Consider the following 57,671-nt stretch of genomic DNA (forward strand, 5'->3'; position numbering starts at 1 on the left):
TGGTCGAGAGGTAGCCCGTTCGGATCGATCTGGCCGGCCCGCCGCCGTACCCCGGCAGGTCTACCCGCCCGCCGCGTCTCCGTGGTCGGCGCCTCGGCCGCTGTCGGCCGGTGTCACCGATTTGGACGGGCCCGGGTCCGGTGCCGTCGACGGGGAAAGTGACGGTGACGGGGAACCCGATGGTGTGGGCGTCACCGGCGCCGTCGGTAGCGGCTTAGAGTTCACCGTGCGTTCGGGGAGATCGAACGTCCAACCCTGCTTCTTCAGCTTCGGGATCAGGCGGGTCAGGGCCGCGAGGGTCTGGTCCCGCTCGCCGCCGCCGTCGTGTACGAGGACGACCGCGCGGGGTTGCAGCTGCTTCTCGATCCGGTCGGCGATCACGTCGGCGCCGGGCAGCAGCCAGTCGTCCGGGTCGACGACCCAGCCCAGCGGCGTGTGCCCGAGGTCGGTGCCGGCCATGGCCGACTTACCCCACGAACCGAACGGCGCACGGAAGAACGGCACCGTGACACCGGGTACGGCCGCGGCGATGGCGGCATCGGTGCGGGCGATGTCGGCGCCGGCCGCGGTCGCGGAGAGCTGACCGAGATCGTCGTGCTTCCAGGAGTGGTTGCACAGCACGTGACCCTCGGCGACGATCCGGCGTACCAGATCCGGGTATTTCTGCACCTCCTCGCCGACCACGCAGAACGTTGCCCGCACGTGCTGCTCGGCGAGCAGGTCGAGGACCTGGGCGGTGTACGGGGAGGGCCCGTCGTCGAAGGTCAACGCGAGCCGCTGGCCCTTGCCGGCGGTGCGTACGACCGGGATGCCGCGGCCGGGTTTGGCGTCGGAATCCTTGTCCGTGGACTTCTTGTTCTCCTTCGAGCGCCCGGCGTCGCCGACATCCGTACGCCCGACGTGGACCGGCTTCGGGAGCGCGGTCTTCGGAGCATCGTTCAGGGCGACCTGGGTGAAATCCCGCCAGAGCTGGGCCGGCATGGTCCGTCCTTCGATGGCTCTGCCGAGACGGTCGCGGATCGGCCCCGGCTGGGCCTTGCCGATCCAGACGGCCGATGCGAGTTCGGGTGTGTAGCCGACCATCCACGCGACCTGGTTGTCCTTGGTGTCGCCCCACTGCTGAACGCCGGTCTTGCCGGCCGCGGGCCGGTTCGGCACCGCGCCGTCGCCGCGCACCACGGCGCCGAGCACGGCGGACACGTCGGCGGCGGCCCTGCTGTCCAGGACCCGTTTCGAGGTGGGGACGACGGTCCAGACCTGGCGGCCGTCGGGTGCGGAGACGTTCTCGACGAAGTGCCGGTCGTGCCGGACGCCACCGGCGGCGAAGGTCGCGTACACGCTCGCCAGATCCTCCGGAGCGACCGGGTATCGCCCGATGGCGATGTCCGAGCGGGTCTTTCCGGGCGTCGGCTCGCCCTCGGCGTCCACCAGCGACCGGGCGCCCGCGTACTTTCGCTGGACACCGAGGTCGTACGCCATCGCCCGGACCTTGTCCGCCCCGATCTTCTCGGTGACCGCATAGAACGGGGTGTTGAGGGATTTCAGCATCGCCTGTTCCAGCGTGCAGACGGGGCACTGCTGGTTCGCGGGGTTCTCCAGCGGCACGCCGAGACGGCCGGTGAACGTACGCGGAGAGGTGCCGTCCCAGCGTGACAGGTACCCGATGCCCTCACGCAGTGCCGCGGCGAGCACGATCGGCTTGAACGTGGACGCCGCGGGGTACGCCGCCGAGGCGTAGTCGAAGAAGCCGCGCCCCTGGTCGCCGCCGTAGTACGCGCGGACCCCGCCGGTACCGGGGTCGACCGCGACCAGCGCGACCTGAAGGTCCTTCGGCTGCCCCGCCAGATGGCCCGTGACCTGGGAGACGGCCGCGTTCTGGGCGACCGGGTCCAGCGTGGTGACGATCGACAGGCCCTGGGTGTGCAACGCCCGCGAGGTGATGCCGTGCGCGGCGAGTTCCTGCTCGACACGGTCGATGACCAGGCCGTTCGCTCCGGTCTCGCGCGCCGGGGCCGAGTTCACCACGGGATAGTCGGGTACGGCGTCGAGCCAGCCCAGATCACGCTCCGACTCGATCACCCAGTTCCAGCGGGCCCGCGCCGCCTCGCTGTCGTTGGCCGGGTCGAGTTGGTACGGATCCCTGACCACCGAGGCCAGCACCGCACCCTGCGCGGCGGTGAGCTGTTGCGGGGCGATCCCGAAGTAGGCGTAGGCGGCCGCCGCGATTCCGTACGCGCCGCGACCGTAGTAGATGGTGTTGAGGTACCGCTCCAGAATCTCGTCCTTGGAGTATTCGCGCTCCAGCTGGACGGCGAGCGCGAACTCCTTGCCCTTACGCTCCACCGAGACCTCCTGGGTCAGGAACGCGTTACGGGCGTACTGCTGGGTGATGGTCGACGCACCCTGCCGGCCACCGCTCACGTTGGCGACGACGGCACGCAGCACGCCGCGGACCGAGACGCCGTGATGTTCGTAGAAGTCGCGGTCCTCGGCCGCGAGCACCGCGTTGCGGACCTCCGCGGGCACGGCCGACAGCGGCACGTCGTTGCGGTTGGTGGTGCCGACCCGGGCCAGGATGGTACGGCCGTCACGGTAGTACAGCGTCGACGCCTGCGGCTCGGACGGATCGGTGGGCAGTGGGACCGACCGCACGTACGCCTCGGCGGCCCCGGCCGTCGCGGCGCAGCAGACGACCGCGACGACGACCACTCTCGTCACTATCCGTCGCCATCTGCTTCCCCCGCCTGCAGTCTGTACATTTTCCACGCCCACTGGACGCGGCCAGCACCATGATCCGTGGTATCGATTTATCAACTACTTTGCGTGCGCGAATCACCACATTTACATCTACTGCGGGTGACCTGGTGTTTCGTGGAGGTTGCCTGATCGGCTTATGAATCTTGTCTCTTTCCGCCCCGCGGCTTCGAAACGCCGGGATGTACAGACCGTGACCAGGCCGGCACGTCGCCGATCCGACCCGGCAACCACCCGCCGCCCGCACCCGCACCGCTGCTGCCGAGCACGCCACCGCCACGGACTGACCCGAGCCGCGCGAATACTTCCTCCACCACGCCGGCCCAGTTACCCGCGATGAGGTCGACACTCTCCTGCGGCTGCGGGACCTCGCCGCCGGACCCGGTTGGTTAATCGACATGCTCAAACTCACCCGCCTACGCCTTCAAAATCGGGCCGGCGGGCATGACTAACTTGATTATCGCGTTGATGTTCCGAACGGTGTACTTATTTTCGTTGCATAGCTGATCCCTTGATTGTGGCGGCCGGGTAAAGGCTGCCCTCTTGCCACGGATCAACGGCCTTGCCAGGCTATTTGACCTTTGATGCCACAGCTAGAGCCACTTGACCTTCCAGCGGGAAGAGTCCACGAACAGCTCCAGTTCCGCCATGTCTTTTACCCAGTAGTCGCCCCCATCCGTTGGCGAAACAAGGTCATCAACAATTAGGATGTAAAACCCTCCGGTGTTTTCCGAATCGTCATGAAGCTTCACGAAGTAGCCCTCATAAAATCCTTCTAATATGCGTCCATGTCTTTCGAGTTCGAAACTCTTCACTTCTGGTTCCTATTTGAGAAGAAAAGCCGCTTGCCGTGACATGCGGCATGCAGGTCGCCTGGTGCAGGAGCAGCGGTACGGCCGAGGCGGGCCACCGGCCAGCGGAACAAGCCGCGGCGCCAGGACCGACGCTGGGTCAGGGCCTTTCGGCGGTGGTGGCGGGCACGGCTGCGGGAAGCCGGTCGGTGATCGGGGTCCTTCTACGGTTACGGCTGCTCGCGGGGGTGCGAGCAGCCGTACTCGCAGGCGCCGGGTCGTTACTCGCTCGGTGCGGCGTTGACCGAATCGCGGGCCGGGGTTCGGGCCGCGAAGGCGTCGACGGCCGCGAGGTCGTAGGAGCCGGCGTCGGTGCCCAGGCCCTGTGCGACCTGCGCCGCGGCAGCGCAGCCCAGTACGGCCGCCTCCCGCAACGTCCGGCCCTCGGCCCGGCCGAGGATGAAACCGGCCGAGAACGCGTCGCCGCAGCCGGTGGTGTCGACGACGTCGATCTGGAAGGCCGGGACGGTGATGACCTCGTCAGCGGTCACCACGAGCGCGCCCTTGCTGCCGTGGGTGACCGCGACGCAGCCGGCGCCGGCGTCGACGAGTGCGCGGCAGGCGGTCACGAGGTCGTCGGCGCCGGTGAAGCCGAGGACCTGTTCGTCGTTGGGCAGCAGATAGTCGGCGTACGGGAGGGCAGCGACGATCCACTCCAGCATGCCGGGGTCGCCGGGCGCGAGCAGGTCGATGGAGGTCGACAGGCCCTTGTCCCTGGCGTACGACAGCAGTTCGGCCGCTGCCGGCCCACCGAGGAACTCAGGTCCGCCCAGGTGCAGGTGGGTGCAGCCGTCGAGTGTGGCCAGGTCGATGTCGGCGACGGTGAAGGCGCCGTTGGCGCCGATGCAGTGCCACGCCGGCCGGTCGCCGTTGGGCCGCACCGGGATCACCGAGGCGGAGGTCTGGGCGGCATCGGTGCGTACCAGGCCGGTGACGTCGACACCCTCGCGGACCAGGGCCGCGGACAGGGCGTCGCCGATGGGGTCGGTGCCGATCGCGCCGTAGGAGCGGACGGTCGCGCCGAGCCGGCTGAGCACGACAGCGGTGCCGCCTGCGGTGCCGGCCGGGGACAGCCGGATCGTCTCCACTATCTGACCGGTGGAGCCGGCGGGAAGGGAATCGATACCGATCACATGGGTGTCGAGGACATGGACCCCGACCGCCGCGACGGTGACTTCGCTGGAGTTGGTCATGGCTTTACCTCGAGCAGAAGGGGGAGGGCAACGACGGGGACGGCGAGGCGGCGCAAGAACGATCTCCCTGACAACGTGGGTGGGCTGGAAGATCGTAGATCATCATTGGTGTCGCTGTGATCCGGCTCACCGAGCGTGTCGGACGCCCTGGACAAGGTGGGTGATCGTCGCGACGACCGGGCGGTACGCGTCCTCGGGCTCCTGTGGCCAGCCGGCCGCGTCCCAGGTGCCCAACCGGTAGATCGCGGCCCGGACCAGCATCTGGTTCCACTCCGGCAGATGCGCCCAGCGGTCGATCACCTCGGGCCCGGTGCCGTGCCACACCATCGCGTCGACCGCCGCGACCGCCGACGCCCAGGCCGGCGGCCGCCAGTACGCCGGCCAGTCGATCACCGCGGGTGGCAGACCGTCGCTGAACAGGATGTTGCCCAGCAGGTCACCGTGGACGACCTGCTCGGGCAGGGCCGCCGGCCGGCGCAGGGCGAGCAACTCGTCCAGCAGTTTCGACGGCCGGCGCGGCCCCGGCGGTGGGGTGTCGAAGAAGGCGAGCTGCTCCCCGTACACCCAAGGGTCGTGCCGGGTGTCCAGGAACGTGGGCCGCGGCACCGCCGCGACCAGCTCGTGGAACGCGGCACCCACCCGGATGACGTCGTCGACGCGGCGCTGGTCGGGGTGCCCGGCGACGGCCTCGGTCGCCTCCCAGCCGCCGGCCAGCCAGTCGCCGTCGGCGGCGCGCACCGGGCGGGCGATCCGGAACCGCGGTGACGCGGGTAGGGCGGTGAGCACCTCGGCACGCCAGCGGACCTCGTCGTCGCCCTCGGACGGTTTCAGGACGACGTCGCCGACCCGCCAGGTGCCGCCCTTGCCGCCGGCCAGCCGGACCGCGTCGCCCTCGGCGCCGAAGGCGGCACACACGGCACGGGGCGGTCCCGGATTCTTTGTCATCGGTGCCCGTTCTGGAGATGGTCGCTGACGGCACCCGGCAGGATATCGAGAAGATGCACGAAACGGCAGGCCAGGGCGACTGTTCCGGCTAGCGTCGAGGCTCTGGGCCGATCTCCGGCAACACTGGGTATAACCGTCATATCTGCCGATACCCTGAATTTGAGCGTCTTGTGGTGGAAACTGAGGTAAGGATTGCCTAAGTGGCAGTAATCAGTATATTCACCATCATCGGAGGCCCGTATGGCGACGACCCCGTCCATCGGACGTCGAAATCTTCTCTTCGGCGCGGCGGGTGTCGCGGCCGGCGGGCTGCTCGCGGCCTGCGGCGACAGCGCCGACGAGCAGAAGCCGGTTCCGGTCGTGTCCGTGGAGATCGGCGGCGGTAGGTTCCCGGCCACGGTCACCCACCAGTTCGGCAGCACGACCCTGGAGGCGGCACCGAAAGCGGTCGTCTCGCTCGGCTGGGCCGACGCCGACGCCCTGCTCGCCCTCGGCGTGGTCCCGATCGGCATCCTCGACTGGTTTCAGGCCTGGCCGACCGGTGTGGGCCCGTGGGCGCAGGACAGGCTGAAGGGTGCGAAACCCACCGTACTCAAAGGGCCGGAGATCAACTTCGAGAGTGTGGCCGCACTGCGGCCGGACTTCATCACGTTCACCAAGAGCGACAACGTCAAGGCCACCTGGGAACAGCTCGAGAAGCTCGCGCCCACGCTGTCCGGGCCGGCGAACACCCCGCCGTACGGCACCACCCTCAGGGACCAGACCGTGATGATCGCCTCGGCCCTGGGCCGCAAGGCCGACGGCGAGGCTCTGGTCATCGCCAATGACACGAAACTCGGCGTCGCGAAGGCGGCCAACCCGGAGTTCCAGGGCAAGAGCGTGGTCGTTGCGGCCGCGTTCGGCGGGCAGTACGGCGCCTACACGCGCGGCGACGGCCGCGTGCAGTTCATGGAAGCGCTCGGCTTCGTGAACTCCCAGAAGATCGAGGACCTCAACCCCGCCAACTACTACGCCCCGATCTCCAAGGAACAGGTCGGCCTGCTCGACGCCGACCTGACCGTCGTCTTCGGTATCGGCGCCGGCGAGGAACTCAAGAACGACCCGGTGCTCAACAGCATCCCGTCGGCCAAGGACGGCCGCATGCTCATCCTCGAGGACCCCGACCTGGTCAACGCGTTCTCCACCAACTCGGTACTGAGCACCCCCTACACCATCGAGCGATTCGTACCGATGGCGAAGGAAACTCTGGCGTGACGTCCACGGCCGAGCGGGCCGGATACCGACCTCCCCAGGAACGGGTCCGCGCCCGGGGCGGGCTCACCGCGCGTGCTCTGGGGCTGCTGGCGGCCGCGGCGGTTCTCGTCGCGGTCGTCGCCGTGAGCATCGCGGTCGGCGCCAAACCCATCCCGCTCGGCACGGTATGGGACGTGCTGTTCTCCCACGGCGCGAACACCGAGGACGTTCGGATCGTCTTCGACCTGCGCATTCCCCGTACGCTGATCGGGCTCGCCGCGGGAATCGCGCTGGGACTGGCGGGAGCGCTCATGCAGGCGCTCACCCGCAATCCGCTCGCCGACCCGGGCATTCTCGGCATCAACGCGGGCGCCGCGGCGGCGGTGGTGCTCGCGATCCGGGTTCTCGGCGTCGGCTCGCTGACCGGCTACATCTGGTTCGCGTTCGTCGGCGCCGCCGGCGCGTTCCTGGTGGTCTACCTGCTCGGCACCAGCGGCCACGCGAGCGCGTCACCGGAACGGCTCGCGCTCGCCGGCGCGGCCGTCGGCGCCGCGCTGCTGTCGGTCACCAACGCTGTCGCCCTGCTGGACACCACCACCTTCGACCGGTACCGGCTGTGGACCGTCGGGTCGCTCGCCGGCCGCGACCTCACCGTGCTGTGGGGCGTCCTGCCGTTCATCCTGGCCGGCACCGTGATCGCGATCGCCCTGGGACCTTCGCTGAACGTCATCGCGCTCGGCGAGGACACCGCCCGAGGGCTCGGCGCCAACCTCGACCGCACCCGGGTGCTCTCCGCGGTGGCCGTCACCGCGCTCTGCGGCGCCGCCACCGCCGCGGTCGGGCCCATCGCGTTCGTCGGGCTCGCCGTACCGCACATCGCCCGCGCCCTGGTCGGGCCGGACCAGCGCTGGCTGCTGCCGTACTCGCTGCTGCTCGCACCGATCCTGCTGCTGGCCGCGGACGTCATCGGCCGGGTGGTCGCACGCCCCGGCGAACTGGAGGCCGGCCTGGTCGCGGCCCTGCTCGGGGCGCCCATCTTCCTCGCCGTCGTGCTGCACCGCCGGATCGTGCCGCTGTGACCCGCCGGCTCACCGTCCGAGCACCCGGCATCGCGTTACGGCTCGACGTGCGCACCCTGGGGGTCAGCGGCGCGCTGCTGGTCGCCGCGTTCGCGGCCGTCCTGCTCACCGTCGTGGCGGTGGGGATCCGGTTGCCCCTGGCCGACATCGTCGAGATCCTGCAGGGCGGCGGCCGCCGTGCCGACCGGTTCATCCTGCTCGATCTCCGCCTGCCACGGGTCTGTCTCGCCCTGCTCACCGGCGCCGCGCTGGCCCTGTCCGGAGCGGTCTTCCAGAGCCTCTCCCGCAATCCGCTCGGCAGCCCCGACATCGTCGGCTTCACCACCGGCTCGGCCACCGGCGCGGTGCTCGCGATCGTCGTGTTCGGCGCCGGGCCGGCCGGTTCCGCCGTCGCGGCCATCGCCGGCGGCATCGGCACCGCCCTGATCGTGTACGGGCTGGCCGCCCGCGGCGGCGGCTCGATCCGGCGGCTGGTGCTCGTCGGGATCGGGATCGCGGCGATGCTGGTCGCGGTCAACAGCTACCTCATCAGCCGTGCCCGGCTGGACGCCGCCCAGTCCGCCGCGGTCTGGCTGGTCGGCACCCTCAACGGCCGGACCTGGCAGTACGTGTACCTGCTCGGCATCGCCCTCGCGGTTCTGACACCGCCGTTGCTGCTGCTGAGCCGACGGCTGCAGATGCTCGCGATGGGCGAGGACTCGGCACGCTCCCTCGGGGTTCCGGTGCGATGGTCCCGGCTGTCGCTGATGGTCCTGGCGGTCGCGGTCTGCGCCGTCGCGACCGCGGCGACCGGCCCGGTCGCGTTCGTGGCACTGGCCGCGCCGCAGGTCACCCGGCGGCTGACCCGTTCACCGTCGGTGCAGCTGCTGCCGGCGGCGATCACCGGGGCACTGCTGATGGTGCTCAGCGACTTCGTCGCGCAGCGGATCCTGGCGCCCGCCCAGCTGCCGGTGGGCGTGGTGACCGGCGCGGTCGGCGGGGTCTACCTCGCCTGGCTGCTCAGCGAGCAGTGGCGTAAGGGGAACGGATGACATCGCGGCTGTCCGGCTCGGAGCTCACCCTCGGCTACGACAACCGGGTGGTGGCCGAGCGCCTGACCGTCGAGATCCCGGACGGCGCCTTCACGGTGATCGTCGGCCCGAACGCGTGCGGCAAGTCGACCCTGCTGCGTGCCCTGTCCGGACTGCTGTCACCCCGGCACGGAACCGTCGTCCTGGACGGGGCGGCGATCAGCTCGTACCGGGCGAAGGAGGTCGCCCGCCGGCTCGGTCTGCTCGCCCAGTCGGCGACCGCGCCGGAGGGCATCTCGGTGGCCGACCTGGTGGCCCGGGGCCGGTACCCGCACCAGCGGCTGCTGCGCCAGTGGACCCCGGAGGACGAGTACCAGGTCGCGGAGGCGATGGCGGCGACCGGAGTGACCGAGCTGGCGGACCGGGCCGTCGACGAGTTGTCCGGCGGCCAGCGGCAGCGGGTGTGGATGGCGATGGCGCTGGCGCAGCAGACGAACATCCTGCTCCTGGACGAGCCGACGACATATCTGGACATCGCTCATCAGATCGACCTGCTCGACCTGTGCGCTGACCTGCACGAACAGGGCCGAACCCTGGTGGCGGTCCTGCACGACCTCAACCAGGCCTGCCGGTACGCCACCCACCTCATCGCCATGAAATCCGGGAAGATCGTCGCGGAGGGCGACCCGCGCGAGATCATCACAGCGGAGCTGGTGGAGCACGTGTACGGGCTGGCGTGCCAGGTGATCCCGGATCCTCAGACCCATACGCCGCTCGTGGTTCCCGCGGCCCGTGCCGCCCGCGGCGCCCGGTCGGCCGGCTGACCACACGCCCACCGGATCAGGGTCTTCGGCAGGCGACGGCGATCCACCATCGTCGTTTTGTTAGGTTCGCCTGCCCTAAACATCTGGAAAGAGGGGCCTACAACCGATGACCCTGCTGCTGGACCGGCCGGGCACCGTGCTCGCGCAGCCGGCCGCCTCCTGAGCCACATGGGCGATCATTTGCTGCGACCGGCCCTGCGGCGCCAGCGGGGCCGGCTGACGGCCGGGGTGGCACTGCTCTGCCTGCACCAGGCCGCCGAGGCCCTGGTGCCGGTGACCATCGGCGTGGTCATCGACCGGGCGGTGGCGACCTCGGACACCGGCGCGCTGCTGCTCTCGCTGGCCGCGCTCACCCTGCTCTTCACGGTGCTCTCGCTCGCCTGGCGGTTCGGGGCCCGGTTCTCGAACGCCGCCAAGGAGCACGAAGCACACCGGGCCCGGGTACGGATCACCGAGCGCGCACTCGACCCGCGCGGGCAACGGTCCGGGCTGCGGGACGGGGAGCTGCTCAGCATCGCCGCCTCGGACGCCGACCGGTCGGCCGCGGCGATCCGGACGGCCGGCAGCGCCGCGGCCGCCTGCACCGCGCTACTGGTGTCCGCGACGGCGCTGATCATGGTCGATCCCGCCCTCGGTGTGGGCGTGCTCGTGGGCGTACCCCTGGTGTTGATGTCCTTGCAGCGCCTCGCGCCGCTGCTCACCCGCCGCAGCGAGGCCCAGCAGGCGGCCCTGGCCGAGACCAGCGCGCTCGCCGTCGATCTCGTCGCCGGGCTGCGCGTGCTGCGCGGCATCGGCGCGCAGCACCACGCGGCCGGCCGGTTCGCGGCGGCCAGCCGCGGCGCCCTCACCGACACCCTGCGCGCCGCCACCACCAAAGGCCTGCACCTCGGCCTCACCAGCACGGTCAACGGGTTGCTGCTGGCCGCGGTGACCGGCGCGGCCGGATGGCTGGCGCTCAACGGGCGGATCACGGTGGGTGAGCTGGTCGCGGTGGTCGGGCTGGCGCAGTTCATCGCCGAGCCGGTGCAGACGCTCGGCTGGTGCGTGCAGTCCCTCGCGACCGCGCGCGCCTCGGCCCGGCGCGTGGCCAAGGTCCTACAGGCGGCGCCGGCGGTGCGTCCGGGCACCGCGAGCGCGCCGCCGCCGGCCAGCGAGCGGCTCGTTCTCACCGATCTCCGGTACGGGACGCTGACCGGCCTGAATCTGCGGATCCTCGCTGGTGAGACCGTCGGGATCCTGGCCGACGACCCACGCGACGCCGAAGCCCTCCTGGCGGTACTGGCCGGCACCGCGCCACGCGAGGACTACCAGGGCTCGGTACGGATCGACGCGGCCCCGGCGGAGTCGCTGCGGCTCGCGGAGTCCCGGCGGATCGTGCTCGTGGAACCACACGACGTGGCGCTGTTCGAGGGGACGTTGCGCGACAACCTGGCCGCCGGTACGACCGCTGACGACGACACCCTCCTGGAAGCGATCCGGGTGGCCGCCGCGGAGGACGTCCTGCACACCGACGGCCTGGATCAGGTGCTGATCGAGCGGGGCGCCAACCTCTCCGGCGGCCAGCGGCAGCGGGTGGCCCTGGCCCGGGCCGTCGTGGCCGCGCCGCCGGTGCTGGTGCTGCACGACCCGACCACCGCGGTGGACCCGGTGACCGAGGCGCTCATCGCCGAACGGCTCACCTCGGCCCGCCGGGCGAGCCCGCAGGCGACCGTGGTGGTGACCAGCAGCCCGGCGCTGCTGCGGGCCGCGGACCGGGTGCTGGTGCTGACCGGCGGGCGCATCCGCGCCGAGGGCACGCACGACGAGCTGGTCGCGGCCGAACCGTCCTATCGAGAGGCCGTGCTGCGGTGACCAGGATCCTGTTGCCCACCGCCACACCGCAGCGGACCTGGGCCGCGATCCGGGCCGAGTTCGCCCGGCTGCCCGGGCTCAGCGCGGCCGCGGCGGCGCTGCTGGTGGCGGCGTCGGCCGCCGGACTCGTCGCCCCCTGGGCACTGGGCCGGCTCGTGGACGATGTGATCGCCGAAGCCGGGTCGGGCCGGGTGGCCTACTGGGCCACGGTGATCGCGGTAGCGGCACTGGCCGGCGGGGCGCTGACCACCGCCGCCACGGCGAACGCGGCACGGCTCGGCGAGACGATGCTGGCCCACCTGCGCGAACGGGTACTCGACCGGGCCCTGCACCTGCCGTCGGCCACCCTGGAACGCACCGGGACCGGCGACCTCGTGTCACGTACCGGAGAGGACGCCACCGCGGTGGCGTCGGCGCTCACCGCGAGCGGGCCGCTGATCGTGAACGCGGCCCTGTCCGTCGTCCTCACCGCGGGCGGGCTGTTCGCCCTGGACTGGCGGCTGGGGCTGGCCGGGCTGGCGGCGGCCCCGGGATACCTGTTCGCGTTGCGCTGGTATCTGCCCCGATCAGCGCCCTACTACGTGAAGAAGCGGGTCGTGTCGGGTGAACGCACCCAGGCACTGGCAGGCGCCCTTCGAGGTGCGGCGACAGCTCGCGCCTACCGCATCGAGGAAACCCACGTGGCGCACGTCGCCGCATCCTCGGCGACCACCCGCGACCTCACGCTGGAGGTTTTCCAGAACTACACCCGGTTCGTCTCCCGGATCAACCGGGCCGAACTGATCGGCCTGGCGGCCGTGCTGATCGCCGGGTTCCTGCTGGTACGCGAGCAGATGGCGACCGTCGGAGCGGCGACGGCCGCGGCGCTGTACTTCCACCGGCTGTTCAACCCGATCGGGATCCTGCTGCTCGAATCGGACACCGCGCTGCAGGCCGGAGCGAGCCTGGCCCGCCTGGTCGGCGTCGCCGACCTGCCCGCGGCCCCGGTCGCCGACCCCGCCGATCCCGCGGTGACCGGCGGCGACCTCGACGTGGTGGTGGCCCAGCACCACTACGACGACGGGCCGGTGGTCCTCGCCGACATCACCCTACGGCTGGCCGCGGGATCACGGGTGGCCCTGGTCGGGGCGAGCGGGGCCGGCAAGAGCACCCTGGCCGCCATCGCCGCGGGCATCGTCGCACCGGCCGACGGCACCGTACGGCTCGGCGGCACACCCCTCGACGAACTGGGCGAGACCCGCACCCGGCAGCGGATCGCCCTGATCAGCCAGGAGGTGCACGTCTTCGCCGGGCCACTGCGCGACGACCTGCGGCTGGCCCGGCCCGACGCGAGCGACGGCGAACTGCTCGCCGCGCTCGACCTGATCGGCGCGACCGGCTGGTTCCAGGCGCTGCCCGGCGGCCTCGACACCCACGTCGGCGACGGCGGGCACCGGCTGACCGCGGCCCAGGCACAGCAACTCGCCCTGGCCCGGCTGGTCCTGGCCGATCCGGAGGTCGCCGTACTGGACGAGGCCACCGCCGAGGCCGGCAGCTCCAGCGCCCGCGACCTGGAACGCGCGGCGGACGCCGCCACCGCGGGCCGTACCACCCTGATCGTGGCGCACCGGCTCACCCAGGCCGCGTCCGCCGACCAGGTACTCGTCCTGGACCACGGCCGGGTCATCGAGGAGGGCGCACCGGACGATCTGCTGCGCGCCGGTGGCCGGTACAGCGAGTTGTGGGCGGCCTGGAACCGGTAGGCAGTGATTAGTCGTAGCGTGCCCGTCGCCTGTCGGCCGGGGCCAGTTCGCAGCGCAGCCGCGTGCTTACATTTTTTGGCATGGCGCACCCCATCATGTTCGACGACGCAGACCCGCTCCTGGTCCGGCTTCGCGCACTCGCCCTGGCCTACCCGGACGCCGCCGAGAAGATCTCCCACGGGCACCCCGCCTTCTTCACCACCAAGGTCTTCGCCTACTACGGAGGATCGGTGAAAGTCGACGGCGTCTACCAGCAGCATGAACATTCGCTGATCGTGCTGACCGATCCCGGCGAACGCGCGGCGTTGCTGGAGGACGCCCGCTGCTATATACCGGCCTACCTCGGCGCCAGCGGGTGGATCGGGCTGGACCTGGCTCGCGACACCGATTGGGACGAAGTCGACGAGCTTCTCGATGCAAGCTATCGACTTACCGCCGGGCCACGCAGGGTTGCTCGTCTCGCCTCCCGGCGACACTTCCACAGCCAGTGACATGGGTGGAGGTTAGCCCGACTCCTCGGCTTCCTCATGCGCCGCAGATAACGCGCGGGCGGTCTCGCCACTGAGGTCGTCCTTCGGTGCTGAGAAGGACACCGATGCCTCGACGCCAGCGCCATGAGGTTAGCCTGTCCTAACTTTATCGGGGGAGGGTTGGGGTGATCTCGGAGTGAGGCAGGATGACGCGCCCAGCGCCATCACTGAGCCGGACATGCGATGGACAGCGGGGAGCGTGGTCCGCTTCGCCTTCCGGCGTGTGCGCATGCAGGCCGGGCTGACCGTCGCCATGGTCAGCGTCCACCAGGTGTGCGAGGCGACCACCCCGGTGCTGGTCGGCCTCGCCCTGGACGGGGCGATCACCGACGGATCGGTGCCGGGGACACTGTCGTGGGTGGCGGCGCTGGCCGGCGTGTACGTGGTGCTGTCACTGTGCGGCAACGGCGCCGGGCCGGTCGGGACACGGGCGGCCACCCGGGCCGGGCACGACGTACGTCAGGCCATCGTGGCCCGCGTCCTCGACCCGCGCGGCCTGGCGAAACAGCGGCCCACGGGGGAGACGCTCAGCGTGGCCAGCAGCGACGCCGCCGTGGTGGGCGAGACCGTGGACGCCCTGTCCACAGGCGTCAGCGGACTCGTGGCGCTGGTGGTCGCGACGGTCGCGCTCCTGATCACCTCGGTGACTCTCGGGCTCGTGGCCCTGGCCTGCGTGGTCGTGGTCGTCTTCGTCGCGCCCCTGCTGGCCAGGCCGTTGCAGCAGCGCAGCGAGGCGCAGCAGGAGGCCGCGGCCCACAGCGCCGCGGTCGCCGTCGACATGGTCGAAGGGCTACGGGTACTCGGCGGCCTGGGCGCGCAGCGCAACGCCGCCGCCCGCTACCGCGTCACCAGCCAGCTCTCCCGCCGGGCCCGGATCCGGGCGGGCGCCGCCGAGGCACTGTTCGAAGGGGTCACCAGCACCATCGGCGGCTTCCTGCTGGTGGCAGTGGCCGCGGTAGGCGCCTTCCTAGCCCTCGACGGCGACCTGACGCCGGGTCAGCTGGTGGCCGGAGTCGGCCTGGCGCAATTCCTGGTCGAACCGGTCAGCCGGCTGTCATACGCCGGAGTGTTCGCCGCCACCGTCCGCGCGTCCGCCCAGCGCATCGCGGACCTGCTGAACACCCCGTACGCCGTCGCGGGCCCGGCATCGCCGGCGGACCGGCCACCACTGGCGGCGTCGCTCACCGTGTCCGGTCTCACCGGCGAACACCTGCGCGGTCTCAGCCTCGATGTCACCGAGGGTGAGCTGGTCGCCGTGGTCGCCGACAACCTGGCCGAGCGGGCCGAGCTGCTCGACGCCATCGCCCGGCGCCGGGAGCCGGCCGCCGGCACCGTCCACGTCGGCGGCGTGCCGGCCGAGACACTCCCACTCGACGTCCTGCACGCCCACGTCGCGGTGGTGCCGCACAACTCGGCCCTGTTCACCGAGCCACTGCCGGAGGTCGTCGGCGGCGACCCCGCCCCGTACCTCGCCGCCGCATGCGCCGAGGAGGTGGCCGCGCTGATCCGCGACCGCGGTTCGGTGCACTCCGGCCGTAACCTCTCCGGCGGCCAACAGCAACGGTTGTCGCTGGCCCGAGCGCTCGCGGCAGACCCGCCGGTGCTGGTGCTCGACGAGCCGGCCAGCGCCCTGGACGCCGTCACCGAAGCCGCCGTCGCGGCCGGCATACGCGAACTGCGGCGCGGCCGGCGCACCACGATCGTCGTCACGTCCAGCGCCGGCCTGCTCGCGGTCGCCGACCGGGTCGTCCTCGTCCAGAACGGCGCGCTCGTGGCCGAGGGCACCCACACCGATCTCGTCGCCGACGAGCGCTACGCCGGAGCCGTGCTGTCGTGACCGACCTCGCCACCGTCACCCTGCCCGTCGCCACACCCCGGCAGGCACGCCGCATCCTCGGGCAAACGCTGCGACCGCACTGGCGTGCGGCGTCGCTCGCCCTGACGGTCCTGATCGGCACCGTCGGCGCCGGGCTGTTCATCCCGCCCGCGCTCGGCACCCTGGTCGACATCGTCTACACAGGCGGCGAACACGGCGACCTGACCCGCCCGCTCGTCACGCTCGCCGTGGCCACCCTCGTACAGGGTGCGCTGTCCAGCGGCGGCTGGCTGCTGATCGTCCAGGTCGGTGAGACGGCGCTCGCCGGGCTGCGGGAGACCGTGCTCGGGCACGCGCTGTCGCTGCCGCAGGCCGAGATCGAACGCGGCGGCACCGGTGACCTCGTCTCCCGGGTCAGCAACGACGTGGACAAGGTCAGCGAGGCACTGCGCCGCGGCATCCCCCAATTCCTGTGGTCGGCGTGCGCGGTCGTGCTGACCGTGGGCGGTCTCGCCGCCCTGGATTGGCGGTTCGCCCTGGCCGGGCTGGTCTCGCTGCCGTTCTACGCCTGGGCCGCCCGGGGCTACCTGACCGTCAGCCCGCCGCTGTTCGCCGCCGAACGCCGCGCCGAGGGCGAACGCTCCCAGCAACTGGTGGAGACGCTCGGCGGGTTCCTCACGATCCAGGCGCTGCTGCTCGGGCCACGGCACCTACGGCGTACCGATGTGCGGTCCGAGGCCGCCCGGCGCGCCTCGATCAAGGCCATGGACACCACCGCCTGGTTCTTCTCCCGCATCCACCTCGGCGAACTGACCGGCACCGGCACCGTCCTGGTACTCGGCGCCTGGCTGGTCGGCAACGGTGACGCCACCGTGGGGGAGGCCACCGCCGCGGCCCTGTACTTCATCCGGCTGTACGACCCGATCGGCCTGCTGGTCAACCTGCTCGACGAGGTTCAGAGCGCCACCGCGTCGCTCAGCCGGCTGGTCGGCATCCTTCAGGTCGAGGCGCCCGCCCGGCCCGGCGGCCCGGAGCCGCGCGACACCACGCTCACCCTGCGCGGAGTCCGGTTCGGCTACGCCGACGGCCCCGACGTCCTGTACGGCGTCGACCTCGAAATCCGGCCCGGTGAACACGTCGCCCTGGTCGGCGCCAGCGGAGCGGGCAAGACGACGCTCGCCGCGCTCGTGGCCGGCATCCACGAGCCCCGTACGGGAAGCATCGAACTCGGGGGCACCCCACTCGCCGGAATGTCCCGTGCGGACCTCGCCCGGCACATCACCCTGATCAGTCAGGAGGTACACGTCTTCGCCGGCACCCTGGCCGAGGACCTGCGGCTGGCCGACGCCGACGCGACCGAGCCGCACCTACGCGAGGCACTGTCCCTGGTCGGCGCGATCTCCTGGGTCGACCTGCTGCCCGATGGCCTGGACACCCGGGTCGGCACCGGCGGGTTCGCGCTCACCCCGGTCCAGGCGCAGCAGATCGCGCTGGCCCGGCTGGTGCTGCGTGACCCGGCCGTCGCCGTGCTCGACGAAGCGACCGCCGAGGCGGGCAGCGCCGGCGCCCGAGAGCTGGAGGCATCGATGGCCCGGGTGCTCGCCGGCCGGACCGCGCTTCTGGTCGCGCACCGCCTCACCACGGCAGCGGCGGCCGACCGTGTCGTCATCATGCGAGACGGACAGATAGTCGAGCAGGGCCCGCCGAGCGAACTGGCCACCCGCGGCGGGCCGTACTCCGAACTCTGGCACGCCTGGCAGACCCATCGGTAGCCGACCCGTCGAAGGCCCCCGGCGACTCCCGGACCAACCCGATCGGAGCGGCGTGGGGTGGCTGGGCGCAGGGACCGGCCACCCCACGCCGATCAGCTGCCGGAGATGGTGAACTGGGAGCCAGGCTGGATGACGACGTCGCCGTCGGCCGAGTTGGTGATGGTGACGTTGGACAGGCTCGCGTTGCCTCGGGCGCCGCTCATCGCGAGGATTCCGGCGCCGTTGTTCGACCTGTCGATGCGTACGTTGGTGATGGCGACGTTCGGCATGTTGCCACCGCCGTTCTTGAACTGGATTCCGTCGTACGTCGAATCGATGATGTCCGTGTCTCTGATGGTGACGCCGGTGATGTCCTTCGTGGAGGGGAACAGCGTGATCGCGCCGAACTCCTGGTCCTCGTTCCAGAACGCGCCGCCGGTCCGGTAGAGGCCGTTGTTGGCGATCAGTGTGGTGCCGGAGAACGGCAACGGGCTGTGGTCGGTCGCCAGCATGATGCCCGGGTAGTTCGCGGTGTCGTAGACCAGGTTGTTCTCGGCGGAGTTGCCGTAACCGCCGTAGATGGCGATGCCGTTCGCCCGCCAGGGCAGCTGGACGGTGTTGTTCAGGAAGTGGTCGTCATGGTCGATGTCCACGTTCTGGTCCTTGACGTAAGGGTTGGCCCAGATGGCCAGCGCGTCGTCACCGGTGGTCCGGAACGAGGAGTTGAAGACCCGCGAGTTGCGTGTGCCGTTGGAGAAGTTGATGCCATCGGCGTACGTGTCGCGAATCCGCATGCCGGTGAACTCCACACCGTCGCCCGGGTTCCAGTAGGCGGGCGTGTCCGAGTAGTCGCGGCCGACCCAGGCGCCGACGTTGACGTGCTCGATCCACACGTTGCTGATCTTCGTGTTCTTGCCGAATCGACCGTTGAGGCCGTGGCCCCGGTTGGCCCGGTTCTGTGTGTTGCCGAAGATCGCCAGGTCGGAGATCTGGGTGTTGTCGTCGATGTCGAAGCCGACGTTGCCCTCATGCGGGTGGTTGATGTTGCCGGCCACGTTCTGCGGCTGCGTGTTCGTGTACAGCTGGGTGTGCCACATGCCGGCGCCGCGGATGACGACGTTGCGGATGCCCTTCTGGTTGTACTGGCCGCGGGCCGGGTCCGGCGAGAGGATCTTCTGCTCCTGCCGCCATTGGCCGGCCGGGATCCAGACGCACGGGATCACGCCGTTCTCGTCGTCGGTCACCGCCCTCTGGATGGCGGCCGTGTCGTCGAGACCGTCGTTCGGTACCGCGCCGTAGCTGGTGATCGAGACGCAGCCGGCCGGCTGGCTCAGCGCCGTCGCGACCTGCTCCAGATCGATCAGGTCGATGATGTAGAAGCTCGCCGAGTCGCCCGAGTCGCGCTGCAACTTGAACCGGGTACCCGCCGGGTACGACTGGCCCAGCAGCGCGTTCGACTCGTCGAACAGCCGCCGCGCGTCGGCCTGCGGGGTGTTGGAGAGCGACTCGGTGTCGTCGGTGGTGCCGTACAGCCAGCTGTTACGCGAGCTGAACGTCAGCTTCCGGTCGAACACGTCGTTGATGTACAGGCTGATGGTCCAGTCCTGGCCGCCGCCGCCCGCGGCGTCCGGCACCGAGTTGCGGACCACGATCGAGTTGCTCTGGTTGGTCGAGGTGAACTCGACGAACTGACCGGTGCTGTTGAGGCGCACCGACTGCCGGCCGGAGGACTCCGAGGCGAAGTTGGTGTGCCCGAAAGTGCGCAGCGCGTCGGGTTGCAGCAGCGTGCCCTGGTAACGGGCGGCCTCCGCCTCGTACTCGACGTACGGCACGGCGGCGCCGCGGCCGACCACGATGGAGCGGGACAGCGTGTTGTTGTTCTCGTTGGTCTCGGTGACCGCGCCGGCCGAGTCGGCGGTGGCGACGGCGGTGGCGCCGCCACTGACCGCGGTCCAGGTGCCGCCGATGGTCACGGTCGTGGTGGCGCCGGCCGCGATCGCCGGGGTGGCCCCGGTGAGCGTGGCGGTACCGACGGCCACGCGGGTGGTGCTGGCCCCCGCGGCACTGGTGCCCCGGTTCTGTACGGCGACGGTGAAACTGACCGCCGCGCCGACCGCCGGGTTGGCCGGGCTCAGGTTGATCGCGGTGACCTGCAGATCAGGGCCTGGCGCCTGGGCGACCACCAACTGCGTGGTCGCGGTGTAGGTGTTGTTGTCGTTGTTCGACTCGGCCACGGTGTTCGCCGGGTCGACCGTCGTCGAGACGGTGTAGGTGCCCAGCGCCCGGGCGCCGGCGTTGCCGGTGACGGTGGCCGAGGCGCCGGCGGCGAGAGCGGGCACATCCGCGCCGGCCACGACGGTGCCGCCGAGCTTGAAGTCCACCTTTGTCGCCGCCGAGGCCACCGTGCCCGAGTTACGGACGGCGGCGGTCAGGGTGATCGCGGACGTCTCGTCGGGGGCGGCCGGGCTCCAGGTCGTCGAGGTGACGACCAGGTCCGGGGCGGGGGCCCAGGCGCCGATCACCTGCAGCTCGGCGACCTGGCCGCCGGGCGCGCCGGTGTTGCCGAAGAACTGCAGCCGTACGTCCGACGCCCTGCCGCTGACCGGGATGGTCACCGAGTTCTGGCCGGTCGACGGGCTGAAGCCGTAATCCGCGCGGGCCTTCAGCTCGGTGAAGTCGCCGGCCGAACCGGCCCGGCCGAGCACCTGAATGTTCTGCGTACGCGGGCCCCAGACCGGATCCGGGTTGAGCTTGACGACGATACCGGTGACATTCGCGTCGGCGCCGAGCTTCACGGTCAGCGTCGCCGGGAAGCCGGCCGACTCCCAGTAGCTGGTCACGTTGCCGTCGTTGGCGTTGGTCGCCACGAAGTTGAAGGTCGCCGAGGAAGCCTCGATCGCCTTGCCGCCGGCCAGGTCCGCGCCGGCCGGCGGGTCAGGGTCGGGGTCGACCGGGCCGGCCACGCCGTAGATTTCAAGCTCCGCGAGCTGTCCGGCCGGCCAGCCGGTGTTGGCGGTGATGTGCACCCGCACGTAGCGGACGGTCGCCGCGGTGAAGTTGATGGTGACGACGTTGCCGGTGGCCGGGTCGAAAACCCGCCCAGCCGAGGCCGAGAGCGTGCTGAACGATGAGCCGTCGGTGCTGCCCTGGACGCTCAGCGTCTGGGTACGGGTGGCCCAAGCCGCAGCGGGCGGCAGTTTCAGCACCACCTGGTCGATCGCGACACTGCTGCCGAGATCGACTCGGATCCACTGCGGAAAGACATTGTTCGGGCTCTCCCAGTAGGAGCTCTGGTTGCCGTCGTTGACGGCGGATGCGGGCTGTGCCCCGAGGGCGCCGCTGGCGGTGACCGCCTTGCCGATGGCGAGGTTGGTCCCGCCGGCCGCCTTCGCGGCGACCGGCGGCGTGCCCAGGACGGCCAGGCCGGCCGCGAGGGCCAGGCTGACCAGCCTTCGGCTGAGGGTTATCGGCTTCATGAAGTCCGTCCTGTCGGACCGGTGCAGGGGCTTACGCCGAGGCGGGTGCCGGTGCACCGAGAGGGATGGGTGGGGGAGGGGCGACCGGAGGTGCAATTTTCCAGCAGGGCATTGAAAATTTTCGTGCCTCTGCTCAGTTCTTGCTGTCGATGGCGTCCAATGTTTCAGATGTGTCATCGATTCGTCAACGTCGTTGTCCCCGGCGCGGCAATCGGCGCCCGACACTCCGCTGACGGTCCGGCCCGCGGGCCTCTAAAGATCGACAACCTCACACGTCCAGCCGGACCACGAACTCGGAAACCCGCGTTCGCAACGCTGCGCCGCGTGCTAGTACGGCAGCCGCCGTTCGTGAGGTGACCTCGGATCCCGCGGGAACGAGGACGGCCACCGCATGATCGTCTGTGCGTTGTGGACACAACATCAGACCTTGCGGTGGCCGAGAGCCACAGCGTAGAGCCTGCCCAGTGGCGACGAACCATCGACCTGGTCATCGACTCGTTCGCCGGCCGGTTCTGCCGGGTAGAGCCTCGCCGGGCGGCGGGCGGGTTCGTCACCGGACTGCTCGCCGACCTGGAGATTAAGACCTGCTGGCAGGTCGCTGAGCAGGCCGGACATGCCCGGCCGGATGCGATGCAAAGGTTGCTCTACCGGGCCAAGTGGGACGCCGACGCGGTGCGTGACGACGTGCGTCAGGTCGTCGTCGACCGGCTCGGTGACCCCGACGGTGTCCTCGTCGTCGACGAGACCGGCGATCTGAAGAAGGGCGTGCACTCGGTCGGTGTCCAGCGTCAATACACCGGAACCGCTGGGCGGATCGAGAACGCGCAGGTCGGAGTGTTCCTGGCCTATGCGAGCAGACACGGTCACGCCCTGATCGACCGCAGGATCTACTTGCCGAAGTCCTGGACCGACGACCGCGGGCGGTGCGAGCAGGCCGGGATCCCGGAAAAGATCACGTTCGCCACCAGGTCCGAGCTGGCCGACGACATGATCACCGCCGCCGTGAATGCCCTGGTCCCGGCCCGGTGGGTCGCCGCGGACGAGGCGTACGGCAACAACACCCGACTCCGCAGTGAGCTGCGCGAACTCCGCCTTGGTTACGTCCTGGCGGTCTCCTGCGATCACCTCGTGCCGATCGACAGCGGGAAAATCCGCTGCCGCGCTGACCGGCTGGCTGCCGATCTGCCCGCCACCGGCTGGACCCGGCGCAGCGCCGGCGAGGGCTCGAAAGGCCCACGGTTCTACGACTGGGCCTGGCTGGCCGACGTCGGCGCTGACGGTGATCCCGACGACGACGGCCGGCACAGCCTGCTGATCCGCCGCAACAACACCACCGGTGAGCTGGCCTTCTACCGCTGCTGGGCACCGGGCCCGGTCACACTCGCCCAGCTGGTCCGCGTGGCCGGAGTTCGGTGGATCGTGGAAGAGAGTTTTCAGGCCGGAAAAGGGCAGGTCGGGCTGGACCAGCACCAGGTCCGCCGCTGGACGTCCTGGCACCGGTTCACCACCCTTGCCCTGGCAGCGCTCGCGGTCCTCGCGATCTGTACCGCCGACGCCCGATCGGCGGACCGTCCCGCTCAGCCCGACATGATCGACCTGACCGTCAACGAGATCCGCCGCCTGATCAACGTCCTACTGATTCGGCCGACGCGCAGCATCGCCTACCGTTTGCGCTGGTCACATTGGCGACGCCGCCACCAAGCACGAGCCAGACGAGCTCACTACGCCCGCCGCCTCACCCTCGAACTCCAGCCATGATCACGAATGGCGGCTGCCGTACTAGCGGACACGCGAAGATCCTTGTCGGTGCTCACTAGTCATCGAGGTATCCCGTGCATCCGCGACGACTCACGGCCGCAGCCGCCGGCCTGCTCGTCGCCGCCTCGTTCCTGATCACCCGCCTGGGCAATGTCCCGATCAACGCCCGGATCAAGATCTGGGCCGTCACCACACCACCACCGGTGGGAGAGCTACAACAACGCGCGTACGCTGACCGCCTTCGTTCTGAGCCTCGGGCTTACCCGGTACCCCGCCGACAGCCGACCTCCGTCAATCAGTCGGCGATGAGGAACTGCTCGCAGAAGTCGGTGAACGCCTGCGACCAGAAAACTCCCTGGTACGCGCGGTTGCGGCGGAGCGGCACCGACGGCATGTGTCACTGTCCTTCGCCTACGTGGTCAGGGCGGCGAGCAGGGTCTCGGCGACCGTGGTGCGGGCGTAGAGCACGAACCGGCCGGTGCGGTGCGCGCTGACCAGGCCGGCCGTGCGCAGGGCGGTGAGGTGCTGGGAGACGCCACCGGCCGTCAAGCCGGTGCGCAGTGACAGATCCTGGGTGGACGACGGCATGCCCAGCTCGGTCAGCAGCAGCGCCCGGGAGCGGCCGATTACTCCGGACAGTGCTCGGGATGGGTCCGCGGTGCGCTGCTCCCAGAGGCCGGCGACGCCGCGCGGCGGGTAGCGCAGGGTCGGCTGCCACGGGCTGTCGAGCTTGGCGAAGACCCGGGGCCAGACGAAGACCGACGGGACCAGCAGCAGGCCGCGCCCGTCCAGGGCGACGGTGCGCCGGTGGTAGTCGTTGAGGACCGACAGGGTGCCGGCCGACCAGGTGACCCGCGGGTCGAGGTCGGCGAAGAGCCGCCGGGTGCCGCCCTCGACGAGCTGCCGGGCCCGGTGGTGGACGTCGCCCTGCAGCAGGGTGAGCATGCGCGGCCAGTGCGGGGCGAGGGTGAGTTCCCAGTATGCCCGGATCACCTCGGTCAGGGCGGCGAGGCCGGCTTCCGGGTCGGCGTGCAGCCCGTCCAGGGCGGGTGGGCGGCCGTCCGGCAGCGCGTCGAGCCCGGAACGCACCCGCTGTGGCGCGGTGCCGGCCAGTGCGGCCAGTTCGAGGTCCAGGTCGGGGCCGGGCAGTGACGGCGGCGGGCTGAGGAAACCGGGGAGCACCCGGGTCGGGACCGGGATCAGGGCGTCGAGCAGGCTCCAGTCGAGCCCGCCGGTGGCCAGCCGGTCGCGGGCCTCGGCGGCCCAGCCGGAGTGCAGCGGGTGGTCGGTGGGCGCCTTGAGCACCCGGACGCTGGCCACCACCTCCCACAGCGGGGAGATGGCGAAGTGGACGTGGGCGAGGTCGTCGGCGGTGAAGGACAGTTCGATCGCCAAGCCTCACCTCCCGGTGGATTCAGCCCATTCTAAATCGCTGGGTGCCGGCGAGCGGTGCACGTCATGGTCTGGGTGCCGACCCGCTTCCGGATCGTCAGGGGTGCCGGATGCGGCGTTCGAGACGCTTTTTCGGCTCGTCTGAGGACGGCCGTCACATCCCACAAGGAGGCCGACCGTGTCCACGCAGGCGCCGGATCTGAACACCTCGACCACGGCCGGGTCGCCCACCCGAGCCCGGTCGTTCTTCTCCGAACAGGGCTTTCGCAACCTCTTCCTGGCTGCGGCGGTCAGTACGACCGGGACGCACATCAGCTTCCTGGCCGTACCGCTGCTGGCGGTGACCGTGCTGAGCGCGACGCCGCTGCAGGTCGGCGTGCTGGGCGTGCTCAAGACGATCGCGTTCCTGCTGGTCGGGCTGCCGGCCGGGGCGTGGCTGGACCGGGTCCGGCGGCGCGGCGTGATGGTGGCCGCCGACCTGGCCCGGGCGGTGCTGTTCGGCTCGGTGGCCGTGGCCTGGGCACTGGATCTGCTGACCATCTGGCAGCTCTACGTGGTGGTGCTGGCGGCCGGTGTTGCAACGCTGTTCTTCGACATCGCGGCGCAGAGCTACCTGCCGGCGCTGGTCGGCCGGGACCGGCTGGCCGACGCCAACGGCAAGCTGCAGAGCTGGGACGCGGGCGCGCAAGTGGCCGGGCCGAGCGCGGCCGGTTACCTGGTACAGCTGTTCTCCGCCCCGTTCGCGATCCTGATCGACGCGCTGACGTTCCTGTGGTCCGCGCTGTTCGTGGCCCGGATCCGTAAGCGCGAGCCGGAGCCGGAACGTCGGGTGAAGGCGACGCTGTTCAGCGAGATCCGGGAGGGGGTGGGTTTCGTCTTCGGGCACCCGCTGCTGCGGCCGATCGCGATGGTCGGCGCCGGGACGAACCTGTTCATCCAGATCGCGATCATCACGATGCCGCTGATGTACAAGCGGGAGCTGAACCTCTCGGACGGCGAGCTGGGCCTGTTCTTCACGTTCGGCGGGGTCGGTGTGCTGCTCGGGTCGTTCACCGCGAAGCGGCTGTCCGACCGGTTCGGCTACGGCCGGGTGCTGTGGATCACCGGGCTGGTGGTGATGCCGTTCGGGCTGCTGGTGCCGTTCATCGACGGCGGGGCGTTCAAGTGGGTCGCGACCTGCGGCTGGCTGGCGCTGACCTACCGGATCGGGATGAACAACGTGTTGCTGGTCAGCATCCGCCAGCGGGTCACCCCGGACCGGCTGCTGAGCCGGATGAACGCGACGATGCGATTTCTGATGACCGGGGTGCTGGCGGTGGGTGCGGCGGTGGCCGGCCTCATCGGGCAGTACGCGGGCATCCGGCCGGCGCTCTGGGTGGCCGCGATCGGGCTCTCGGCGACCTGGCTGCCACTGTTCCTCTCCCCGCTGCGGGCGATGCGAGGGCTCCCAGCCGCCGCCGAGTGAGGATCTCGCGTCTTCGGTGCAGAGCGGCGTGATGCCGCTCTGCACCGCGGGGGTCGCCGGGATCCCCTCTCCCAGCTCCGCTGAGTCCGCCGGGCGGCGACGTGCTGAATGCGCTACCGGCCTGAAAATCAGCGGGCGCGGTCGTAGTACCCGCGAATCAGTTCGGTCGCCCGGTCGGTCAGCGCCGGTCCGTCGAAGGTGACGTCCGCGGCTGTCGCCGGGGCCAGGGCGGGCGGCCGGAGGGCGCGCAGCTGTTCGGTGCTCAGCGCGAAGACGACACGGCGCAGGCCTGCCCGGGCGATGACCTCGGCGCACATCGCGCACGGCTCGCAACTGGTGTACATCACGATGGCCGCGCATCGCCGCGGTGGGTAGGTCGCCGCCGCCTTCCGGGCCAGCTTGAGTTCGGGATGGGCGGTGATGTCGCCGCTGCTGGCGACGGTGTTGTGCGCGCGTTCCAGGATCGTGCCGTCCGGGTCGGCCAGCAGTGACCCGTACGGCAGCTCGCCCTGCGCGGCCGCCGCGGCGGCGAGATCGATCGCGATCGCCAGCAGTCTCTCGTCGGCGGCGTTCATGCCAGGCGGAGCTCGCCGTGCGCGACGACCAGGCCCGAGCCGGACAGGCGTACCTGGTCGCCGGTCACGTCGACCCGGATGCGGCTCGGGCGCCCGAGCCGATGGCCCTGCTCGATGAGGACGGGGACGTCGGCCGGCACCCGGCCCGAGCGGATCAGGGCCACGGCGAGCGGGCCCGCCGCCGTACCCGTGGCGGGGTCTTCGGCGATCCCCACGGTCGGGTTGAAGAAGCGGGTGTACGCGGCCGCCCCGTCGTCGCCGGCGGTCGTGTAGAGGTAGCAGCCCTCGCCGCCGGACTCGGCCAGGATCGCGGCGAGGTCGCGGCTCTCGGGCACGGCCGCGTCGACCGCCTCGCGGGTGGAGAGGGGGACCAGCAGGTGCGCGACGCCGGTGGACACGACCTGGGCGACCGCGTCGTGGGCGAGATGCCGCGGTTCGAGTCCGAGGGCGGCGGTCAGCCGTTCGTCGTCGGTGACCTGCTTGCCGAACACCGGGGCGCCCTGGTCCATCACGACGCGGACCGGCCGTCCCGGGGCGCGCAGGATCTCGACGGGCAGGATATCGGTGCCGATTCGCTGCCGCATCGTCACCGCCGGACGGTCACCGGTGAGCCCCTGGTCGGCCAGCCACAGCCAGGCGCCCAAGGCGTTGTGCCCGGCGCCGCCGACCTCCACCCCGGCCGGAGTATAGGAGCGCAGCCGCCAGTCGACCCCGTCCTCGTCGGGCCGCAGCAGGAAGGTCGTCTCCGACTGGTTGAACTCGCGGGCGATCGCCTGCATCTGCGGCACGGTCAGACCGTCGGCGTCGGGCACGAGCGTCAGCGGGTTGCCGGTCAGCGGCCGGTCCGCGAACACGTCAACGAAGTAGAAGCGCGTCATGGCTACCAGTCTTGAGCGCATCCCGGCCGTACGGCAGCACACTTTTGCGGACCTGCCCGCCTGGTGCCGCCGTATCTGCGGCAATATTGCCCGATGACGAACGAGGGCCTCGTACGCGACCTGGACGCCGTCGATCACGCGCTGCTGGCCGCCGTGCAACGCGACGGCCGTGCGACCCTGGCCGAGCTGGCCGACACCATCCAGCTGAGTGTGTCGGCGACACGGGCCCGGCTGCGCGCGCTGGAACAGAATCGGATCATCACGGCGTACGCCGCCCGGGTCGATGCCGAGGTTGTGGGCTACTCGCTGCGTGCGGTGGTCCGGATGAAGGTGCACGGCTCTCTCTACGACAAGGTGGCCTCGGTCCTGGAGCGGCGCCCGCAGATCGTGCGGTGCCTGCGCGTCACCGGCGAGTCCTGCTACCTGATGGAGATCGTCGCCACCGGCATGAAGGACCTCGAGGCGATCACCTCGGACCTGGCCCGCATCGGCTCGATCACCACCGATCTGGTGTACGAGATCGTCGCGGACAAACCGATCCCGCCGCTGCCCTGAACGGTGAGCGGGGACAGGGTTCGATCGGGTCAGCGTTCCACTCCGGAGGCCACTGCGTCACGCTGCCAGCCGAGAGCGGGAGCGATCAAGTGCACGGTGTCGTGCAGGATCTGTTCGTAGTCGCCGCGCTGGAACTCGTACGGCAGTTCCAGCCGCAGTTCGGACGTCTCGGCGAGGACCGGGTCGGTGGCCAGTCGTTCGGCGATCTCGTCGGCCGGGCCGACGAGATCGGGGGCGAACAGGACCCGCCGTTCGCCCTGCGGCGCCAATGTCCGTGCGTGGCGGCCGGCCGCGTACTGCCGGTATCGCTCGCGGGTGGCCCGGTCGGCGCTGTCGGTCGGGACGATCACTCGTCCCACCGCCACCCGGGCCGCCCGGGCCGGCGGTACGAGGCGCCGGTACTCGCCGATCAGGGCGAGCTGTGCGGAGGTGAAGTCGTCGTGGTGTTCGCCGAAGCCGATGTTGCCGGTGAGCAGGTTCAGCCCGTTCTCGGCGGCCCAGCGAGCCGACTTGGTGCTGGCCGCGCCGTACCAGAGGCGATTGATCAGACCCGGGTTGTGCGGCTGCAATCGGGGACGCTGGGTGTTGCCCGGCGACTGGATGACGGTGTCCGCGTCGCCCAGGAATTCGCCCCGGAGGTTGTCGATCAGGCGGGCGATCCGGCCGTGGGACAGGTCGAAGGTGCGCCAGTCGCCGTCGAACACCAGGTGCCCGATCAGTTCCGCGTGCGGCGGGGTGCCGGCGCTGAACCCGGCCTGGAGCCGGCCGCGGGAGAGTACGTCGGCCATCGACAGGTCCTCGGCGAGACGGAAAGGGCTCTCGTAGCCGATCGGGATGACCGCGGTGCCGAGTTCCACGCGGCTGGTGCGCTGGCTGGCGGCGGCCAGGAACACGGCGGCCGAGCCCACACCGTGTTCCAGGTGTCGCTGGCGGATCCAGGCGCCGTCGAACCCCAGTCTCTCGCCGTATTCGAACAGTTGCAGGGTGTCTTCCAAGCCCGCGTACGGGTCGTTGTCCGGGTAGTTGCCGGGTGTGAGGAACGCCAGCGTCCGCGCAGTCATCCCTGAACCTTATTCCTACTGGAATGATAGGGAAAGGTGCCGGTGGTGGAGCCATCAGGCCGATCCCCTGACGGGGCGGGCCCTGGTGGGCGGTTCAGGCGGCGAGGCCGTCCAGGACGACGGCGAGCAGCCGGTCATGGCGGCTCGCGAGCTGCGGGTTCTGCTCGGCGATCCAGCCGACCGAGTTGATCAGGGCCAGCGCGTCCGTCTCGTCGATGTCGGAGCGGATCTCGCCGGCCTGCTGGGCGGCGCGCAGCAGGCCGGCAGCCGCCTCGCGCATGCCCTGGCAGGCCTCGTGCAGCGGGGACGTCGTGTCGGTGAGCACCGCGACCAGGGACCCGGGCATGCCCCGATACATCTGGGCGCCACCGACCAGTTCGGTCAGCCAACCGCGCAGCGCCGCGCCCGGCGGCAGGGCGGCGGCCAGCTCGGCGGCGCGGCCGGCGAGGCGATCGAAGCCCTGTCGCAGCAGCGCCTCCAGCAGCGCGTCCCGGGTGGGGAAGTGCCGGTAGAGGGTGCCGTCGCCGACGCCGGCCCGCCGGGCGATATCGCGCAGAGACGCCTGGGTGCCCTGCTCGGCGACGACAGTGCGGGCCGTCGCCAGGATCAGATCGTAGTTGCGCTGCGCGTCGGCGCGCCGGGCGGTCATGGCGATCCTCATTCCCCTATGGACATCCGGAGCGCCGCTCCACATACTGAACGGAGCGGTGCTCCACATCTTAGGGGAGAGATCATGCAAGCGATACGGGTGCACGAACAGGGCGGCCCAGACGTATTGCGGCTCGACGAGGTGACGCCACCCGAGCCGGGCCCGGGTGATGTCCTGGTCCGGGTGCACGCCGCCGGGATCAACCCGCCTGACTGGTATGCGCGCAGCGGCTTCTCGACCATCCCGCCCGACCTGCGGCCGCCGATCCGGCTACCGTTCACGCCCGGATCCGATCTGTCCGGCGTGGTCACCGCGATCGGCGCGGGCGTGACCAGGTGGCGGCCCGGAGATGAGGTCCTCGGCATGGTGCGGTTCGGGCAGATCGGCAACGGCGGGGGCGGGCGGACGTACGCGGAATTCACCACCTCCCCGGCAGATGACCTGGTCCGCAAACCCAGCCACGTCGACCATGCCACGGCCGCCGGACTACCGATGGCCGGGCTGACCGCGTACCAGTTCCTCGTCGACCGTATCGGCCTCAAGCCCGGCGCCACCATCCTGGTCAACGGCGCCGCCGGCGGCGTCGGCCACCTCGCCGTGCAACTCGCGCAGCATCTGGGCGCACGAGTGATCGCCGTAGCATCCGGCCGCCACCAGCAGTTCCTGCGCGATCTCGGCGCCGACCAGGTCGTCGACTACACCACCACCGACGTGACCACAGCGGCACGCGACGTCGACCATGTGCTCGACTGCGTCGGCGGCCCCAACGGGCACCGCTTCCTCGCGGTGGTCCGCAACGGCGGCACGATCAACCCGGTCTTCTTCGGCGAGTACCACCGGGACCGGGCGGCCGACCTCGGCATCACCGTCGACGGCGGCCAAGTCCACACCGACCACGACCAACTCGAAACCCTGGCCGGCCTGCTCGCCGACGGCCACCTGCGCGTCGCCCTGGACGGCGTCTACCCCCTCGCCGACGCCGCCGCAGCGCACACCCGCGCCGAACGCGGCCATCTGCAGGGCAAACTCGTCCTCACCACGACCACTCGCGTCCCGCCCGCCATTGATTGACCCGCCATCTGGCCCGATGTTCGTGCGGTGGGTCGCCCAGGCCGACCATGTCTGGCAACGATCGGCTGCGGGCTCGCCGTCGCCCTCGTCACCGGCGAGGTGGAGCCGCAGACCGGCGAACACGCCGGGATCCCGTGAGCGAACACGAATGGATTCATCGCAGGATCGCGGCCACGTAGAGCTCGGCCTCGGTGGACAACTCGGCGAGCTCGGATCCGACCGCGGTCAGGCCGAAATCGACCACATCTGCTCCCAGGTCGCTGAGCAGCCGGGCCAGGAACGCCTCGGCGGCATCAGCCTGCGACTGAATGTCAGCCGTAACGACCGGAACGGCCAGCATGCCGGCGAGAGCGTTGGCCGGCAGCCGATCGAGCAGAACTTTGAGAGCACCGGAGAAAGTGTTGCGCCAAGCCGGGGTCGCCACGATCAGCAAGGAGGCGTCCTGCACGGTCAGCAACGCCGTCGCCGTGGCCTCATCACTGGGCGCGAGCAGACCCGCTCCGAGCTCGGCCACGTCGACCAAGGCGAACGTCCCGTCGCTGCATGCCGACGCAATTCGCTCGCCCACCGCTGTGGCCAGGCGCAACGTGCTCGACCCCGAGCTCGGGTGGCCAGAGATCACTACAACGTTCGACATTCGGCCCTCCCTCTTTGTTACGTCATCGTCGCGTTCCTGAAATCAAAGGCGCTATCCGTCGAAAGTCCACTACGCACGTTCGTCGATCTTGGCCGCGGCCAGGCGAAATGGTGGCGGAGGTCCGAGGTTCGCGCGACCGATCAACAAATCGGCCGGCCCTGCGGCCGATGGCCGCCAATATTCCTTCGTGCTGAAGCTTCGCCTGCCGGAACGCTCCGCCATCGTCCTGGGTGGATGCGCTGCTGATCAGCGGGGCAGTCGACGCCGGGCGGCCAACGGCCGCACCCGGAAGACGTCTGTTCAGGGGTAAGAGACGCCGGCCAGATTGTCGGCGACAGGAAAGGACCCGCCGCATTCATGGCAGGCGAGCCGCCCGAAGAGACGGGTCAAGCCCACGGCCACCGCCTCCCGGCCAGCCCTTACGGCCTCGGCGTGCAAGCGTGCAGAAAGCTCGGACGACAACCCGGGCGCGATCTCGGACTCATCGGTCAGGCCCAGGAGAATCTCCTCGCCGCACTCCGGACAGTGCACGTCGACCTCCCCGTCGTTGAGGTGGTCGAGTTCCTTTCCCCAGACCTCGTCTCCTTCCAAGCCGAGCACCGCCTGGAGCAGGTAGACGAAAGCGGAATCATCGGAGGCCTCCGGAAGCCGATCAACGGCAAGCCGGTGCAGGGTCTCGATATCGCCGCCGTATGCCGCTCGGTCGGCATCCGTGGCATCCACCGCGATGAGACCCGCCAAAGCCAACGGCGTCTCGCGCCGGCCGCCGGCGAACGCCCTGATCGTCGTCGCCAGCCAGGGCAAGAGGGCGGCACTGGCCGGATCGCAGACGCCCTGATCGCACGACTGCTCCCAGACGACCTTCCAGGCCGGGGATGCGGGATCGGCCGCAGCAGCCCGCAGAACATCCGAAGAGATCTCCACGCGCCGGAGCCTGGCACACCTCAAGATCGAGCGTCCAGATCTCGGCGAGATCGGGACCCAGGCGAGAAGTAGCCCGTCCGCCCGCCACGGACACTCAGGACACCGGCTCGGCTTCGCCGTCGTTCTCCGCGAGGTAGCGGTTGAGTTCGCGGCCCACGACCGCCAGCGAGGCGGGCGAGACCATCCCCGGATGCGTGCAGTCCAGGTCGACGATCGTGAAATCGCCGTCGAGGTACGGGCGCCAGCCTCCCGCGTCCAGCCAGTCCTCGGCCCGGGGCGCCGCCGCCACGAACATGACGGTGTCGCCGACGAAGAGCCGGTGTTCGTGGTCGCGCATCATCCGCGCGTTGCCGGCCACCACTGCCGGGATCGCGGAGAGGACCTGCTCGCCGAGTTCGGCGAGCGGGCTGTCGGCCTTGCGCAGCGCATCGACCACGGATGCGGTGGTGAGCGGACCCGCCACCGAGGACTCCTGCTGACCGGCCATGAACAACAGCGCCCGCGACGCGTCCGCGGCGGTCGGCGCGGGCAGGTCACGCCACTGGTCGCTGGGGTAGGCGTCGAGCAGCCCCAGCACCCGGACCTGCTCGCCGTCCGCGGCCAGCGCGGCGGCGATCTCCTGGGCCAGCACGCCACCGACCGACCATCCGGCGATCCCGTAGGGCCCCTGCGGGCGGACCTTCCGGATCTCTCGCAGGTAGTCCGCGGCGGTGTCCACCAGCGACATGTCCGGGCCCGGTCCGGCCAGGGCGCGTGACTGGAGTCCGTAGACCGCGATCGACGGATCCAGGTGCGGCAGGATCCCGGTGTAACACCAGCTCAGCCCACCGGCCGGATGCACCAGGAACAGTGCGGCGCCGTCGGCCTGCCGCAACGGCAGCAGCACGTCGAGTCCCTCGCCCGCCGAGGCCGGGCCGCCGGTGAGACGTGCGGCCAGCCCGGCGACGGTCGGTGTGCCGAAGACCGCCGCCAGCGGCACGACCACACCCAGCTCGGCGCGGATCCGCTGGACCAGCGTGGCCGCATGCAGCGAGTGGCCGCCGAGTTCGAAGAAGTTGTCGTGCGGGCCGGGCCGTTCGCCGCCGAGAACCTCGGCCACCAGCTCGGCGATCGCGTTCTCGGCCGGCGTCCGGGGCACATCGCCGGTGGCGGCCGGGGCAGGGGCGGGCAGGGCCCGGCGGTCGAGCTTGCCGCTCGGCGTCAGGGGCAGATCGGTCATGGGTACGACCGTGGCGGGAATCATGTGTTCCGGCAGCCGGGGCGCCAGGTGGTCGCGGCATTCCGCTACGGTCAGCGACCCCACGACGTAGGCGACGAGCCGCCCGCTGACGACCGCGACCGCGGCCCGTGCCACGGTGGGATGTTCGGTCAGAACCGCCTCGATCTCGCCCAGCTCGACCCGGAAGCCACGGATCTTGACCTGTCCGTCGGTCCGCCCGAGAAACTCGATCGCACCGTCCGGTCGCCACAGTGCCAGGTCGCCGGTCCGGTAGAGGCGGGTCCCGTCGAACGGGCCCGGCCGGAACCGTTCGGCGGTCAGCTCCGGTCGGTTCAGGTAGCCGGTCGCCAGCTGACGCCCGGCGATGTGCAGCTCACCCGGCACGCCCGGCGGCACCGGCCGCCCGCCCGCGTCGAGCAGGTGGATCCGGGTGTTCCAGACCGGTCGCCCGATCGGCACGGGTCCCGGCGGGTCCTGGGGCGAGCACGGCCAGTAGGTGACGTCCACGGATGCCTCGGTCGGCCCGTACAGATTGTGCAGTTCGCAGCCCACGACCCGGTGGAAGATCCGGGCCAGGTCCTCGGGCAGCTCCTCGCCGCTGCAGATCACCCGGCGCAGGGTGCCCGCGGTGTCGGCCGCGGACGGCTCGGCGAGGAACACCCGCAGCATCGACGGCACGAAGTGACAGGTGGTGACCTTCTCGTCGACGATCAGCCCGGCCAGATAGGCGGGATCCCGGTGCCCTTCCGGTTTCGCCATGACCAGGGTCGCGCCGGTGATCAACGGCCAGAAGAACTCCCAGACGCTGACGTCGAACCCCGACGGTGTCTTCTGCAGCACGCGTTCGCCACCGGTCAGGCCGTACTCGTGCTGCATCCAGAGCAGCCGGTTGACGATGCCGCGGTGCGGCACCAGCACGCCCTTCGGGCGTCCGGTCGAACCCGAGGTGTAGATGGCATAGGCGGGGTCGTCCGGTCCAGCTTCTTCAAGAACCTCCCGGGGTACGCCGTCAAGCTCCGGAATCTCCCGCAGGACCACCACCGGCCGGGCGTCCTCGACCATGAAGGCCAGCCGGTCGGCCGGATACGACAGGTCCAGCGGCAGATAGCCGGCGCCCGACCGGAGCACGCCGAGCAGCGCCACCATCAGGTCCACGCCCCGGGGCAGCGCGACCGCAACGAGCCGGCCGGGGCCGGCGCCACGGGCGGTCAGCCACCAGGCCAGGCGTTCGGCGCGGGCGTGCAGCTGTTCGTACGAGATCTGCTGTCCCTGTGCCCGGACCGCCGCCGACCTCGGCGTTCTCGCTGCCTGGGCCACCAGGAGCCGGGTCAGGGTGGTGTCCGGCACGTCGTGGGCGGTGTCGTTCCAGGTGTGCAGGACCAGTTCGCGTTCGGCGTCGGTGAGTACGTCCACGGTGGCTGCCGGAGTGTCCGGGTCGAGTGTGCCGGCCCGGCCGAACAGGGCGGCCAGGCGCGTGAAGTGGCCGTCCAGTTCGGCGGGGGAGTAGGCGTCCGGGTTGGCGTCGACGGTCAGGTCGATGCGGCCGGTGTCGGCGTCCCATCCGACGGTGACCTCGAAGTCGTCGGCCGGTCCGGTGGCCAGGTAGTGAACACGGGCGCCGGCTCCGGGACCGAGGTCGACCGTACGGGGGAAGGGTTTGATGTTGATCTGTGGTCCGAACATCCGCCGCCCGGTGCCGACCAGGCCCAGGTCACGTTGCAGCCACTCGTAGCGGTAACGCTGGTGCCGGGCCGAGGCGCGCAGTTCGGTGCGGACCGCGGCGACGAGGTCGCGGACGGTGCTGCCGGGCGGCACCGGCAGGCGCAGCGGCAGCACGTTGACCACGCTGGACGGGACGGCCGCCGCGACCGTGCCGAGGCGCCCGGAGAGCGGCGCGCCCAGGATCAGATCGGTGGCCCCGGTGATCCGGTGCAGGTAGAGGGCGGTGATCGCGTATGCCACCTCGGCCCAGGTGACGCCGAACCGGTCCGCCGCGGCCAGGAACTCGTCGGCGGGCAGCTCGATGTGCCGCCGGGCGTTGTGGTGGGCGAGTGGTGCGGGGCGTTTCGTCAGAGTGACCGGCTCGGGCGCGCCGTCGAGTCTGGCCAGCCAGTAGGCGCGGTCCTGGTCCCTCGCCGGATAGTCGTGTTCCGCGGCCACCAGGTCGTCGTGTGTCCGGAAATCGGTCACCGTGGCCGGGTTCCGGTAGACGGCGGCGATCTGCTTGGTGACCATCGCGAAGCCGTACCCGTCGAGCAGCAGATGGTGTGCACGGAAATACCAGACGGTCCGGCCGTCGCCGGTGTGCAGCAGCGCCTGCCGGACCAGCGGCTCGCCGGTCAGCGGAATCGCCCGTTCCAGGTCGGCGGCGATCCACTCGTCGACGTCGGCGACCCGGACACGTTCCGGGCCGCCGGCCGGAACACGGATGCGCCGCACCCCGTCGCCGGTCGCGGCGAATCCGGTGTGCAGCGCATCGGTCGCGGCGGTGACCTGCCGGATCGCGGCGGCCAGCCGGTCCGGATCGACAGTGTCGTCGAGGTCGATCCGGTGGGCGCACAGGTAGCCGGGATTCGCGGGATCCAGGAGCTGCGCGAACCACAGAGCCTGCTGCGGGATAGTGAGTGGACTCCTCATAGTTAGGGTAGGCTAACCAACCTTCATGGTGTCCGCCATGGATTGTTTGTGTGACTTCACCCCGTCCAGCCGTTCCACCCAGTTCCGTCCCGCCCGGATGGCCTGCCGCGCTGCGGCGGGGAGTTACGCCCGTCCTCCACAGTCACCGCCGGTGACCGCCGGGTCGTGTTCGAGCAGGCTCCTTCCCCGCATCGCCCGGATCGACAGCACAGCGGCCGTTGTCGGCGCTCTCGCGCGAGGCTGACCGGCGCTCGTCCGGTGAGCGTTTCGACCGGGTTCTGTGGACCGAGAGCACCCTCGGTGTCAGTCGCGGCCCTGCCAGGTCGTCACGCAGGCCTCGTTACCCTCGGCGTCGGCCAGCACCCAGAACGCTGGTGCGTGGTCAGACGACAGGAGCCGACCGCCGGCGGCGAGCGCGGCCTCGACGCGCCGGGGTGCCTCGTCGTGCGGCACGCTCACGTCGAAGTGGATCCGGTTGCGCTGCGGCCGCGGCCGGTCCATCTGCTGGAACCAGACCGCCGGGCCGGCCCGGAGCGGGTCCACGATGGGATCGGCCGGGCCGCTACGCCCTGGCTCGTCGGTGTAGCCGAGCACCGCGCGCCAGAACGGGCGGATGACGGCGATGTCCAACGCGTCGATGCCGATCTCGATCAGCTGCACCGACCGCGGCGCGTCGCCGCCGGAGCCAGGTTCGGTGCGCCATCCGCCCGCTGCGACGGCTTGCGTGATCCGGTCCGCAAGGTCAACAACGCGGGTGGTCACGGCGGCCTGGTCGGGCGACTGAAGAGTGAACACGACCCGATCCGGGCGCAGGTCGGCACGTAGATGAGTGTCGGCGTCCGCGCCACAGGCCTCGAGGGCCAGGGCGAGCACCTGCGCACCGGCACCGATCGAGCCGACCGTGACGGCGGTCTGCACGGTGCCGAGCAGGTAGCGCCAGCCCAGATCACTGACGGCGGCCGAGGCGTCCGGGCGGTTCAGCATCTCGTTCATCCCTGGATCCTGCAATGCACCTCGAAGGAGCCGGGATGGGCGCCGCCTAAACCGTACGGGTGCCGGCGGCCCGGCCGGTCAGGGTATGCGGCCGGTGATGCAGGGGTCGCTGGGGTCGATCTTGGCGACGATGCGGCGGCCGATCTCGCCGAGCTGGCGCTGCTGTGCCTTGGTGAGGGCGTCGAAGATCAGCCGCTGCACCTCGGCGACGTGTCCCGGGGCGGTGGCAACGACGGTGTCCCAGCCGGTGTCGGTAAGGATGGCGAGGGTGTAGCGGCCGTCGGCCGGGTCGGGGGTGCGCTCGACCCAGCCGCGCTTCTCCAGCCGGGAGACGACCTGGGAGAGCCGCGACAGCGAGCCTTCGGCGAAGCCGGCCAGCACACTCATCCGCAGGGTGCGCTCCGGTGCCATCGACAGCCCGGCCAGCACCTGGTACTCGAAGTGGCTGATCCCCGCGTCGCGCTGCAGCTGGGCGTCCAGCGCCGCGGGCAGTCGCATCACCAGCGCGACCAGCGCCAGCCAGGTCTCTCGCTGGTCCTCGTCCAGCCACCGCGGCTCCTGAGCATCTCCCATGCACCGAGCATAACTTCACAACTGAAGTGATCCAATTTCGGGATTACTTGCATGTTGAAGTGATCGCTACGTACGGTTCACTCAACACTTGAAGTTGTCGAATGCCTGGAGAACCTGATGAACATCGTTTTGTGGATCACCGCCGGCCTGCTTGCCGCCGCCTTCGCCGCCACCGGCCTGATGAAGCTGACCCAGCCGAAGGAGAAGCTCGCCGCGGCCGGCCAGGCCTGGACCGAGGACTTCAGCGCCGGCGTGATCAAGCTGATCGGGGCACTGGAACTGCTCGCCGTCGTCGGCCTGATCCTGCCCGCACTGCTGGACATCGCACCGGTGCTCGTCCCGCTCGCCGCGACCGGCCTGGCGCTGACCATGATCGGCGCGGCTGTCGTGCACGCCCGCCGCAAGGAGTACCAGGCCATCGCCGTCAACGTGGTCCTGCTGATCCTCGCCGCCGTCGTGGCGTGGGGCCGGTTCGGCCCCTACTCCTTCTGAGTAAACGCCCCGTCACCGCTGCCTGCCCCGACGGATCCGTCATGACCGCTAGCGCCACGCACCTCGGGGTCGCCGGAGCCGTCATACCGGCCTATCGCCGGCTCATGCCTCCACGCTCCTGACCCACTCACCCCACCGGAGCGAGGAGAATTGCCATGGGCGCACTGCACGTCTCCGCCGCCGGAACCGCCTACCCCGGATACCCCGTGCCCGCCCCGACCATCGCGACGACAGCAGGTGGACCCATGACCAGCCACACCGTTGACCCGTTCCATCCGGCCACACCCGCCGGTGCCTACGACGACCTGCTCGCCCGAGTCCTGCCCGAGGCCCGCGAACAGCGCACCTGGCAACCCGCCGACGGGCCGCTACCGGCCCTGTTCGTCAGCCACGGCGCCCCGCCCACCCTCGATGACCCGCAATGGCTCGACGACCTGTACACCTGGGGCCGATCCATTCCTAAACCCCGCGGAATCGTCGTGGTCTCCGCGCATTGGGAGGACGCCCCCGTCGCGGTCACCGGATCCACGGCCGGCACCCCGCTCTACTACGACTTCGGCGGCTTCCACCCTCGCTACTACGCCCTGCGATATCCCACCCCGGACGCCGCCGACCTGACCCGCCGCATCACCGGTACCCTCAGCAGCGGCACCCCCGTGCACCAGTTCACCGACCGGGGCCTCGACCACGGCGCCTTCATCCCGCTCATGGCCATGTATCCCGCCGCGGACGTGCCGGTCGTGCAACTGTCCATGCCCAGCCTCGACCCGCAAGCCCTGCTCGCCCTCGGCGAGCGCCTACGCGGCCTGCGCGAGGAAGGCATCCTCGTCATCGGCTCCGGGTTCATGACCCACAGCTTCGCCGCCATGCGCAACCCCGCCCTCGCGGGACATACCGAAGCCTTCGACGCATGGGCCGCCGACGCGCTCGCCCGCGGCGACCTCGACGCCCTGACCGACTACCGCGCCAAAGCACCCGGCGCCCAGGTCTCCCACCCCACCGCCGACCACTTCGTCCCGCTGCTGCTCACCGCCGGCGCCGCCACCAACCCGGCCACCGCCACCACCGCGATCAACCGCATCTGGTACGGCAACTCCATCCGCTCCCTCCAGATCAGCTGATCCCGATGGAAGCGCCCCGGTAGTTTGTGGGCGTGAAGTCATTGCTGTCGTTGGCTGTCGAGAATCTGCGGGTGATCGTGCGCATCGACGGCGTCGACGTCAGCCGCGCCGACAACAACGGTGGCGTCGACCCGTGGCACGTGTTGGTGCCGGTGAACCGCTTCCTGGCGACCGGCGAGCCCACGACCGCGGTGATCGCCTGCTGTCCGGGTTGCGGCCCGGATTGCGACGCCGTGGAAGCGCGCATCCGCCGCGAGGGCGACGTGGTGCGCTGGGAATGGGGCCGGCGCGGCACACGGTGGGAAGGCGAACGGCGCACGACGCTGTTCGACGCCTCGTCCTACGACGCCGAGGTGGCCCGCCTCGGCGCCGACTACTCCTGGGAGACGGCGGTGCGCCGGGCTGGGCGGCTCATGCTCACCGATCTTGTCCTGCCGCCGGGAGTCGAGGCCGTCCGAGCTCGCGCGAACGGTGCCGACGAACTCGAGGTGTGGCTGGAGGAGCCCGACGAGTATCAGATCTTCGTACGCGTGCCCTGGGATGAAGAACGGCCGGACGAGAGCGCCGCCGCGGCGCGGGCAGTGCTCGCTGGACCGACCTCGCGATGGTCCGCTGAGTGGTTCAGCGTCCAGTGGTGGCAGGAGGCCCCGCCGGCGTACGCCGATCCCTCCTGGCGGCGCAAAGAATTCCCCTGAGATCGACAACTACCTACCCCTGCGGATGATGCCGTACGGCGAACTCGCCGACCAGCCGCTCGATTTCGGCCGGCACCGCCGGATCGGTGACACCGGTGTCGGCCGTGCCGGGCACGCGGGCGGGCGGCAGGTCGTGTCCGGGAGGCCGGTAACCCTGGTCGAGGACGATACGGGCCGGCAGCGACGGTACGTCCCGCGACCAGTGGATCGTGTATGTCCCGCTCGGACCACCGATCATCTCGACGACCAGACCATCGTCGGCGACCCCGCGCAGCGCCGCCCTGGCAATGTTGAGATCCAGGTTGTCGCAGCGGCCGAGCAGCGATCGTCATGCGGGCCAGCACGTTGCTCGATGCCGACGGACAGCCCTGGAGGGGATCGCCGACGACGAGACCCACGCCCTCTTCGCGCGAGGTGGAAAGACCCCGCCATCAGCCAGTTCGCTCTTCTGTCGATGTGAGTGCGTTTCCTATCGCGCGACGGCGCCTGCCGGCGGCTGAAACTCGGGGTACGGGTCGAAGCAGTTCCCAAGCTCTTCGATCGACTCTGCGGTGGCCGCGAGACGCGCGAGGACGTCGAGTGACTTATCGAGTTCATCGTGCGGCTGGTCGAGGGGCTCCACCTGGAGGCGGTCGCACCAATACCAACCTGCGACCTCGACCTTGTTGAGGGCTGTGACGTCGTTGATCAGGCTGCCCCTGAGCTCATCCCAGCCCCACAGCTCTCCGTTGCCGTAAGTGGCCGACTGCGAAGCACCACCGCGACAGAGACTCCACGCGGTGACACCGTCCTGGAAGTCGTCACCGGTCAAATCGCTGCGCCCGGTCTGGGGGTCCGTCAAAATCCAGCGGGAACCGTCCCAGTACTCGACCACCCAGTGGTCGATCCAGCGTTGCGCCTCGAAGTAGCCGGCGAAACCGCATCGGATGCGGGCCGGTGTGCCCGTAGCGCGCAGCAGAGCGCAATGCAACAGCGCGAAGTGATAGCAGAAGCCGAACATCCTCCGCTCGACGGGACGCTCGCGATCCAAGGGCGCCGGATCGATGCCGATCACGTTGTCCAGGATCGCTTCGGCGCCGACGGTCTCCTTGTGCGACATACGCTCGGCGGAGAACCGCAGGCCCTGAACCCTCGCCGTGTCGTTGTGGATCAGCAGCCCGCGCACGATCGCGCTGAGCGCCTCCGAGCCAGCCGGAAGGCCGAGCACTCGATCCCGGTGCCGCCCGAGACCGGAGGTCGGGCTCGGCTGCCGATAGAAGCGTGCGATGTCGTCCATGGGCCGAAAGGGTACAAAATTCGCAGACCTAAACCAATACGTCACTGTCAGTAGCAGATATTCGTCGCCTGCTCATCGCCCATGCAAGACAGCAATATCGCTGGCCAAGATGCACCGCACTTTCCGGCAGGCTGGACGCGTACTCTCCTGCCGCCGGGCGAGCGCGCTGCAAGTATCGAAGGCATCTGATGGTCGCTGCTTGGCGGGACCGCATTGTTCCGGAGCTGAACAGGTCAGATGCCGGACGGATCCGCGTATCTGACCTGTTCGCACGTGACCCGTGGTCGAAACGGGGACGGGGCGGAAGGTTCGTGAGCCGCCCGCTCTGCCGGGCCGGAGCCTCCTCCGGCTCTCTGAGCTATCGCCGTGCTGTCCTAGGGTCCTCGATCGCTACGGGGATCGCAACGCCTTTATCGCCTCTGGGCCTGGCCGGAGAACACACCGATCTGCCGCAATACCCTGGCCAGCAACGGCGACGACACCGTCACTCCGTGAACCAGGTCGCGTGCCGGCGCCGGTAGCTCGGTCAGGCCCTGCCGGTACGGCTGTGTCCAGCCGGTGGTCTCCGGATCGATCCCGTGCCGTTGGCATGCCTGCCGCACCAGTTCGGCAGGACAGGAGTCGTCGCCGAGCACGACATCCCACGGCAGCGGCAGGTCCGCCCACACCTGCACGTCGGCATGCTGGTCGCGGCCCTCCCGCCGGTGCCAGGCCGCCACGTCCGCCGCCACCAGCGCGGGAACCTTGCCCGGGCAGCTCGCCTCGATGACGTCGTCGTACCCGAGACCGCGCATCAGGTTCAGCCAGCCGGTGCGTGCCTGGTTGAACGCCCGGGTCGCGCTGTTCCACGTCGACGAGTCGTCCCCCGCCCGCACGATCATGTGCGTGGGGTCGCGACGCACGTCGTAGACGCGCCGCAGCGCCCGCGCCGACGCGGCGAGCTGCTCGTAGTACAGCCCCATCAGCCGACCGCACTGCTCGTCGTTGAGCCGGTCCAGGACCGACCAGCGGGTCAGCACCGAGGCCAGCACCCACGGCCGGCAGGTCGAGGCTGTCAGTGCCGCCGCCAGCAACTGCTCGGCGAGGGTGTCCATCGGCCGGGCCTGGCGGCCGGATGTGAATTCGGTCCGCATGTTCAGCCGCGCCACGTAGTAGGCGGTGAACGCCGCGGTGGCCGGGCACGCGACGAAGTCTTCCTCGGCGAGGAGGTAGGCGAGCCGTGCCTTACCGAACGCTACCGACGCCTCCCGGTCGCGTTCGGCGGCCAGCACCTCGGTTCGCTGCTGCAAGTGCAGCACAGCCCGCACCGCGCGTCGGTACGCGCGCACCGACACCTCGGGAAGGAACTCCCGGCGCGTGGCACTGTCCATCCGATCTCGCGCGTCGGCATGCCCACCGCGGTCGCCCCGCGCTCCCGACGGCTTACGAAACCCGTAGTAGGTAGCGCCCGTCCACGACGTCATCGGCACCGGGCGGCGCGGCATCGTCGGCCGGGCCGGCCACGGCTCCTCGCCGGCAAGCCCCAGCAGCGTCAGAGCCGACCCGAGCCACCGGCGCAACGACACCGGGTCGGCCGAGTCCGCCGCCGCGGCTCCCGGCCGCCCCACGGTGAGCGCGACCGCGTCCACCGCGTTGCGGGCCGCCTCGTACGCCCGGGCCAGCCCTGGATGGCGTCGCCACGTCGTCGGCATCGACGATCCGACCGGCCCGCTCCACGCCATCGGCCCGTTCTCCGCGACCAGCAGTTGACGAGCCTGCTGGTGCCGCATCATCGCGTACAGATCCCGGGCACCCACCGCACTGAGCCAGCGATCGGCACCGAGGCCCACGATATCCACCGCCACCTCCTGAGGCGGCCGCCGCTCACGAATCCCAAGGTACAAGCGGTGCAGAACGTCTTCTTCCGAACGCTTCACAGGCACCACGACCACCCAGCCTTCTCACCACCAGGCCCGGGGTGACGTGATCGCCCCGAACGCCGGCCGAAGAATGACCAGCCGCACAGTATCGGCCCACACGAACGAGCCCGTCCAACTGATTTCCGGGCTCGATTGAGGAGGCGGTGTCAGTCGATGCGGCTTGCGGCAATACCGTCGAACGTCCTCACAAGTAGCAGCAGTGTGGGCGATCACGGTGTGTAGCGGAGTTTGCATCGAAGAACTGTTAACCGCTTGCCCCGGCCGATAGGTTCGGTTCCAGAACAAGGGCAAGGAGGCACATCGGGTGGCCAGACAGCGGGTCGGACAGCGACGACCCCGCGAACAACGTGCCATCTACCGGGGTCCGGGGCGGACACGTCTGCCGACACTGGGCGTCGATGTCGGCGGAGTGGTCGTGGCCCTGACCGGCGACGGCGCGGACACCTCCTTCTTCGGCAGCCGTCCGCTGGAGACACCCGCGACGGCCGGCGTCTTCGCATGCCTTGCCGCGCTCACCGCTGAGCCGTTCGCCGGCCGGGTCCACCTGGTCTCCAAGGCCGGCCCGAAGGTGGCCGCCAACACCCGAGCCTGGCTGGCCCACCACCGGTTCTTCGAACGGACCGGCATAGCCGAGACCAACCTGCACTTCGTCCGGGAACGCCGCGACAAGGCGCCAGTCTGCCACCGCCTCGGCATTACCCACTTCGTCGACGACCGCCTCGACGTCCTGGCCCATCTCGACACCGTGGAACACCGCTACCTGTTCACCGGCGGCACGCCCAGCCGCGGCCCGGACGCGGATATGCCCGGATGGGCCACAGCGATCGCAACATGGACCGAGCTCGCCAGCGAGATACAGGCGCCGACGCCAAACTGAATCGGCCGACCGCGCGAACGTCCACTCGTGCCGCGATCCGTGCTGTCAGGTCGGACTTCGCGGGTGACCAGACTTCCAGCAACCTGGATGGGGCGATGCCCGGACGTACGCCTACACTCGCGCGATGGATGTGGTGTGGTCCGCGACGACGCTGGAATCGCGCCGTTTCCGGCCTACCCCGGTGCGGTCAGATCCGACAGAGCTGGACAGCCATTTCCGTCATCTTCGCCGGCGTCGCATCCGTGGCTACATCGAAGTCGAGGTTCCGGCGGTCGAGTCCCCGCAGTTGGCCATCGGGTTCCGCGGCGAGTATGCGGTCGTCCACCTGCTCGTCATCGCTCCGGTCGCGCAGTCCCTTCTTCTCGCCGGCGACGGCACAGTTCCCGATGAGGCGTACGTCCAGGTCCCGGTCATGGACGAACTGATGAGGTTCACCGGCGACGTGGTCTTGGACGTTTACCGCGCGTGGGACTTGGTCAGAGTCTTTATCCGCACCGGACAGGCCGGCGATATCGGAGAGTGGCACGCGCTTTAGGCGGGGGCCAAGGCGTATTTGAGGATCAACGTTCCCCAGCCTGGCCACCGGGCAGCTGAGCACTCACATACCGCTGTCCGCGCAGGTCTGTCCCCCGTCCTGCTGCTAACGCAGAGCAGCCCGCGCTTCTCTATGCCAGTACGCCGCGACCTCGCTTGTCTGTCGAAGGACCGAATCTGGTGCGGGGTCGGAGGGCCAGAATTCGAGAAGGTAGCGGTCGATGGTGGGCTCGTCAGCCATCACCGTGTCAGCGTCCCCAGCGGCGTCCATCCCACTCGCGTAGTACCGCACCCGCAAGCCCTGCACCGCCGGTAGGCACAGCTCGAATGAGTCGCTGAACGACTCCAGCAGAAGATCGGCAGCCGGCGGCTGAAAAGACACCTCGACCACGTCCGCCCACTGGTCGGCAACGACTGGCTCGGTGTTGTGCCAGCGGACCATAAGCGGGACCCGACCGGTGTGTAGGCCTGTAACCAGCGATAGCTGGCCGGTCACGGCCGCACCAATCAACCCGTTGACCTGCCCAGCCCGGGTATCCATGAGGTCCGCCTGTTCCTCGTCCGCACCGAGGACGTTGAAGAAGCCGTAGTGAACGTGAACTTCCGCGTCGAAGAGCACCAGCATGTGATCATCGTGCCCGATGCTTGGACGGCTCGAGATCGGCTGGACGGGTTCAGGCTCCGGTTGACTCTCATGGCCGCGATTCGGTTGTACGAAGCGTGAGGGCCTGTGTGACAGCTCGGCTCGCGGTCATGTGGCCAACCCTCGGAGTATTTCCATGTCGGTGATGTCCTTCTGCCGCCATGGCCGGCCGTTGCGCAGGCTGGGGAACTGCTCCTTCATGGCGAGCATGCCCGAGACGCTCATTGCCAGGACTGGCGTGCCGTCGAGCGTCACGGGCTCCTCGCCGAACGATCCTGGCGGGAACAGCCAGTCGGAGAATCTCCCAAGGGGCTGGCTGAACGATCCGTCCGACTGCCGATCAAAGTAGGCGGTGCTGAACGAGACGTCGTCCCACGTGTACTCGCAGGACTCCTCCGCGGGCTGAGTTGGCAGAGCCGTAGCGCCAGCTTCTACGAGAAGCGCCTTCGAACGCTCGGCATGAACACGTTCGACCCAGAATTCCACATCGCCGTGCTCGCGCGTAGTCCGGCCGATCCTCGCATCGAGTCCCCAACCTCCGAACAGCCACGCCGAGATATCGGCCGTTTGCAGGACCGCCACGACATCGCGGATAACACGCAGCTGTCCTTCGGTCTTCTCGTCCATGGTTGCGATCCTGGCACACCGGTGGAAAGCGTCGCATCCGTCATGATCGGATGAACTCATTTGCCGCTGCGGATGCGTGATTAACGCCGCCGCCGGGGCAGTTCGGTGATCGTGGCGTTCAATCGCCGCGAGCCGGCAGTGCGCCCAGGCCGGCCGCGATCTCATACCCGAGTGTGTCGGTTGCCAGCGCTGTCCTTTTGTTGCTTAGACCGCATCTCGTTTGGGGTTGTTGTAGCGCGGGGTCGTTCGTTGTACGGGTGTGGGTGATGTGGAGAAGTACTGCCCGGAAGCGTTGTGGCGCCTCGCGCAGCCGCTGCTGCCCGGGCACCCGAAACGGCATCAGGGTGGCGGCCGGCGGCGTATCGACGACCGGGTGGCGCTTGCGGCGATCCTGTTCGTTCTCGACACCGGCTGCGCCTGGAACGAGTTGCCGGAGTCGTTTCCGATCTCGTCGGCGAGTACGCACCGCCGGTTCAGTGAGTGGGTCGAGCAAGGTGTGATGGCCGCGCTGCACCAGGCGACGCTCGATGTGCTCGGCGCTGCCGGGCACATCGACTGGTCGCGGGCCAGCGTCGACGCCCTGCACGTGCGGGCGGTAAAAGGGGGGACCTGACCGGGCCGAGCCCGGTCGACCGCGGTAAGCCCGGCTCCAAGATCCACGCGGTTGGTGATCGGAACGGGCTTCCGCTGCATGCTGATGTCTCTGCTGCCAACGTCAACGACCACATGGTCCTGGAGGATGTGGTCGACGGCCTGACGCCGGTGCGTCAGCCGGTCGGCCGCCCGCGCAGACGGCCGGCGAAGCTGCACGGCGACAAGGGCTACGACTACCGCACGAGTCGGCAGGCCCTGGCCCGGCGCGGGATCAAGGCGCGTATCGCCCGTAAGGGCATCGAGTCCTCGACCCGCCTCGGCCGGCACCGCTACGTGATCGAGCGCTGCCTGGAGTGGGTGACCCGGTTCCGGCGGCTGGTCCGCCGCTACGACCGCAAGGCTTCCCACTTCCGCGGATTCCTGCGCCTGGCTTGCGCTGTCATCTGCTTCCGCCGCGCCGTCAAACTGAACCTGTTGCCGGGCAGCAACCCCAAATGAGATGCGGTCTTATGAGGCCCAGGATGAGTCGTCGTGGTTGTCCGGCGCGGTTCCGGACGGGTCCCGGCTGCCGGCGCCCGGCACGGCGGAGGTGGCGCCAGGTTCGGACATGAGGCGAGATCGTAAACGGCGACCCGGAACGACGGGTCCGGTGACTGGCTTGTCCGCTCTGTGACGGTGGGCGCGTTCGGCTGGTTCCGTTACGGCTTGCGTCCCACCGCGCCGTAGATGGCCACGTCGGTGGGGGAGGGGCGGTCGGCGCGGGCCGGTCGCCAGTCGCTGACGGCGACGATGCCGGGCGTCACCAGGTCGAGGCCGGTGAAGAAGCGGCCGAACTCGGCGCTGGTTCGGGCCCGGGCGTCGGTGCGGCCGGACGCCAGCAGATGCTCGTGCATGGCCACCTGCTCAGGCGGGGCGTGGTCGAGCGTCAGGTTGCTGGCCACCAGGTAGCTGCCCGACGGTAGGGCGTCCAGCAGGCGGGCCACTACCGCCGTAGCCTGGTCGTCGTCGTGGATGAAGTGCAGCACGGCCACCAGCAGTAGGGCGACCGGCTCGTGTAGGTCCAGGACCGCCAGGCGATCGGGGTGCTGCAGGATCGTGTCGGGTTCGCGCAGGTCGGCCTCGACGTATCCGATCCGGCCCTCGGGCGTGCCGATCATCAGGGCCCGGGAGTGGGTCATCACGATCGGGTCGTTGTCGACGTAGAGGACCCGGGAGCCGGGTGCGATCCGCTGCGCGATCTCGTGGGTGTTGTCGGGTACCGGCAGGCCGGTGCCGATGTCCAGGAACTGCCGGACCCCGGACCCGGCCAGGAAGCGCACCGTGCGGCGGAGGAAGTCCCGGTTCTCCAGCGCGGCGATGCGGGCGGTGGGGAACGCCTTGGCCAGCAGGTCCCCGGACTCGCGGTCCGCGGCGAAGTGGTCCTTGCCGCCGAGCCAGTAGTTGTAGCGCCGGGCGGGGTGTGCCACCGAGGTGTCGATGCGATCCACCCGGGCAGCATAGTCCGTAGTGGACCTTGCCGTCCCGCCGCGATTTCGGCGCCGCGGCCGTGGCCACGGGTGAATGTTCCGGAGGACGGCCTACTCGACGGGGACTCGATCGATGGGGACACGGTTGCCGCGAAACCGGGGCCGGCGGCGGCCCCGCTAGCCCGTCCTCGCGGAGTCTCGTCACCAGCACGGGCAGATCTGGGCAATCCGGGTTCCATAAGGGCGGTATCAGTGGCTATTTGAAATATTGACATATGTAAATGTCGATGGGACGGTGCCTACGCCAGAGCTACCGGCGTAGGCATGCCGTTGACCCGTCATGCCCGCCGCCACCTGTGCGGCAGGTCGTACCCGGGCTGCCGCCCCGCTGCGAGGGGAACCTTCATGCGCTTTCGACGGGCATCAGCATTCGGCGTCACCACGTTGGCAGCCATCGCCGGCATCCTGACCGGGCCGGCCGCTCCGGCTCAGGCAGCCGCACCCGCCCCCACGGCCGTCGCGGTGACCCTGGCCAACACCATCGCGCTGAGCAACTGCTCGGCCGCGCTCGTCCGGTTCCCCACCTCGGTCAGCACCGACAGCGCCATGATGCTCACCAACGGACATTGCTACGAGGGTGGCTTCATCGCCGCGGGCAGGGTCATCCAGAACGTCGCCAGCACTCGCACCGGCACGCTGCTCAACAGTTCCGGCGGCTCGGTGGCACGGGTCCGGGCGAACCGGGTGCTGTACGCGACGATGACCGGCAACGACGTCACCCTCTACCGGCTGAACACCACCTTCGCGGCGCTGTCCTCATCGTACGGGGCCACCCCGCTGACCATCTCGGCCGCGCATCCGGCCGCCGGCACCTCGATCGCTATCCCGTCCGGCTACTGGAAAAGGGTCTGGAACTGCAGCATCGACGGTTTCGTGACCACGCTGCGCGAGGACACCTGGACGTGGAAGGACTCGGTCCGCTACGACGCGGGTTGCGACACGATCGGCGGCACGTCCGGCTCGCCGATCGTCAGCACCAGCACCGGCGAGTTGATCGGTATCAACAACACCGGCAACGAGGACGGCGGACGCTGCACGCTGAACAACCCGTGTGAGGTCAGCGCGAGCGGCGTGGTCACCGTGCTGCCGGGGCGCAGTTACGGCCAGCAGACGTACTGGTTCACCACCTGCCTGAACTCCAGCCGGGCCATCGACCTGACCGTCTCCGGCTGCCTGCTCACCAAACCGTGACCCACCCATGTCCGGTCAGATGGCCAGCCAGGAGCGCCAGCCGCCGTAGCCGGTCACCTGACCACGGCTTCGCCCCCGTCGGGTATCACATGGACGGCCCGATTGCCCGGGGAGGAGGAAGCTAGGGGGCCACGGTCAAGCCGTCCACCAGAACGGTCGGGCGGCCGGCGGTGCCGACCACGACGATCTTGACCGTGTGCGTGCCGGGAGTGGTCGCACCGGCCCACAGCACCTGACGGTGTGCGGCCGCCCCTCGGGTGTCCACCGTGGCGACCTTCCTGTCATCCAGGTAGACGATGGCCGCACCGGAGGCCGTGTCCCGTGACCCGATCCAGGCGACCTGCGTGCCGGTGAAGGTCATGGACAGGGCCGCGCCGGCCGTCGACGCGGAGGATGCCGTGCCGTCGGTGTAGTCGGTCCCGCTGAGCGAGGTCCACGCGCCGGTGAACTGCCCGGCCGTTTCCGCGACCGGGGTCAACTGCACGGGGTCGGTCCTGGTGCTCACGTTGCCGGCGCAGTCCGTGGCGGTGACCACGAGGGTCGCGCCGGCGGGCAGCACGGTGGACACACTCAGTCTGCCCGCCTTGGCCGTCGCGACCGGCGTGCCGTTCGCCGCGGCGCTGATCGCGCAGACGCGGTTGGTGTCCGTCGCCGAGGCGGTCAGGGTGACCGGCACCCCGCCGGCGGTCGAGCCGGTCCGCAACCGGACGGTCGGCGCGGCGACCGTAGGCCCTTCGAGATCTGCCGTGATCTTCACCGTCGCTGAGGTGCTGACCAGACCGGACGGGTCCACCGCCCGGACCGCGAGGGTGTGCAGGCCCGAGCCGAGCGGCACGGTGGCGGTGGTCGTGGTGGCGTCGACGGTGACGGCCGGCTGTCCGTCCAGCAGGACCTCGTAGCGGGCGAGTCCGCCACCGTCCACCGCCGGCGTCCAGGTCACGGAGACACTGTCGGCGTTGGTCAGCTTGCCGGACGAGGGCGAGGTGATCTTCGCGGCGGCCGGTGCCGTCGCGGCGGCGGTGAAGGTGGTAGCCACCGCGTCGGTAACCGTCGAGCGCAGGCCGTTGCCGTTGATCGCGATTACTCCGATGTGGTGGTGTCCGTCCGGCACCGTGAGGGTCACGGTGCGCGTGGATCCGGTCACGCGGGCGGCCTGCACGTGATCGACTTCGATGACGTACGCGGCGATGCCCGACTGGATGTCGGCGGCGGCGGACCAGGTGATGACGGCCTTGTTGCGGGTGACCACCGCGCCGGCCCGGGGCGCCGACACCTTGGGCTGGCTCGGTCCGGTGGTGTCCAGGACGGCCTTGACGGTCGCCGTGGCGGACACGTTGCCCGCCGCGTCACGGGCCCGGACACCCACCACGTGCGCGCCGTCGGCCAGGCCGTTGGCCAGCCGCCAGTTCGTGGCCGTCGCCGGCACCGTCGTCCTGGCGGCACCGTCGACGAGGATGTCGTAGCCGGCCGGCTGGGCGCCGATGGGGGCGGTCCAGGAGATCACCGAGCCGTCCGGGTCGCCCGCCGCCTTCAACCCGGTGGGTGCGGTGACCGCCCGGGACAGTGTCACCTTGGTGGTCGCCTGCGTGCTGCGGTTGCCCACCTGGTCGATCGCGGTGAGGGTCAGCGTGCGCTGGCCGTTGGTGATCAGCGGGAAGGTCACGTCCGCGGCGGTGGCGGTCGCGTCGACGGTGCTCAGCGGGGTCCCGTCCAGCAGGATCTCGTAGCGGGCGACGCCGGATTCGGTGTCGGTGGCCGCCTTCCAGCGGACCGTCGCGGTGCCTTCCACCTTCTGGCCGCTCTGCGGCGCCGTGATGGCGGGTGCGGTCGGCGGCGTGTTGTCGCCCCGTACGGTGATGGTCGGGCTGGCGGCTCCGGCCATGCCGCTCCGGTTGACCGCGGTCACCGAGATGGTGCTCGCGCCGTTGACCGGTGCCAGCTTCAAGCTGGTCTGGGTGCCGGGCACGGTCGTCCGCTGCCCGTTGACCAGCACGCGGTATCCGGCGATGCCCGACTCCGGGTCGATGACCTCCGGCCAGGCGACGGTCACCGGGCCCGACGCGTACGGGCCGAAGGTTCCGGTCCCGGCGAACACCGGTGCGGCCGGCGCGGGTGGCGGGGTGGTGTCGTGGTAGGGGTCGTCGATGCGTACCTCGGCGCCGGACGCGTCGATCCGCTCCACGGTGAGGGTGAGCGGGGTGTCCGGCACGGCCCAGGAGGAGCCGGCCGCCAGCGCACGGCCGGTGCCCGCGGCCGGGTTCATGTTCAGGATGCGGGACTGGTTGTCGCCGGGGAGCAGCTGCCGGACCTGGACACCTCCCCAGCCGGCGGGCTGGCCCGCGTCACGGCCGGTACTCGGCCGGTACTCCAGGTACAGGGTCGAGGTGGGCAGCGGCACCTTGACCGCCCGGGGAGCGGTGATCGACGTGACCGCCGGCAGTTTGACCAGGCTTCCGGCGCCGGCCGTCACCGGGTTGTCCAGCGTGCCGAGCACGTCGGACAGCGCCGTGTTCAAGCTGTAGCCGTCGCCGTAGCGGGCAAAGCCCATCACGTCGTAGTCCGCGTACGAGCTGACCGTGCAGGACGAGCTGAGCGCGACCGTCGCCGTGTTCTCCGTGCAGTTGAGGGAGTTGGCGTGGCCGAGGCCGAGGTTGTGCCCGAACTCGTGCTCCCAGGCGTCGCCGTACATGTATCCGTTGATCCAGATCTCGCCGCCCGGCACATAGGCGAGGCCGACCCAGCCGCAGGCGCTGGTCTTCGGGAAATAGATGAGCACGTGGTTACGGCTGTTCGAGGCGGCTACGCCGTGTACGGCGTGTGCCGCGTTGGAGATCGCCGTGTAGTCGCAAGAACTCGGGGCGGCGATTTTTGCCCAGCCCCGGACGTCGATGGTGGGCACGGTGATCCCACCGGCGGTCTGCTCGCTCCAGTACGCGGCCGTCCGGTCGGCCGTCTCGCGCAGGGTCCCCGTGGTCTGCGAATCGGGCGCGGTCCAGTAGACCGGCAGCACGGTCAGCGTGTGCGCGCCCGCCCGGCCGGCCGGCAGCGCGGCGGCGACCGCGGCGGGATCGGCGTCGAGGATCCGCGCCTCGCCGTCGCCGATCGCGGCGGCGACCTCGGCAGGCGTGTCGACGCCGGCCGGCGCGCTCACCGTCACCTCGATCGCGGAATCCGGGCGCAGCCCGGTCGCGGCGGTGGCCGGCAGCGGCAGCATGGTGTCATCGATCGTGACGACGGGCCGCGTCACCGTACCGGTGGCCTGCTCGCCACCCGGGGTGGACAGGTCGTCGTCGACCACGACCCGGGAGAAGGTGCCGGAGACCGTGGTCGTGTGGGAGACGGGCGCCGCGACGGCGGTGCTCGGCGCGAGGAACACACCGAACGCGGCCGCCGTCACGACGACGAAATTCCGGGGGGACGGGTGCATGGCGCGACTATCGGAGCGCGTCTGCCGAACCTGAGAACTTCCTGGACCCGGTCGCCCCGGCGCACAAGACCGTAGGTTCGGCGTCGTCACCGGATGTGTCCGCGCCCAGGCATGGAATACGCGACAGTGGAATAGGCGGATTTTCACGGCTTACCAGAGAAAGGCTTTCAAAGGAGCAGAGAAGGGATGAAGGAGCGGATTCCATTCGCGGGGGCAGCCGTCCTGTCCCTGGTCCTGGCCGCCACCGGTTGCGGCGGCGGCGACGCTACGTCGGCCGGCGGCGACCCGACCGCCCGCGGCGCCATCGACGTGTGGTTCTCGAACAACGCGCAAGAGGTCGCCTGGGGCAGGCAGGTGGTGGAGAAGTGGAATGCCACCCATCCGGACGAGAAGGTGACGGCCCAGCAGATCCCGGCCAGCCAGACGTCCGAAGCGGTCATCTCGGCCAGCATCATCGCCGGGAACACCCCATGCCTGATCTACAACACGTCGCCTGCCGCCGTCCCGAACTTCCAGGCGCAGGGTGGTCTGGTGCCGCTCGACGACTTCGCCGACGGCACGAGCTACGTGACCGCACGCTCGGGCGAGCTCGGCGCCCAGTACCGATCGCCGGACGGCAAGATCTACCAACTGCCGTGGAAATCGAACCCGGTGATGCTGTTCTACAACAAGACGGCGTTCGCCAAGGCAGGCCTCAGCACCACCGCCCCGCCGCTGGCCACGTACACCGATTTCCTGGCCACCTCGCAGAAGCTGGTGTCCAGCGGCGCGGCCAGGTACGCCATCTTCCCGTCGCCGTCGAGCCAGTTCTTCCAGTCGTGGTTCGACTTCTACCCGATGTACGTGGCGGAAAGCGGCCAACAGCTCGTCGTCGACACCAAGGCCACGTTCGACTCCGATGCGGGCCGGGCGGTCGCCGGCCTCTGGCGGCAGTTGTACGCCCAGAACCTGGCGGGCAAGGAGGCGTACACCGGTGACGCGTTCGCCGACGGCACCGCCGCCATGGCCAGTGTCGGCCCCTGGGCCGTCACCGCGTACCAGGACAAGGTCGACTGGGGTGTCACCGGAGTGCCGACGCGTGCCGGCTCGGCGGAGAACCAGTCCACGTTCAGCGACGCGAAGAACGTCGCCCTGTACACGGCCTGCACCAACCGCGGTACGGCCTGGGACTTCCTGAAGTTCTCCACCAGCTCCGAGCAGGACGGCGAGCTGCTCGCGATGACCGGGCAGATGCCGCTGCGCCAGGACCTGGTGCGCGAGTATCCGGCGTATTTCGCGGCGAATCCGCAGTACAGGGTGTTCGCGGTCAAGGCGGCCCACGTGGTCGACGTGCCGAACACACCGGCTTCCGTCGAGGTGTGGCAGACCTTCCGGGACTCCTGGTCGAACTCGGTGATCTTCGGCAAGGAGGATCCGGACAAGGCACTGGCGGTCGCGGCCGCGAAGATCAACGACCTGGTGATCCGATGACCTCCGTCGCGCCTGACGCGAAACCGGCCACCACGCAGCCGATCGGGCTTCTGCTGAGCGCCCCGTACGCGGTGTACGTCGCCGCCGTCTTCGCGTACCCGCTGGGTATGGCCGTGTGGATCTCCTTCCACGACTACATCTTCACCGCGCCCGGGGTGAGCGTCTCCCGGCCCTTCGTCGGCTTCGACAACTACACCACCGCGCTGGCCGACCCCGCCGTACGCCAGTCGTTCGTCAACATCCTGATCTTCCTCGTCATCAACGTGCCGCTGACCGTGGTGCTGTCGCTGCTGCTGGCCGCCGCCCTCAACGCGGCGATCCCGTTCCGTACGTTCTTCCGGGTCAGCTTCTACGTCCCGTACGTGACCGCGAGCGTGGCCGTGGTCGGCGTGTGGCTGTTCCTGTTCAGCTCCGACGGGCTGGTCAACCAGGTGCTCGGTGACCTGGCTCCGGACCCGTCGTGGCTGATCAACGAGAGGTGGGCGATGCCGTCGATCGCCCTCTTCGTGACCTGGAAGCAGCTCGGCTTCTTCATCCTGCTGTACCTGGCCGCGTTGCAGAACGTGCCGAGGGAGCTCTACGAGTCGGCGGCGGTCGACGGCGCGAGCCGCTGGCGCAGCTTCCGGGCGGTCACGATTCCGGGCGTACGGCCGGCGACGACCCTGGTCACCCTGCTGGCGATCATCACCGGCGCGAACCTGTTCACCGAGCCGTACCTGCTGACCAACGGCGGTGGCCCGAGCGGCAGGTCCGCGTCGCCGGTTCTGCTGATGTATCAGCGCGGCATCGAGCAGCAGCATCCCGACGTCGCGGCGGCGATCGGCGTACTCCTGGTCGCCGGCGTCCTGCTCCTCGCCGGGCTTCAGCGGCTGGTGGAACGGAGGCAGGGGTGACCCGGGGCCGCTCGTGGTGGCGCACGATCGCCGTGACTCTCGGCGCGATCGTGTTCCTGTTCCCGTTCTACTACATGATCGTCGGCTCGCTGCAGGCAACGCCGGACACGTCGCCGGCCGGCGCGCTGCCGAGGCCGGGCAACCTCAGCCTCGACAACTATCGCGAGATCAACGCGGCCATCGGGTTGTGGCGGTCACTGCTCAATTCGGTGATCGTCACCGCGGGCGTGGTCATCGGCACCCTGGTCTTCGGGGTTCTGGCCGGTTATGCGCTCGCCCAGTTGCGCTTTCGCGGCCGCGGCACCCTTTTCGCCGCCATGCTGCTGCTCCAGGTGATTCCGTTCCAGCTGCTCGTCATCCCGCTGTACGTGCAGGTCGTGCGCGGCTACGGACTCGCCGACTCGTACCTCGGCATGATCCTGCCCTTCGTGATCAATTCAGTGGCGGTGTTCGTGTTCCGGCAGTTCTTCCTGCAACTTCCGGTCGAACTGTTCGAGGCGGCACGGCTCGACGGAGCGAGCGAGATCCGTGTGCTGTGCTCGGTCGCCCTGCCGCTGGTCCGCCCGGCCCTGCTCACCGCGACGCTGCTGACGTTCATCGGGCCGTGGAACGAGTTCCTGTGGCCGTTCCTGATCACCAAAGAGACCGGTATGCAGCCGCTGGCGGTGGCGCTGGCCAACTACATGAGCACGGTCGCGTCGGCCGCCACCAACCCGTACGGCGCGATCCTGGCCGGCGCCTGTGTGCTGGCCGCCCCGGCGGTGCTGCTCTTCATCGCTTTTCAGCGGCACTTCGTCTCGTCCGACCTGGGTTCCGGGGTGAAGGGGTGAACCGGCCCGCCCTCATCGCGGCGCTGACCGCCACCGTTCTCCTGGCCGGCCCGGTCCACACCGTCGCCGCGCCGGCGGGCCCGGCCGTGCTGACCAATCTGGATCACCTCGACTTTCTCACCGACACGGTGCGGCCGCCGGCCCAGGCCGGTCACACCACCTACCGGCTCGACGACGAGCCCGCCATCGGTGTGCTCTGGGTCTACGCCGACGACCTGCCCGGCGGCGGCTACCGCCGGGTGGGCGGCGGCGCCTACGACGCGCGCACCGGCACCTACGGGCAGGGCGCGTACGACGCGGACGATGTCTCCCGTGCCGCGGTGGTCTACCTGCGCCACTGGCGGCAGTTCGGGGACCGGGCCAGCCGGGATCAGGCCTACCGGCAGTTGCGCGGACTGACCTACATGCAGACGGCCACCGGCCCGAACGCCGGCAACGTCGTGCTCTGGATGCAGCCCGACGGGACGCTGAACCCGAGCCCGACCCCGGTCGAGGCGCCGGACCCGTCCGACTCCGCGGCGTCGTACTGGCTCGCGCGCACGATCTGGGCGCTGGGCGAGGGCTACGCCGCCTTCCGTACCGCCGATCCGTCGTTCGCCGCGTTCCTCGAGGATCGCCTCGACCTGTCCGTCGCCGCCCTCGACCGGCAGGTGCTCGGTCGTTTCGGTGAACACCGGGTCGTCGACGGCGAGCGGATGCCGGCGTGGCTGGTGGCCGACGGCGCGGACGCCAGCGCCGAGGCGGTGCTGGGGCTGAGCGCGTACGTCCGCGCGGGCGGCCCGCCCACCGCGCGGGCCGCCCTGGCCCGGCTGGCCGCCGGCATCGCCGAGATGGGCGGCGGCGGCACCGGCGTCTGGCCGTACGGCGCCGTCCTGCCCTGGGCCCGGTCGCGGTCGCTGTGGCACGCCTGGGGCGCCCAGATGCCGTCCGCGCTGGCCGAGGCCTCGATCACCCTCCGCGACGGACGGCTGCTGGCCCCGGCGCTGGCCGACGCCGCCGCCTTCACGCCGGGCCTGCTCACCGCGACCGGCCCGGTCAATGGCCTGCTGCCCGCCCCGATCGACAATTCCCAGATCGCGTACGGGGCCGACGCCCGCGTGCAGAGTCTGCTGTCCGTGTCGAGGGCCGCCGGGTCGGCCGGCCTCCGCCAACTCGCCGGTGTGGCGGCCGGGTGGTTCTTCGGCCAGAACCCGGCGAACGTCCCCATGTACCACCCGGGTACCGGCGCCACCAACGACGGCGTGAACGGCGACGGCACGGTCAACCTCAACTCCGGCGCCGAGTCGACGATCCACGGCCTGCTCACGATGCTCGCCCTGGACGCGGCTCCGGACCTGGCCGCGCTCGCCGAAGCGGCCGGCCCGGTGGTGCGGCGGGACGGCCGGCGTACGGTCGAGGCCGAGTCCGGACGGCTCGACGGCCCGATCTCCGTGGTGACCCCGGCATCGGCGTGGACCGGCGAATCGCAGTGGAGCGGTAACGCCTACCTGCGGGTCAGGGCTGGTGGCCGGGTCACGTGGACCGTCCCTGGGGCTGCCCAGCCCAGGCTCGTGGCCGCGGTGATCAACCGGATGCCCGGCCCGGGCGGCGTGACGGCCTTCGCGGCACTCGGCGGCATCGGCTACGGCGGCGGAGGCGCGCAGGGTGCGTCCCCAGCGCCCGGCGCGCTGCTTCCCGTGGCGCTCACCCGGCCCCTCCCGGCGGGTGCGACCGCACTGACGGCGACCGGCGTACGCGGAAGCGGCGACCTCGACGCTCTCCTGCTGACGCCGCTCGTCTCCACCCTGGTCACCCGGCGGGCCGTGCTGCTCTCCAGCGCGGCCCGGACGTCACGGCGCATGACGATCGACGTCCCGGGCGCCGGGCCCGCGGTCGCCCACAGCTACGACGATCAGGGACGGCCGGCCGCCACTGCCGGCGGACGGGGCCCCATCACTGTCGACGTGCCCTCGGGCGGCTTCGTGGTGGCCGCCGAAGCGGGCCCCGGCGCGACGGTCCGGGTGCGGGGCACGGTTGCCCTTGACCGCCCGCGGCGACAGGCATAGATTCCTTTCGCTCGTTACTTACGGAGCATTATCGAAACTTTCGACCGTTCCTCGTCCTCCCTGGTAAGG

Annotated in this window: 46 protein-coding genes; 24 read left to right on the forward strand and 22 right to left on the reverse strand. The window is 70.1% G+C overall.

All coding sequences use genetic code 11. The features are described from left to right. Positions 1–60: 60 nt before the first annotated feature. From BJ964_RS31035 to BJ964_RS31050, 4 genes are all read right to left on the reverse strand, one after another. Positions 61–2,718: a transglycosylase domain-containing protein gene (locus BJ964_RS31035; RefSeq protein ID WP_229807448.1), complete on the reverse strand. Its 2,658-nt coding sequence runs from the start codon at positions 2,716–2,718 to the stop codon at positions 61–63. Between the two features lie 629 nt (positions 2,719–3,347). After that, positions 3,348–3,569, reverse strand: a complete 222-nt coding sequence (locus BJ964_RS31040) for a hypothetical protein (protein WP_188123989.1) — start codon at positions 3,567–3,569, stop codon at positions 3,348–3,350. A 257-nt stretch (positions 3,570–3,826) separates the two neighbouring features. Continuing rightward, the gene (locus tag BJ964_RS31045) at positions 3,827–4,798 is read right to left on the reverse strand and encodes a carbohydrate kinase family protein (RefSeq protein ID WP_188123990.1); all 972 of its coding nucleotides are present in this window, start codon (positions 4,796–4,798) and stop codon (positions 3,827–3,829) included. A 126-nt stretch (positions 4,799–4,924) separates the two neighbouring features. Next, entirely contained in the window at positions 4,925–5,743 is an 819-nt protein-coding gene (locus BJ964_RS31050) for a TIGR02569 family protein (protein ID WP_188123991.1), read from the reverse strand. A 240-nt stretch (positions 5,744–5,983) separates the two neighbouring features. Here BJ964_RS31050 and BJ964_RS31055 point away from each other — a divergent pair, with 240 nt between their 5' ends. The 9 genes from BJ964_RS31055 (at position 5,984) to BJ964_RS31095 (ending at position 17,600) form a co-directional block, all read left to right on the forward strand. Then, positions 5,984–6,997, forward strand: a complete 1,014-nt coding sequence (locus BJ964_RS31055) for an ABC transporter substrate-binding protein (protein WP_188123992.1) — start codon at positions 5,984–5,986, stop codon at positions 6,995–6,997. Continuing rightward, complete coding sequence (locus BJ964_RS31060; RefSeq protein ID WP_188123993.1) at positions 6,994–8,055, forward strand: FecCD family ABC transporter permease; 1,062 nt, start codon at positions 6,994–6,996, stop codon at positions 8,053–8,055. The genes BJ964_RS31055 and BJ964_RS31060 overlap by 4 nt, the downstream gene beginning before the upstream one ends. Continuing rightward, on the forward strand, positions 8,052–9,086 hold the full coding sequence (locus tag BJ964_RS31065; protein ID WP_188123994.1) for a FecCD family ABC transporter permease: 1,035 nt from the start codon (positions 8,052–8,054) through the stop codon (positions 9,084–9,086). The genes BJ964_RS31060 and BJ964_RS31065 overlap by 4 nt, the downstream gene beginning before the upstream one ends. Next, entirely contained in the window at positions 9,083–9,889 is an 807-nt protein-coding gene (locus tag BJ964_RS31070; RefSeq protein WP_188123995.1) for an ABC transporter ATP-binding protein, read from the forward strand. Before BJ964_RS31065 ends, BJ964_RS31070 begins: the two co-directional genes overlap by 4 nt. 168 nt (positions 9,890–10,057) lie before the next feature. Next, complete coding sequence (locus BJ964_RS31075) at positions 10,058–11,740, forward strand: ABC transporter transmembrane domain-containing protein (protein ID WP_188123996.1); 1,683 nt, start codon at positions 10,058–10,060, stop codon at positions 11,738–11,740. After that, positions 11,737–13,482, forward strand: a complete 1,746-nt coding sequence (locus BJ964_RS31080; protein WP_188123997.1) for an ABC transporter ATP-binding protein — start codon at positions 11,737–11,739, stop codon at positions 13,480–13,482. Before BJ964_RS31075 ends, BJ964_RS31080 begins: the two co-directional genes overlap by 4 nt. Positions 13,483–13,562: 80 nt before the next feature. Continuing rightward, positions 13,563–13,973 carry an MmcQ/YjbR family DNA-binding protein gene (locus tag BJ964_RS31085; protein WP_188123998.1) on the forward strand — a complete coding sequence of 137 codons (411 nt, stop codon included), beginning with the start codon at positions 13,563–13,565 and terminating at the stop codon, positions 13,971–13,973. Positions 13,974–14,190: 217 nt separating this feature from the next. Next, the gene (locus BJ964_RS31090) at positions 14,191–15,849 is read left to right on the forward strand and encodes an ABC transporter transmembrane domain-containing protein (RefSeq protein WP_188123999.1); all 1,659 of its coding nucleotides are present in this window, start codon (positions 14,191–14,193) and stop codon (positions 15,847–15,849) included. Continuing rightward, complete coding sequence (locus BJ964_RS31095) at positions 15,846–17,600, forward strand: ABC transporter ATP-binding protein (RefSeq protein WP_188124000.1); 1,755 nt, start codon at positions 15,846–15,848, stop codon at positions 17,598–17,600. Before BJ964_RS31090 ends, BJ964_RS31095 begins: the two co-directional genes overlap by 4 nt. Before the next feature lie 92 nt (positions 17,601–17,692). On the opposite strand, the gene BJ964_RS31100 is transcribed toward BJ964_RS31095, so the two are convergent. Next, complete coding sequence (locus BJ964_RS31100) at positions 17,693–21,055, reverse strand: CARDB domain-containing protein (protein WP_188124001.1); 3,363 nt, start codon at positions 21,053–21,055, stop codon at positions 17,693–17,695. A gap of 432 nt (positions 21,056–21,487) precedes the next feature. Between BJ964_RS31100 and BJ964_RS31105 the strand changes: the two genes are divergently transcribed. Further along, on the forward strand, positions 21,488–22,813 hold the full coding sequence (locus BJ964_RS31105; protein ID WP_456049055.1) for an IS701 family transposase: 1,326 nt from the start codon (positions 21,488–21,490) through the stop codon (positions 22,811–22,813). A 411-nt stretch (positions 22,814–23,224) separates the two neighbouring features. On the opposite strand, the gene BJ964_RS31110 is transcribed toward BJ964_RS31105, so the two are convergent. Beyond that, positions 23,225–24,208: an ArsR/SmtB family transcription factor gene (locus tag BJ964_RS31110; protein ID WP_188124002.1), complete on the reverse strand. Its 984-nt coding sequence runs from the start codon at positions 24,206–24,208 to the stop codon at positions 23,225–23,227. Between the two features lie 175 nt (positions 24,209–24,383). Here BJ964_RS31110 and BJ964_RS31115 point away from each other — a divergent pair, with 175 nt between their 5' ends. Then, entirely contained in the window at positions 24,384–25,670 is a 1,287-nt protein-coding gene (locus BJ964_RS31115) for an MFS transporter (protein WP_203832960.1), read from the forward strand. A gap of 128 nt (positions 25,671–25,798) precedes the next feature. On the opposite strand, the gene BJ964_RS31120 is transcribed toward BJ964_RS31115, so the two are convergent. Then, on the reverse strand, positions 25,799–26,245 hold the full coding sequence (locus BJ964_RS31120) for a nucleoside deaminase (RefSeq protein ID WP_188124003.1): 447 nt from the start codon (positions 26,243–26,245) through the stop codon (positions 25,799–25,801). Continuing rightward, positions 26,242–27,123, reverse strand: a complete 882-nt coding sequence (locus tag BJ964_RS31125) for a PhzF family phenazine biosynthesis protein (protein WP_188124004.1) — start codon at positions 27,121–27,123, stop codon at positions 26,242–26,244. The genes BJ964_RS31120 and BJ964_RS31125 overlap by 4 nt, the downstream gene beginning before the upstream one ends. A gap of 93 nt (positions 27,124–27,216) precedes the next feature. On the opposite strand from BJ964_RS31125, the gene BJ964_RS31130 reads away from it, so the two are divergent. Further along, positions 27,217–27,678 (forward strand): Lrp/AsnC family transcriptional regulator, encoded by a 462-nt coding sequence (locus BJ964_RS31130; protein ID WP_188124005.1) that lies wholly within the window; start codon positions 27,217–27,219, stop codon positions 27,676–27,678. Between the two features lie 29 nt (positions 27,679–27,707). Here the strand turns inward: BJ964_RS31130 and BJ964_RS31135 are convergent, their stop codons facing one another. Beyond that, positions 27,708–28,739 carry an LLM class flavin-dependent oxidoreductase gene (locus BJ964_RS31135; protein WP_188124006.1) on the reverse strand — a complete coding sequence of 344 codons (1,032 nt, stop codon included), beginning with the start codon at positions 28,737–28,739 and terminating at the stop codon, positions 27,708–27,710. Between the two features lie 94 nt (positions 28,740–28,833). Continuing rightward, complete coding sequence (locus tag BJ964_RS31140) at positions 28,834–29,388, reverse strand: TetR/AcrR family transcriptional regulator (protein WP_203832959.1); 555 nt, start codon at positions 29,386–29,388, stop codon at positions 28,834–28,836. A gap of 84 nt (positions 29,389–29,472) precedes the next feature. Here BJ964_RS31140 and BJ964_RS31145 point away from each other — a divergent pair, with 84 nt between their 5' ends. Further along, on the forward strand, positions 29,473–30,459 hold the full coding sequence (locus tag BJ964_RS31145) for an NADP-dependent oxidoreductase (RefSeq protein ID WP_188124008.1): 987 nt from the start codon (positions 29,473–29,475) through the stop codon (positions 30,457–30,459). A gap of 154 nt (positions 30,460–30,613) precedes the next feature. On the opposite strand, the gene BJ964_RS31150 is transcribed toward BJ964_RS31145, so the two are convergent. The 5 genes from BJ964_RS31150 to BJ964_RS31170 form a co-directional block, all read right to left on the reverse strand. Then, on the reverse strand, positions 30,614–31,096 hold the full coding sequence (locus BJ964_RS31150; protein ID WP_188124009.1) for an NADPH-dependent FMN reductase: 483 nt from the start codon (positions 31,094–31,096) through the stop codon (positions 30,614–30,616). 300 nt (positions 31,097–31,396) lie between these two features. Beyond that, positions 31,397–32,020 carry a hypothetical protein gene (locus tag BJ964_RS31155; RefSeq protein ID WP_188124010.1) on the reverse strand — a complete coding sequence of 208 codons (624 nt, stop codon included), beginning with the start codon at positions 32,018–32,020 and terminating at the stop codon, positions 31,397–31,399. A gap of 94 nt (positions 32,021–32,114) precedes the next feature. Continuing rightward, positions 32,115–35,876, reverse strand: a complete 3,762-nt coding sequence (locus tag BJ964_RS31160; RefSeq protein WP_188124011.1) for a non-ribosomal peptide synthetase — start codon at positions 35,874–35,876, stop codon at positions 32,115–32,117. 303 nt (positions 35,877–36,179) lie between these two features. Next, positions 36,180–36,869, reverse strand: a complete 690-nt coding sequence (locus BJ964_RS31165) for a VOC family protein (protein WP_188124012.1) — start codon at positions 36,867–36,869, stop codon at positions 36,180–36,182. Positions 36,870–36,947: 78 nt separating this feature from the next. Next, on the reverse strand, positions 36,948–37,442 hold the full coding sequence (locus BJ964_RS31170; RefSeq protein ID WP_188124013.1) for a MarR family winged helix-turn-helix transcriptional regulator: 495 nt from the start codon (positions 37,440–37,442) through the stop codon (positions 36,948–36,950). A 117-nt stretch (positions 37,443–37,559) separates the two neighbouring features. Between BJ964_RS31170 and BJ964_RS31175 the strand changes: the two genes are divergently transcribed. The 3 genes from BJ964_RS31175 to BJ964_RS31185 all read left to right on the forward strand — a co-directional run bounded on the left by BJ964_RS31175 (position 37,560) and on the right by BJ964_RS31185 (position 39,750). Next, on the forward strand, positions 37,560–37,934 hold the full coding sequence (locus tag BJ964_RS31175) for a DoxX family protein (RefSeq protein WP_188124014.1): 375 nt from the start codon (positions 37,560–37,562) through the stop codon (positions 37,932–37,934). 155 nt (positions 37,935–38,089) lie between these two features. After that, entirely contained in the window at positions 38,090–39,055 is a 966-nt protein-coding gene (locus BJ964_RS31180) for a DODA-type extradiol aromatic ring-opening family dioxygenase (RefSeq protein ID WP_229807465.1), read from the forward strand. A gap of 32 nt (positions 39,056–39,087) precedes the next feature. Beyond that, entirely contained in the window at positions 39,088–39,750 is a 663-nt protein-coding gene (locus BJ964_RS31185; protein WP_188124015.1) for a hypothetical protein, read from the forward strand. A 13-nt stretch (positions 39,751–39,763) separates the two neighbouring features. Here the strand turns inward: BJ964_RS31185 and BJ964_RS31190 are convergent, their stop codons facing one another. From BJ964_RS31190 to BJ964_RS31200, 3 genes are all read right to left on the reverse strand, one after another. Beyond that, a complete protein-coding gene (locus BJ964_RS31190; protein WP_188124016.1) occupies positions 39,764–39,988 on the reverse strand; it encodes a hypothetical protein in 225 nt (74 codons plus the stop codon). Positions 39,989–40,219: 231 nt separating this feature from the next. Further along, positions 40,220–41,026 (reverse strand): transglutaminase-like domain-containing protein, encoded by an 807-nt coding sequence (locus tag BJ964_RS31195; protein WP_188124017.1) that lies wholly within the window; start codon positions 41,024–41,026, stop codon positions 40,220–40,222. 410 nt (positions 41,027–41,436) lie between these two features. Then, positions 41,437–42,864: a hypothetical protein gene (locus BJ964_RS31200; protein WP_188124018.1), complete on the reverse strand. Its 1,428-nt coding sequence runs from the start codon at positions 42,862–42,864 to the stop codon at positions 41,437–41,439. 496 nt (positions 42,865–43,360) lie between these two features. Here BJ964_RS31200 and BJ964_RS31205 point away from each other — a divergent pair, with 496 nt between their 5' ends. Further along, the gene (locus BJ964_RS31205) at positions 43,361–43,822 is read left to right on the forward strand and encodes a hypothetical protein (RefSeq protein ID WP_223149636.1); all 462 of its coding nucleotides are present in this window, start codon (positions 43,361–43,363) and stop codon (positions 43,820–43,822) included. Positions 43,823–43,946: 124 nt separating this feature from the next. Beyond that, positions 43,947–44,357, forward strand: coding sequence for a hypothetical protein (locus BJ964_RS31210; RefSeq protein WP_188124019.1), 411 nt, complete (start codon positions 43,947–43,949; stop codon positions 44,355–44,357). A gap of 105 nt (positions 44,358–44,462) precedes the next feature. Here the strand turns inward: BJ964_RS31210 and BJ964_RS31215 are convergent, their stop codons facing one another. Together BJ964_RS31215 and BJ964_RS31220 are read right to left on the reverse strand one after the other, a co-directional pair. Continuing rightward, positions 44,463–44,981, reverse strand: a complete 519-nt coding sequence (locus tag BJ964_RS31215; protein WP_188124020.1) for a hypothetical protein — start codon at positions 44,979–44,981, stop codon at positions 44,463–44,465. Positions 44,982–45,107: 126 nt separating this feature from the next. Then, entirely contained in the window at positions 45,108–45,626 is a 519-nt protein-coding gene (locus BJ964_RS31220) for a nucleotidyltransferase domain-containing protein (RefSeq protein ID WP_188124021.1), read from the reverse strand. Positions 45,627–45,894: 268 nt separating this feature from the next. Between BJ964_RS31220 and BJ964_RS31225 the strand changes: the two genes are divergently transcribed. Further along, positions 45,895–46,718 (forward strand): IS5 family transposase gene (locus tag BJ964_RS31225; protein WP_203832997.1). Its coding sequence is split into 2 segments (ribosomal slippage): positions 45,895–46,227 and positions 46,230–46,718, totalling 822 coding nucleotides; the frame shifts between segments, so codons are not numbered across the junction. Positions 46,719–46,918: 200 nt separating this feature from the next. On the opposite strand, the gene BJ964_RS31230 is transcribed toward BJ964_RS31225, so the two are convergent. Continuing rightward, entirely contained in the window at positions 46,919–47,698 is a 780-nt protein-coding gene (locus BJ964_RS31230) for an SAM-dependent methyltransferase (RefSeq protein ID WP_188127276.1), read from the reverse strand. Positions 47,699–48,091: 393 nt separating this feature from the next. Between BJ964_RS31230 and BJ964_RS31235 the strand changes: the two genes are divergently transcribed. After that, positions 48,092–48,937, forward strand: coding sequence for a S1 family peptidase (locus BJ964_RS31235; protein ID WP_188124022.1), 846 nt, complete (start codon positions 48,092–48,094; stop codon positions 48,935–48,937). A gap of 121 nt (positions 48,938–49,058) precedes the next feature. On the opposite strand, the gene BJ964_RS31240 is transcribed toward BJ964_RS31235, so the two are convergent. Then, the gene (locus BJ964_RS31240) at positions 49,059–52,364 is read right to left on the reverse strand and encodes an Ig-like domain-containing protein (RefSeq protein ID WP_188124023.1); all 3,306 of its coding nucleotides are present in this window, start codon (positions 52,362–52,364) and stop codon (positions 49,059–49,061) included. Positions 52,365–52,550: 186 nt separating this feature from the next. Here BJ964_RS31240 and BJ964_RS31245 point away from each other — a divergent pair, with 186 nt between their 5' ends. From BJ964_RS31245 to BJ964_RS31260, 4 genes are read left to right on the forward strand one after another with little or no spacing between them, the layout of a single operon-like run. Then, on the forward strand, positions 52,551–53,834 hold the full coding sequence (locus tag BJ964_RS31245) for an extracellular solute-binding protein (RefSeq protein ID WP_188124024.1): 1,284 nt from the start codon (positions 52,551–52,553) through the stop codon (positions 53,832–53,834). Beyond that, positions 53,831–54,727 carry a carbohydrate ABC transporter permease gene (locus BJ964_RS31250; RefSeq protein WP_188124025.1) on the forward strand — a complete coding sequence of 299 codons (897 nt, stop codon included), beginning with the start codon at positions 53,831–53,833 and terminating at the stop codon, positions 54,725–54,727. Before BJ964_RS31245 ends, BJ964_RS31250 begins: the two co-directional genes overlap by 4 nt. Beyond that, positions 54,724–55,557 carry a carbohydrate ABC transporter permease gene (locus tag BJ964_RS31255; RefSeq protein WP_203832766.1) on the forward strand — a complete coding sequence of 278 codons (834 nt, stop codon included), beginning with the start codon at positions 54,724–54,726 and terminating at the stop codon, positions 55,555–55,557. Before BJ964_RS31250 ends, BJ964_RS31255 begins: the two co-directional genes overlap by 4 nt. Next, positions 55,554–57,602: a hypothetical protein gene (locus tag BJ964_RS31260; RefSeq protein WP_188124026.1), complete on the forward strand. Its 2,049-nt coding sequence runs from the start codon at positions 55,554–55,556 to the stop codon at positions 57,600–57,602. The genes BJ964_RS31255 and BJ964_RS31260 overlap by 4 nt, the downstream gene beginning before the upstream one ends. Positions 57,603–57,671: the final 69 nt, after the last annotated feature.

Source organism: Actinoplanes lobatus (assembly GCF_014205215.1).
GTDB classification, from domain to species: domain Bacteria; phylum Actinomycetota; class Actinomycetes; order Mycobacteriales; family Micromonosporaceae; genus Actinoplanes; species Actinoplanes lobatus.

What these genes read in the sequence shown, in the direction of transcription:
- BJ964_RS31160 (WP_188124011.1), bottom strand. Translation starts at nt 35,876, where the DNA reads ATGAGGAGTCCACTCACTATCCCGCAGCAGGCTCTGTGGTTCGCGCAG.
- BJ964_RS31195 (WP_188124017.1), bottom strand. Translation starts at nt 41,026, where the DNA reads ATGGACGACATCGCACGCTTCTATCGGCAGCCGAGCCCGACCTCCGGT.
- BJ964_RS31145 (WP_188124008.1), top strand. Translation starts at nt 29,473, where the DNA reads ATGCAAGCGATACGGGTGCACGAACAGGGCGGCCCAGACGTATTGCGG.
- BJ964_RS31245 (WP_188124024.1), top strand. Translation starts at nt 52,551, where the DNA reads ATGAAGGAGCGGATTCCATTCGCGGGGGCAGCCGTCCTGTCCCTGGTC.
- BJ964_RS31175 (WP_188124014.1), top strand. Translation starts at nt 37,560, where the DNA reads ATGAACATCGTTTTGTGGATCACCGCCGGCCTGCTTGCCGCCGCCTTC.
- BJ964_RS31250 (WP_188124025.1), top strand. Translation starts at nt 53,831, where the DNA reads ATGACCTCCGTCGCGCCTGACGCGAAACCGGCCACCACGCAGCCGATC.
- BJ964_RS31150 (WP_188124009.1), bottom strand. Translation starts at nt 31,096, where the DNA reads ATGTCGAACGTTGTAGTGATCTCTGGCCACCCGAGCTCGGGGTCGAGC.
- BJ964_RS31190 (WP_188124016.1), bottom strand. Translation starts at nt 39,988, where the DNA reads ATGATCGGTGGTCCGAGCGGGACATACACGATCCACTGGTCGCGGGAC.
- BJ964_RS31210 (WP_188124019.1), top strand. Translation starts at nt 43,947, where the DNA reads ATGGATGTGGTGTGGTCCGCGACGACGCTGGAATCGCGCCGTTTCCGG.
- BJ964_RS31050 (WP_188123991.1), bottom strand. Translation starts at nt 5,743, where the DNA reads ATGACAAAGAATCCGGGACCGCCCCGTGCCGTGTGTGCCGCCTTCGGC.
- BJ964_RS31100 (WP_188124001.1), bottom strand. Translation starts at nt 21,055, where the DNA reads ATGAAGCCGATAACCCTCAGCCGAAGGCTGGTCAGCCTGGCCCTCGCG.
- BJ964_RS31085 (WP_188123998.1), top strand. Translation starts at nt 13,563, where the DNA reads ATGGCGCACCCCATCATGTTCGACGACGCAGACCCGCTCCTGGTCCGG.
- BJ964_RS31170 (WP_188124013.1), bottom strand. Translation starts at nt 37,442, where the DNA reads ATGGGAGATGCTCAGGAGCCGCGGTGGCTGGACGAGGACCAGCGAGAG.
- BJ964_RS31180 (WP_229807465.1), top strand. Translation starts at nt 38,090, where the DNA reads ATGGGCGCACTGCACGTCTCCGCCGCCGGAACCGCCTACCCCGGATAC.
- BJ964_RS31120 (WP_188124003.1), bottom strand. Translation starts at nt 26,245, where the DNA reads ATGAACGCCGCCGACGAGAGACTGCTGGCGATCGCGATCGATCTCGCC.
- BJ964_RS31215 (WP_188124020.1), bottom strand. Translation starts at nt 44,981, where the DNA reads ATGCTGGTGCTCTTCGACGCGGAAGTTCACGTTCACTACGGCTTCTTC.
- BJ964_RS31125 (WP_188124004.1), bottom strand. Translation starts at nt 27,123, where the DNA reads ATGACGCGCTTCTACTTCGTTGACGTGTTCGCGGACCGGCCGCTGACC.
- BJ964_RS31130 (WP_188124005.1), top strand. Translation starts at nt 27,217, where the DNA reads ATGACGAACGAGGGCCTCGTACGCGACCTGGACGCCGTCGATCACGCG.
- BJ964_RS31075 (WP_188123996.1), top strand. Translation starts at nt 10,058, where the DNA reads ATGGGCGATCATTTGCTGCGACCGGCCCTGCGGCGCCAGCGGGGCCGG.
- BJ964_RS31240 (WP_188124023.1), bottom strand. Translation starts at nt 52,364, where the DNA reads ATGCACCCGTCCCCCCGGAATTTCGTCGTCGTGACGGCGGCCGCGTTC.
- BJ964_RS31140 (WP_203832959.1), bottom strand. Translation starts at nt 29,388, where the DNA reads ATGACCGCCCGGCGCGCCGACGCGCAGCGCAACTACGATCTGATCCTG.
- BJ964_RS31070 (WP_188123995.1), top strand. Translation starts at nt 9,083, where the DNA reads ATGACATCGCGGCTGTCCGGCTCGGAGCTCACCCTCGGCTACGACAAC.
- BJ964_RS31135 (WP_188124006.1), bottom strand. Translation starts at nt 28,739, where the DNA reads ATGACTGCGCGGACGCTGGCGTTCCTCACACCCGGCAACTACCCGGAC.
- BJ964_RS31235 (WP_188124022.1), top strand. Translation starts at nt 48,092, where the DNA reads ATGCGCTTTCGACGGGCATCAGCATTCGGCGTCACCACGTTGGCAGCC.
- BJ964_RS31220 (WP_188124021.1), bottom strand. Translation starts at nt 45,626, where the DNA reads ATGGACGAGAAGACCGAAGGACAGCTGCGTGTTATCCGCGATGTCGTG.
- BJ964_RS31055 (WP_188123992.1), top strand. Translation starts at nt 5,984, where the DNA reads ATGGCGACGACCCCGTCCATCGGACGTCGAAATCTTCTCTTCGGCGCG.
- BJ964_RS31090 (WP_188123999.1), top strand. Translation starts at nt 14,191, where the DNA reads ATGCGATGGACAGCGGGGAGCGTGGTCCGCTTCGCCTTCCGGCGTGTG.
- BJ964_RS31165 (WP_188124012.1), bottom strand. Translation starts at nt 36,869, where the DNA reads ATGAACGAGATGCTGAACCGCCCGGACGCCTCGGCCGCCGTCAGTGAT.
- BJ964_RS31045 (WP_188123990.1), bottom strand. Translation starts at nt 4,798, where the DNA reads ATGACCAACTCCAGCGAAGTCACCGTCGCGGCGGTCGGGGTCCATGTC.